The organism is Rosenbergiella australiborealis (assembly GCF_018494035.1).
Lineage (GTDB): Bacteria > Pseudomonadota > Gammaproteobacteria > Enterobacterales > Enterobacteriaceae > Rosenbergiella > Rosenbergiella australiborealis.
In genome coordinates this window covers 57,672-115,342 of record NZ_JABBFO010000004.1, presented here as the reverse complement: position 1 = coordinate 115,342, position 57,671 = coordinate 57,672, and the positions used below count along the sequence as shown (strand labels likewise).

The following is a 57,671-nucleotide window of genomic DNA, read 5'->3' as shown; positions in this document are numbered from 1 at the left end:
GCTGATGTCACAACCAAAAGGCGTCAATTATTGGCGCAAAAAGCCCGTTTAGATGATCAAATTAAACAAGCGAATGCGTTACAAAATGGTGTTAACGTTCTTTCCTCACAAATTCTTAATTTACGGCGTGACCGTTTAAAAAACCAAGTGAGTCTAAACACGGGGAGTGTGTTATCGGCTAAATTCTGGCAACCGCTTTACAACAATCCCATTGATGGGCCAAAAATTGTTGCTTTCGCGGATGATCTTAAGCAAAGCGTTCTTCTCTCTTTCTCGCCCGGCTATCGCTTTGGTACCGTCATGTGGTTTATTGCCGCGGTACTGGTGATGGCCCTCGGCCGTCGCTATATGGAAGAGTTTTTAGCTTGGGTAAGTATCAATAAACTGTCCGAAGGTCGACTGCGCCGTAGCTTTTTAGCCTGTGCCATTGCGGTAACAACACTGTTAGCAATTACGCTTTGTTGTAACTTTCTCGCTTTAGCTTTTGCTCGTCATCCGGACGTGGCCGACGATGTCAGTGATTTGGTGTCAAGTCTCGTGTTTCAGAGCGTTCTCGCTGGACTCATTGCAGGGCTAGGGCGTGCATTCCTTTCGACGCGTCGTCCGAGTTGGCGTTTACCCGTCATTAATGACGATTTAGCGAAGGCGTTAAAACCTTTCCCGATTGTTGTGGCAACATTGGTGTTTATCTTTCAAGGATTAGAGGCCTTCAATCGGGCTATAGAAACCAGTGTTAATACGACAATATTCGGTAATGGGCTAACGGCACTCTTAATTGCTCTACTCTGTCTGATGATGGTCATACGGACACGACGCATTCGCCGGGAAATTACGGTAAAAGGTGAAGACGTTGAGCGTTCGCGTATTGCCGGGCTGGTGGATATTGCGCTGATTTTGACTGGCATTATTATTCTTATCTGTTTAGTGATTGGTTATGTCGGTCTAGCCCGCTATTTAAGCTATGAGGTTATTTGGGTAGGTATTTTATTTAGTACCTTTTATTTCCTCCATGCGTTAGTTATCGATAGTTGTCAGGTTATATTTTCGACGAACAGCGCCCCAGGAAAACTCGTCATCCGTTCACTGAATTTAAGTGAAAAAACCTTACTGCAATTGGGCAGTCTATTCTCTGGGCTATTTAAGTCAGCGCTGATCATCATGCTGATTTTATTATTGATGAATGGCACGATCTCTTCATCAAGTCCTAGTGAAATTCTCAGTCGTATTATCGACTTTTTTGCAGGACGTGGATTAGAAAAACTCAACTTAGTCCCCTCGCATGTGATTATGGCTCTTGTCACCTTTATTGCTGGGATTTACGTTGTCCGTTCGATACGCAATTGGTTGGACAGTGATTTCTTACCGCAGACCACGATGGATGATGGTATGCGAGTGTCACTGGTCACCTTATTTAGTAATATTGGCTTTGTATTAGTCCTATTGATGACGTTGTCAGCCATTGGTGTGCAATGGAATAAACTGGCTTGGATCGTCAGCGCACTGTCAGTAGGGATCGGTTTTGGTCTTCAAGAGATTGTTAAAAACTTTATCTCAGGACTTATTCTTTTGACGGAACGTCCAGTGAAGGTCGGTGATCTTGTTACGATCAGTGGAATAGAAGGGGACATTCGTCGTATTAATGTTCGTGCTACTGAAATATTGTTAACGGATAAATCGACAGTAATTGTACCTAACTCACAATTTATCTCCCAAAATGTGCGTAACGCTACAATGGGTAATGCACAAGGCGTTGTGACCATTCCTTTAACGTTTCCATTGGATATTGATCCGGTAAAAGTGAAGGAAATTTTATTAGGCGCCTTTGCTGATAATGATAAAATCTTAGATACTCCTGCGCCTTCTGTGAGCTTTAAAGACCTCTCTGCCCAAGGTATTTTGTTAAGTGTCACGGGTAATGTCAGTTCACAGCGCTTAATCTCCTCGACACGCAGTGAGCTGCTGTTTGAGGTGTTGGTCAGATTACGTGAAGCGCGTATAGCGCTCTCTTCGCCGCAAACGATGGTGATTGAGCAAAAACCCTTAGAGAGCGACAACCCTTAACGATCGTCATAATCAGTAAGAGTGGCACAACGCTTAAGCGCGTGCCGCTCTTAAATTTTTTTCTCTTTTTTACAAGATTCTGACATTATCATTACTCAATCATCTTCTTCCATCAGCGCAACACTGGTGGTTTCTATCTCAAAGAGAATTGTTAATGAAATCGATGTTTCCACGAAGTTTTGTGTTACCTATAGCGCTTTTTTCAGCAACGCTCTTTGCAGAGCCTCCAACGCCCATAAAACCCAATACTAGCCAACGGGATCAATACGTCTCATCTCTGCTTAAAAAAATGACGCTGGACGAAAAAATTGGGCAACTACGACTGATCAGTGTTGGGCCGGATACGCCTAAATCGGCAGTGAAAGAGATGATTGAAAAAGGGCAAGTGGGGGCGATCTTTAATACGGTCACACGTCCGGATATTCGCATCATGCAAGACCAAGTGATGCAACTTAGTCGTCTGAAAATTCCCTTATTCTTTGCCTATGATGTTGTTCATGGACAGCGCACCATCTTTCCTATTCCCCTCGGACTCGCAGCAAGTTGGGATACTCAAGCCGTTAGCACAGTAGGGCGCATTTCCGCCTTGGAAGCGGCACAAGATGGATTGAATATGACATGGGCACCGATGGTCGATGTGAGTCATGAACCGCGTTGGGGTCGAAGCTCAGAAGGATTTGGTGAAGACACTTATCTTACCTCAATTATGGGTAAAACCATGGTTGAGGCGATGCAGGGAAAAAGTCCTGCAGATCGTGACTCTGTGATGACGAGTGTCAAGCACTTCGCCTTATATGGGGCTGTAGAAGGGGGCAGGGAATACAACAGTGTTGATATGAGCCCTCAGCAAATGTTTCAGCACTATTTACCGCCTTATAAAGCCGCCTTACAAGCCGGCAGTGGTGGTGTAATGGTCTCGTTAAATTCTATTAATGGTGTACCTGCTACGGCTAATCACTGGCTATTAACCGATCTTCTTCGTGATCAGTGGCATTTTAAAGGGATCACCATTAGTGATCATGGTGCGATTAAAGAACTGATTAATCACGGTGTGGCGAAGGATCCTGCGGATGCAGTACGTATCGCCATTAAAGCTGGTATTGATATGAGTATGAGCGATCAATATTACAGCCAATATTTGCCTGGCTTAGTGAAAAGTGGAGCAGTAACTCAGGCTGAAATTGATAATGCCGCTCGCCATGTATTGAACGTAAAGTATGATATGGGGTTATTCCGTGATCCCTACAGTCATATTGGCGCTGCGGGCAGTGATCCTCAGGATACCAACGCTGAAGATCGGCTGCACCGCGCACAAGCAAGAGATGTTGCGGTGCAGAGCATCGTATTACTTAAAAACTGGCATCATATTTTACCGCTTAAAAAACAAGGGACTATTGCATTAATCGGGCCGTTAGCCGATAGCCAACGTGACATCATGGGCAGTTGGTCAGCCGCGGGGGTTGCCAAACAATCCATTACCTTGCTGCAAGGTATGCGCGAAGCGGTGGCAGGTAAAGCCACGTTACTGTATGCCAAGGGCGCAAATATCACAGATAACAAGAAAGTGCAGGACTTCTTAAATCTCTACGACGCAGCCATTCAAGTTGATACTCGCAGTCCTCAGCAATTGCGTGATGAAGCCATTGCTACTGCGAAAAAAGCCGATGTCGTAGTAATGGCGGTGGGAGAGTCACAAGGTATGGCCCACGAGGCTTCTAGCCGCAGTGATATTCGGATTCCGCAGGCACAACGTGAATTGATTGATACGATTAAATCAACAGGAAAACCGATTGTCTTAGTGTTAATGAACGGACGTGCGCTGGATATTACGCAGCAAGACCAGCAGGCAGAGGCCGTGTTAGAAACGTGGTTTAGTGGCACCGAAGGGGGACACGCTATCAGTGATATATTGTTTGGCGATAAAAACCCTTCAGGGAAATTACCGGTGACTTTCCCACGTTCAGTGGGACAGCTCCCTCTGTATTACAATCATTTACCGACAGGTCGTCCTTACGATTATACGCATCCTAACAAATACACCTCGCACTATTTTGATATTGATAATAGCCCGCTTTATCCTTTTGGCTATGGATTAAGCTACACCGAATTTACCTTTTCGCCGATCACATTCTCATCAAACACGATGATGGCGAATGGGAAAATCGTGGCGTCAGTGACGGTTACCAATAGCGGGAAAGTTGCAGGTGCGACGATCGTTCAGCTCTATCTTCGCGATCCTGTTGCCTCGATTAGCCGTCCTGTTAAAGAGCTAAAAGGTTTTCAAAAAGTGATGCTACAGCCGGGCGAGTCAAAAACGGTGAGTTTTACCCTTGATAAAGATGACTTAAGCTTCTGGAATCAGGAAATGAAGTATGTTGCAGAACCTGGTGAATTTATTGTGATGATAGGCACCGATTCTGTCCACACAGAAGATAAAGCCTTTACTTATCAGAAATAAAACGCATCACTTTAATTAAGCTGCTTGTTTGATCAAGCAGCTTTCTTTTCGATAAGACTGCTACACTTAGCCTATTTGATGCAGTCAAAGCAGGAATGAAAGGTATGGACAATATTGAAGTTATTCTCGTCGATGAACAAGATAACCCGTTAGGTAAGATGGAAAAGTTAGAAGCGCATCGTAAAGGACTACTTCATCGTGCAATTACGGTCTATGTTTTCAATTCACAACAGCAATTAATGCTACAACAGCGTGCGTTGAGTAAATACCATTGCGGTGGTCTATGGAGTAACACGTGCTGTGGTCATCCGTTTCCTAACGAAAATACCCAACATGCCGCTGAACGACGCCTGGGTGAGGAGATGGGACTATCATTGACCTTAACGAAAGTGACGCAAACGTACTACAACTTGCCGGTCACTGATGGCTTGGTCGAGCATGAATATGGGCATATTTTTATGGGGTATACCGAACAATTACCTATTCTTAATCCCGAAGAAGCGGAAAACTATCGCTTCGCTTCATTACCTGAGATTGAACAAGAATTGGCCGCTTACCCAGAACGATTTACCCCGTGGTTTAAAACGACATTCCCTCGTATCGTGAAGCAATTAGCATTAGTTGCCTAGGGCGCAGTCAGCGCCCTCAACATTATTTCCCGATAACAATCGAGTAACCTATTAACGCCACGCCGCCAATTCCACCGAGCGCCATAATGATAAAAAGGATAATAAAAAAGAGTTTTTTTGAATTCATAGGGACGTCTCAACGTTATTTCGTTAAATCATACTCTTATCAATGTGATCAATAAAGTCTCCATCTCTTCACCACGATTGATAAGAAAATACTATTATCTTTAGCGTTGATAAATGGCTAGTTTTTACCTTTTTAAGCTGGTAATGATGATCATTTCCCAAATAAAAGCCCCTCTTGCAGCTGAAACCCTCGAACAACTTACCGCGATTCTTCAAGAAGCCGTGAGCTTGGGGGCGAGTATTGGTTTCACGGATGCAGCGCAGCAGCTTAAGGAAATGTCTCATTATTGGCAGCAAATTGACCACGGCTTAACGGCAGGACATATACAGCTCTATTGCGCATTTGTGGACAATCATATTGTCGGCGTAGTCGGACTGGAAGTCTGTCAGAAATTGAATGGTCGACACCGTGGCGAAGTGTTTAAACTTATCGTTAGCGCGTCGTGGCGTGGTCAAGGGATCGCGCGAAAATTGATGCAGTCAGTCACCCATGAGGCAGAAAAGCAAGGGCTAAAATTATTACTGCTTGATACTCGAAGTAATGATATCACCGTGCCATTTTACCAATCATTAGGGTGGCGGCAGGTAGGGGAAATTCCTAATTATGCACTTTCCACCGAAGGTGAACTGCAAGCCACAACCTTAATGGCGCTTTACTTATCAAGTCAGTGATAAAATAGTTTGGTCATTTACTGACGTTGAAAGAATACTGTGTAAAAATACAGGCAGTTTCAATCAAATATTGGCAGTTATGGCACTTACTTCAGCAATTAAAACGCAGATCAGCGATTGGTATAAAAAACTCCAACGGAGTGTGGACGATTTTATCCCTCGCCTTGCACAGCGTCAGATGATGGCGGAAGTGGCAAAAACATTAGCGGGGGATTCCGGGCGCCATCTTGCTATTGAAGCCCCGACGGGTGTCGGGAAAACGCTTTCTTACTTACTCCCCGGAATAGCAGTGAGTCGTGAAGAGAAGAAAACCCTTGTAGTGAGTACGGCTAACGTAGCATTACAAGACCAAATTTATCGAAAAGATCTTCCTTTACTAAAAAGTTTCATTCCTGATCTTACCTACACCACCGCTTTTGGTCGCAGGCGTTATGTGTGCCCGCGTAATCTTTACTTTACTGGGGACAATAGTCAGCCTGATCTGCTCTATTTGATGGGCGATGACACCCTCACTCGTCAAGCTCCTGGTACTCTTACTCCTGCGGAACAGCGCCAGTGCGAGCAATTACAAACGGCGCTGGATAAAGGCAGTTGGGATGGGGTACGTGACCATTATCCTGAAAATATTAGTGACGCATTGTGGTTACGTCTCTCAACCGATAAAACACACTGTTTGGCCCACCACTGTCAATGGTATAAAGATTGCCCATTTTTTACCGCACGGCGGGATATTGATAACGTCGATGTGGTCATCACTAATCATGCTTTAGTGATGGCGGCGCTGGAAAGTGATTCTGTTCTTCCACCGGCTAAAGATATTCTCCTTATCATGGATGAAGGGCATCATCTCCCCGATGTCGCACGAGATGCATTAGAAACCAGTGCTGAGATTACGCCTGCCGCTTTAGCGTTGCAATTGGATCTATTCGCTAAAGCGGTCGAGCAAATCAGTGCACAATTTACCCTAAAATCCCCCCCCGCATTGGCAAAACCAGAGCGATTAGTGGCCCACCGCGAAATGATTGATGAGCTGCTTAACGCTTTTGCTCAGTCACTTTATCCGTTACTTCACCCTATCCCAGAAGCCAGTCATCGTTTTGTGATGGGAGAGCTGCCTGAGCCTTTACATGCACAGTGCGAACAGCTTTATAAACTTTACGATGCACTTCGAGCGACTTGTGAAAACCTCCTGAATTTCCTCGCTGAGCAAACGGGAAAAGCCGATATGGTCAGAATCCATCGCGGGATGTTACAACTCAACCGATTTTTTGCACATTTTGAAGCACAGGCAAAGTTATGGCGGCTAGCGGCTTTACGCCAACTCTCCGGCGCCCCTGTTTCCAAATGGGCAACGCTTGAGCAGGGTGAAGAGAAGCCGCAGCTCTGGTTTCATTGTGCAGGAATACGCGTCAGCACCCAACTTGAAAATATTCTTTGGTCAAAAGTGCCTCACACTATTTTGACGTCGGCGACGCTTCGGAGTCTAAACACCTTTAATCGTTTTCAAGAACTTTCCGGGTTGAACGAGAAGGCGACAGATCGGTTTGTTTGTTTGGATAGCCCCTTTAATCATGCTGAGCAGGGTAAGCTGGTGATCCCTCAAATGCGGTATGAGCCTGATTTTCAGCATGAAGCAGAGCATTTGAAGGAAATGGCCGGTATCTTTCGCCAAACCTTATCGACTACACCCCATTTAGGGGTGTTAGTGCTTTTTTCAAGCATGCGAGCCTTACAGCAATTCGTGATGCTACTCGTGGATAAGCGGTTATCGATGTTAGTGCAAGGTGATCAACCGCGTACAAGGTTAATCGAGCTGCATCGTGAACGGGTCCTTGCCGGTCAGCAAAGTATCTTGGTCGGCTTACAGTCTTTCGCTGAAGGTCTTGATCTTAAAGGTGACCTATTGACTGCCGTACATATTCACAAAATTGCTTTTGCACCCATTGATAGTCCTGTCATAGTAACGGAAGGTGAGTGGCTCAAGAGCAAACAGCGCTATCCTTTTGAGAGCCAAAGTCTGCCCAGTGCCTCATTTACCTTAATCCAGCAGGTGGGAAGATTAATACGCAGTCATCATTGTCATGGTGAGATTATTATTTATGATCGACGGTTAATAACGCGTCGTTATGGCAGTCGATTATTGGCCTCATTACCGGTTTTTCCGATTGAACAACCGACATTTGCTGAGAGTAAAGCGAGTAGCAGGTCTTCAACAGTAAAAAAGAAAGCGACAGGTCGCCGCGTGCCGAGAAAATAGAGATACTTATGGATATCAAACAGATTATTAAAGAAATTGGGCGCGGCAAGCTCCATGCGCGTCATCTTGATCAGGACAATGCCACATTCTTGTATCGCGCGATATTAGCCGATGAAGTGGACGACCTCTCTTTAGGCGCGATCTTAATTGCCCTACGGATTAAAGGTGAGGGGGAAGAGGAGCTACTTGGCTTCTACCGTGCGCTGGAGGCTTTTCTCCCTCAATGGGCAGGGTTGACACACACCCTTATCATTCCAAGCTATAATGGGGCGCGTCGCCAAGCTAATGTAACACCGTTATTGGCACTATTACTGAAAAAACTAGGTGTGAAGGTGTTTCTTCATGGAATTCATCATGACCTAACGCGAGTCACGACGGCGGAAATTTTGGCAGCGATGGGGATTTTTCCAGCTCAGGATCATCAACAGGCTTATCAACAAATTGTCGATAATGGATTCACCTTTATGACCATTGATAAGTTGTGTCCTCCACTGGCTAAGCAGTTAGACCTTCGTTGGCATTTAGGCTTACGCAATAGTGCCCACACCTTGGCTAAGTTAATTTCTCCCTTTACTGCCGATTCCGGTGTGAGACTGACCAGCGTTTCTCATCCAGAATATTTACCAAAAGTGACGCAATTTTTTCTCGATATTCAGGCTAAAGCGTTAGTATCCAATGGTTGTGAGGGAGAGGTTTACCTTAATCCCCTGCGTCCTTCCGCGATACAATACGTTGATAATGAAAAGAATACGATTACGGAAATAGTGTCCCGAGGTTTACCCGCCCAAACGCCTTTGGCAGAGAACAAAGAAATTGCGACAACGGTGACGTGGACACAAGATGTCCTCGATCAGAAATGCCCGGTGCCATTGCCTCTTCGTGAGCAAATTATCGGCTGCTTGGTGGCCTGTGGCCGTATGACATCACTGGCTGAAGCGCGTACATGGCTGACGGAACAAGGTTACTAATGCACCCTCGAAATCGTTATCAAGGCCACTACGACTTAGCTGCCCTATTTAAAGTAGAACCCCAATTAGAACAGTGGTCAATCTTTACGCCGACTGGGAAGCTCAGCCTCGATTTTAGTCAACCGCAGGCCGTGAAACTCCTGAACAAGGCGTTGCTTTATTATTGGTATCAGCTTCGCTGGGAGCTTGCTGATGATCATCTTTGTCCACCTATCCCAGGTAGGGCAGATTATATTCATCACTTAGCCGATTGTTTAGCTGAGGATAATGTGGCCTATACCGGACCACAAATGAGTATTCTGGATATTGGTTGTGGAGCAAACTGTATTTATCCGCTACTGGGGCATGCGGAATATGGTTGGCGTTTTACCGGAAGCGATACGCAAGCGGAATCGATTCGTGCTGCGCAAAATATCATTGCCGCAAACCCACATTTAAACAGGTCGATTCGGTTACGTCGGCAAAAGCAGCCCGGTAAAATTTTTGAGGGAATTATCCAACCTAACGAATTTTATCATGCGACGATGTGTAATCCTCCGTTCCACGACTCGGCTAACTCAGCTGCACAAGGAACAGCACGAAAAAATACCCAATTAGGTCTCAACACACATCAACTTAATTTTGCTGGTCGCCACCATGAGCTTTGGTGTGAGGGGGGCGAGACGGGCTTTATTACTACAATGATTGAAGAGAGTGTCTCTTTTCACCATCAAGTCTTATGGTTCACTACGTTAGTGGCTAAGCAGCAGAATTTAGAGCCTCTTAAAAAGGAATTAAAACGGCAAGGTATTCCAGTCATTAGACAGATAGAGATGGGACAGGGGAATAAGAAGAGTCGTTTGCTGGTGTGGAGCTTTTATAATAAGCAGCAGAGAAAGGTATTAATGAAGCCAGCATAAGCTGGCTTCGGTCTTTCATTATGCGATGTTAGCTTCGATAAACCATAAGAATTTATCTAAATCACGTGATGCAGCAGTAAAGATATCAGCAGTATCTTCGTCATTCACATCAGTGATGGCTTTACGGACATCATTGGCGACGATCGCATAGCGTTCAGCCAGTGCATGAAGATGATCTTGAACGGTATGAATATTGAGTGGGTAGCTTTTTAATGGGGTTTTGTCGTTCACAACTTGTGTGGTACCTAACGCAACACCACCTAATTGTACTGCACGTTCTGCCACATTATCCTGATGTTCGGTGATAGCGGTACGGAAACCATCCAACATTTCGTGAACACCGATGAAGTTCGCGCCACGCATATTCCAGTGTGCTTGTTTAGTGATCAGTGATAGATCGATCAGTTCAACGACAATTTTGTTCAGTAACTGAATCGTGGCCGTTTTATCTTCGTCAGAAACGTCGTTGCGAGTATAAAGGAGATCGGCGTTATTGGTTTTAACAAGTTTTGCAGTACTCATGAAAAATTCCTTCTTGTTATGCATCTAATTAAATCATCTGCTATCAGTATAGCAGGGCTTTAGCAATCTGCATTAAGGCATGGCCTATTAGTTATATAGACTGAAATCTTTAACCCGAATGAGAACGATTTTTTTTCTTAATCTTAATGCGTTTAATTCGAGGTTGTTTCGGCTTCATCGTCAATGCCGATCCTGCAGAAGCTAAAATGATAGCGAACAACCCTAAAAGTTGGACGGGGGAAAGATGCTCATGGAGAAAGAGAAAACCGGAGAATGCCGCAACAGCCGGTTCCATACTCATCAGTGTCCCAAAAACTCTCGCGGGGACGCGGGTTAATGCCATCATCTCAAGTGAATAAGGAATAGCGTTTGAGAGTAAAGCCACCAGTAAACCGACAGGTAGAATAGACCAATGCCAGATCCCTGGGGCAGCCATGGCTAAGCCGGTTGGGACAAAAACGATTGATGCAACGAGCGACCCGACGGCAACCGTTGCTGCACCATGTTCTGCACCCGCTTTTTGTCCAAAGATAATGTAGATTGCCCAGCATGCCCCGGCGGCTAACGCGAAGAACGCCCCTAAGGGGTCGATATTGTTTGACCCACCGTGTACAGGAAGCAATAACCATAACCCGCTGACAGCGATGATAATCCAAACGAAATCGGTGACTTTACGCGAATTCGCGAGCGCGAGTGTTAAAGGCCCAATAAATTCCAATGCGACCCCGATCCCTAAGGGAATAGTTTTGAGTGCCATATAAAAAAGAAAATTCATGCCACCTAAAGCCAGTCCATAAAAGACTAATGGTCGACGCTGTTCAGCAGAAAAGTGTAGTCGCCAAGGTTTAAACATTACCCACAGCATAATGGTCGATAAGCCTAATCTTAACGCTGCAACACCCGGTGCGCCGACTTCGCTAAAGAGTGACTTTGCTAATGAGGCGGCTCCTTGCAGCGTAAACATCGCAATGAGTAGGAGTCCGATGGGATAAAATACCGATGCAGATCCTTTATGTTGATTGCCCATGGATAGCTCTTAATGGTGGAATGATAAAGACGAATTGTATTGAAACGTGAAGAAATAGCTACAGAGATTCAGAATATGCTTAAAGATTTATTATTTTATAAAAAAAATACGCGGTGTTTTTTTACTATTTTATCTATAATAATCATATAGATAAGGTGGTTTGTACACGTTATGTTACATGTTGCACGGGGTTGGACAACAAAATTCGGGCAGAGTTTCTTACTTTTTTTTGTTATATTTCAACTGTTGTCAGTAAAAATAAAAGTAATTTCACATTGAGGTTATTATGAAAAAAATTGCATGTCTTTCAGCTTTAGCTTGTTTACTCGCCGTTTCTGCAGGTTCTGCAATGGCTAAAAGCACCGTTACTGGTGGTTACGCACAAAGCGATTACCAAGGTGTTTTAAACAAAGCTAACGGTTTCAACTTAAAGTATCGCTACGAAGATGAGTCAAACCCATTAGGTTGGATCACTTCATTCACTTACACTGAAAAAGACGCTAACAGAGATGTTAACGACTATCGTAAAGGTCAATACTACGGTATCACTGCAGGTCCAGCATACCGTCTTAACGACTGGGCAAGCATCTACGGTGTAGTGGGTATCGGTATCGGACGCGTTCAAAACAACGCCGAAGGTCACGGTGCTGCGGGCTACAATAGCAAAAGCAACAGCGATGTTGGCGTTGCTTACGGTGCTGGTCTGCAATTCAATCCTTGGGAAAACGTTGCACTTGACGTTGGTTACGAGCAAAGCCGTATCCGTAACGTTGACGTTGGTACCTGGATCGCAGGTGTTGGTTACAGCTTCTAATTGTACCCATCTAAAAAACGACCCATATGGGTCGTTTTTTTTTATCTAACAAAAAATTGTCCAAGTCGCTTGAAAAATAGTAAACGTAGTTGGAACGGACTTGAACAAGCAAAATCGAAAAATTGTCGGGATAATATCGAAGATGTGGTTCGATGGGGTGTTTGCAGTGACGTCTCTTTACTATTCATGGCGACTCCCCTCAGTGACATAAAACGATGAACGAATGCTCCTGTCTTTTTTATAGCACAGGCTATACTTTTTAGCTAATGCTATGTAGAGAAAAAGGGTTGAGCTTGACTTCATCTCGTTTAAGATAGTGGCCACGTTCGACATTGACCTTCAGTAAGGAACACCAATGAATCACCCAAATGCTCGTGTAAAATCAACGATTGGTCCGATAAAAGATCTTGAAGATCATGTAGAAGGTTTTAAACAGGTCCGAGAAGCCCATCGACGTGAATTAATCGACGACTATCTTGAATTAATCTCAGATTTAATTCATCAGTTTGGTGAAGTACGACAAGTCGATATGGCAGCGCGTTTGGGGGTTTCTCAACCTACTGTTGCAAAAATGCTCAAACGGTTAGCAGCGGCAGGATTAATTCAGCAAATTCCCTACCGTGGAGTATTTCTGACACAGGAAGGGGAAAGTCTTGCCCAGCAAAGCCGAGAACGCCACGCTATCGTTGAAGAGTTTTTATTAAGTCTAGGCATTTCACCGGAAGTTGCACATTGTGATGCAGAAGGTATCGAGCATCATGTTAGCGATGAGACACTTGCAGTATTTAAAAAACTTATTAATAAAAAATGACTTTTTTTAAGCGCATTTCACAACTGATAACCTTATAGTTAGTGCTGTTATAGCTACCTTTAATTAATTATTTTTTTAACATAAGTAGACATTATCATTCTTTCATTATCAAAATTTATATTAGATTCTAATTCGTTATAACTGAGCATGTGTTAATTAATGCTATCTTCGTTACACAATAAGAGAATAGCCAAATCACAAATAGAGAATGGAATCAGTACCAGACTTTTCTGAAACTGGTTCTTTCATTTAATAAATGAAATTGTTGTGTCTTATTAATACCTTTTAATGCTTTAAGGCCCAAAGTAATGGATTTGTAATGAATTCGTCAGCAATCCTTACTATAAGCAAGGAATTATTCTAAAATTACTTTTTTAAAAATTGCTATTTATTTTCTTAAATAAATTGGGTAATCTTACCTATATAGAAAATTTTAAAATTATAGAAAGGGAAAAATAATGAGCGACATTTTTAAATTACTGAACAATATCCGTACACTACGTGCTCAAGCTCGTGAAGTTGAGTTAACAGATTTAGAAGAAATTTTAGAAAAATTAACGACCGTTGTCACAGAACGTCGTGAAGAAATTGAAGCTGAAGAAGCATTAAACCGCGAGAAAGCAGAAAAGCTCTCTAAATACCGTGAATTATTAGCCGCTGAAGGTATTGACCCGAGCGAATTATTAGGGGCAACCGAAACAGGTAAAAAACGCACCAAGCGCGCGCCTCGTCCAGCTAAATATGCTTATACTGATGAGAATGGCGAGAAAAAATCGTGGACAGGTCAAGGTCGTACACCTGCTGCAATCAAAAAAGCGCTTGATGAAGGTAAATCATTAGATAGCTTTTTAATCTAGGGTTGACTGCTCTTAAAAAAACCAGCGTTTGCTGGTTTTTTTTTATTACTTTTCCTTTTGCGCTGTACAAAGAATTGCCCTAGATGAGTTATAATATTTCACCTTGTGATGTGATCCGACAGAAACAACTTTCGTCAAATCATTCTCTATCAGTACAAAACCCCATTAATTAAAAGGCTTAACCGTGTTAGTAACCAATAACGTAACCATGCAATTTGGTAGTAAACCACTATTTGAAAATATTTCTGTGAAATTTGGCGGTGGTAATCGCTACGGCTTAATTGGCGCGAATGGTAGCGGTAAGTCGACCTTTATGAAAATTTTGGGACGTGATTTACAACCTACGGCGGGTAATGTTGCGTTAGAGACTAATGAGCGTATTGGTAAGCTACGCCAAGATCAATTCGCCTTTGAAGCGTTCAGCGTGTTAGATACTGTCATCATGGGCCACGATGAATTGTGGCAAATAAAACAAGAAAGAGACCGTATCTACGCGTTACCTGAAATGAGTGAAGAAGAAGGGTATAAGGTCGCAGATCTTGAGGTTTTGTACGGCGAAATGGATGGTTACAGCGCCGAAGCACGTGCCGGCGAATTGTTACTGGGTGTAGGCATTGATGTTGGCCTACATTATGGGCCGATGAGTGAAGTAGCACCGGGTTGGAAATTACGTGTATTACTTGCACAAGCGCTATTTTCTAATCCTGACATTTTGTTACTTGATGAGCCAACGAACAACCTTGATATCGATACTATTCGCTGGTTAGAACAAACGCTGAATGATCGCGATAGTACGATGGTTATTATTTCGCATGACCGCCATTTCTTAAATATGGTATGTACACACATGGCCGATTTAGATTATGGTGAAATCCGCGTCTATCCGGGTAATTATGATGAGTACATGACTGCGGCTACGCAGTCGAGAGAACGGCTACTTTCAGATAATGCTAAGAAGAAAGCGCAAATTGCTGAATTACAATCTTTCGTCAGTCGTTTTAGTGCGAATGCCTCTAAATCTCGTCAGGCGACCTCGCGTGCTAAACAGATCGATAAAATTAAACTTGATGAAGTCAAAGCATCGAGTCGACAAAATCCTTTTATACGTTTTGAACAAGATAAAAAACTATTTCGTAATGCGTTAGAAGTTGAAGCTCTGACTAAGGGTTTTGATAATGGTCCGCTATTTTCTAAATTAAGCCTTCTTTTAGAAGTCGGTGAAAAATTAGCGATTATCGGTGCTAACGGTATCGGTAAAACAACCTTATTAAAAACCTTGGTTGGCGAATTAACACCTGAGAGTGGTAGCGTTAAATGGTCTGAAAATGCAGCCATCGGTTATTATGCTCAGGATCATGAATATGAATTCGCCAATGATTTAACGGTATTTGACTGGATGAGCCAATGGAAGCAATCCGGTGATGATGAACAAGCGGTAAGAAGTATTCTAGGACGATTGTTATTTAGCCAAGATGACATTAAAAAACCAGCAAAAGTTCTCTCCGGGGGAGAAAAAGGGCGGATGCTTTTTGGTAAATTGATGATGCAAAGGCCTAACATTTTAATTATGGATGAGCCGACTAACCACTTGGATATGGAGTCTATTGAATCGCTCAATATGGCTTTAGAGATGTTTGAAGGGACACTGATCTTTGTTTCGCATGACCGTGAGTTTGTAAGCTCTTTGGCGACACGCGTTTTAGAAATTAAACCCGGAAAAGTCAGTGACTTTACCGGTAATTATGAAGATTACTTAAATTCCCAAGGTATAAACTAATTACCGACTGTGCCTAACGTCAGTCTTTACTCTGAGGTTGGGCACAAATCTTACAGTTTGGATTCTGCCTGACCTTCAGGGTAGTGAAACTAAAGTTCATGGCATCATAAAGCAAGAATTGCCCTGGTGTTCGACAGCCATAGTTGGTGAGATAGCGTAAGGCTTCCATGGCTTGTAAGCTGCCTACGACCCCTGTTAGAGGGGCCATCACTCCGTTCTCAACACAACTTCCTGTGCTTTCACCGAACAAATGACTCAAACATTCATAACAAGGTTCATTCTGTTGCCAGGTAAAACTCATCACGTAACCTTCCATCCGTATTGCACCGGCTGAAATTAAGGGGATTGCCGTCGTAAAACAAAGACGATTAATCTGTTGTCGGCTCAGGAGGTGATCAGTGCAATCAATGATGATATCTTGTTGGATAAATCTCTGTTGCCAGATAATTGAATCATCGACATAGGCTTGTAGCGTGAGATATTGACAGGCGCTGTTACGTAAAGCCAATTGTTGGCGTGCGACATCCACTTTTGCTTTTCCACAATCGCTCTCACTAAATAGTATCTGGCGGGGTAAATTAGAAAGACTGACTGTATCGGGATCGACTAACGTGAGTTGGCCAACCCCACTTGATGCCAAATAGGTCGCAACCGCACAGCCTAACCCACCGACCCCGATAATCATTACTTTTGCATCGGCTAATCGTTGCTGCTTCTCTATATCAAAGTCTTTTAGCGTAATTTGACGATCATAGCGCAGTAATGCGTTATCGGAAAAGGCCATCATACCCCCTCTAAAAAGTCTGGGAAGGGCTGTACAGTGACCGATTCGCCTCGTTCAATTGTTCCTCTTTCTCGCTCAATACAAATAAAGCAATTGGCATGACTAAAGGTGCTAAACATATGAGAACCTTGTTTTGTGTCAGCCGTAACGCATAGCTTACCTTGCTGGTAAAAGAAAAAACCACGTTGAAATTCACTCCGTCCTGGCTGCCTATAAATGGGATCATTCAGCGTTGCGCTCTGCGTTATGAACGGAAGCGTATCAATGCCTTGCAGGCGATGGATCATCGGATAGACTAATTGACAAAAGGTCACCACAGCGGATACCGGATTGCCGGGAAGGCCACAAAATAAGCTGTTAGGTAATTGGCCGAAAGCGAAAGGCTTACCGGGTTTCATCGCTAACTTCCAAAAAGTAATATTCCCGTATTCGGTAAGTACCTCTTTTGTATAGTCAGCAGCTCCGACTGAAACGCCTCCCGTACTGATCACCAGATCTGCCTGCTGATTCGCCTGCTGAAATGCTGCTATTAGCTGAGCTTTATCATCAGGAATAATCTCAAGGTCGATGACCTGACACCCTAACCGCTGCAACATAAGATGAATAGCAAAACGATTAGTGTCGTAAATTTGACCCGCCGCAAGAGGCGTTCCTGGTGAGACTAACTCGTCACCCGTTGAAAAAATTGCGACACGTAATTGACGTTTTACTTTTATATGGCTAATACCGAGTGAGGCTAAAAGTGGTAGGTCTTTAACTCTAAGACGCACGCCGGCTTCAAGCACTAACTGGCCTTGCTGAACATCTTCACCGACACGACGGATGTTTTGTCCGGCTTTGACATCGGCCGTCAGTCTAATGCCACCTGCTTCGTTAACCGTATATTCTTGCATGATGACCGCATCACAGCCTTGTGGGATCGCGGCACCCGTCATAATGTGAATAGCGTGACCTTCGGGTAATGAACCAGAATAAGGTTTACCCGCAAAGGATTGCCCTGCGATAGGTAAAGGCTGCGGCAATTGACTGTCTGCAAGGCGTAAGGCGTAGCCATCCATCGCCGAATTATCAAAACCAGGGACGTTGATAGGAGAGACAATAGGTTCAGCCGTCACACGACCGAGGGCTTCATTGATGGGGAGAGTTATCGACTCATCCAGCGGATGACAATCACGTATCAGTAATGCTTGAGCGGCTTCTACTGATAAAAGTTCAGTCGTAAAGGGTTCCATCATAACTCCAATAATGTTGAGTAATGCACGGTAGAATAATAGGTTACATTAGTTTATAACGATGAGAGAAGTGAATTTATGTAGTCCCCCTTACCTTGAGCAGTAAGGGGAAGGAGTTATTTACCCTTGAAGGGAAGACAAAAAGTTAGAGTGCCTCAGCCCACAGATCATATTCATCAGCATGGGTAACAGTGGCTTTGATGATTTCACCGACTTTGAGGGAAGTATGGCCATTTAGATACACCGAACCATCGATCTCCGGTGCATCAGCCATACTACGGCCAATCGCACCTTCTTCATCGACTTCATCAATAATTACCGCGATCGTTTTACCCATTTTTTCTTGCAGACGTTCAGCTGATATTTGCTGTTGAAGCTGCATAAAACGGTGATAACGCTCTTCTTGAATCGCTTCAGGAACGGGATCGGCGAGCTCATTCGCAGCGGCACCTTCTACTGGGCTGTATTTGAAACAACCGACACGGTCGAGTCGTGCTTCACGAATAAAATCTAATAAAAGTGAAAAATCTTCTTCCGTTTCACCCGGAAAACCGACAATAAAAGTCGAGCGAAGTGTTAGCTCTGGGCAAATCTCACGCCAGCGTTTAATACGTTCTAAGGTACGTTCAACAGCACCCGGGCGCTTCATCAGTTTTAGGATCTTGGGACTGGCATGCTGTAGAGGAATGTCTAAATAAGGTAAAATTTTACCTTCCGCCATCAGCGGAATAACATCATCAACGTGCGGATAAGGGTAGACATAGTGCAGTCTGACCCAAACACCCAGTTTAGCCAGTTGTTCGCACAAACTGACCATACTGGTTTTTACCGGCGATCCATTCCAAAAGCCAGTACGGTGTTTGACATCAACGCCATAGGCAGAAGTGTCTTGTGAAATAACGAGTAACTCTCTGACGCCAGCTGCCACGAGACGTTTTGCTTCATCCAACACTGAGCCGATTTCGCGGCTATCTAAATCACCGCGCATGGAAGGGATGATACAAAAAGTGCATCGGTGATTGCAGCCTTCAGAGATTTTTAAATAAGCATAATGTTTTGGCGTTAATTTTACGCCTTGTGCTGGTGTTAAAGAGAGGAATGGGTTATGTACAGGCTTCGGCACATAATGATGAACATGGCTCAGAACTTGCTCATAGCTATGAGGACCCGTGATTTCTAATACCTTAGGATGAACTTCACGGATCTGGTCTTCGCGTGCACCCAAGCAACCGGTAACAATGACTTTGCCGTTCTCATTGAGTGCTTCACCGATAGCTTCAAGCGACTCTTGAACCGCACTATCGATAAATCCACAGGTGTTGACGATAACCAGATCGGCGTCATCATAGCTAGGAACAACATCATAACCTTCGGTACGCAGTTCGGTTAAAATCCGTTCTGAGTCAACCAGGTTTTTTGGGCATCCTAGTGAAAGAAAGCCAATTTTTGGCGTCGTATTTTCAGTGCTTGGGTGATTATTATTATCTAATAGGGTCGACATAACTTATATTCCAGTATTAACAGAGCAGCAGCGCGCGATTTTAATCCACTCCTTAAGAAAGTGATAGCGCAGGAGCGTATTTATTTCGTCGAGGCAAAAAAATTGTAAATATTCTAAATCCACAGTAGATACCAACACTCTGGCAGGATATTCTCATTTTCAACGAGTTAAATTAGGACTGAGTAAAAAATAATGCGCCCATTAAAGTTGTCGACATCCCTACGACCGGTATTCATTGCAGTAGTACTTTTCCCCTGCATTGCTTTTGCAGATTCTCAACCTAATGCCCCTCAAGTTGATGCTAAGGCATGGATTTTAATGGATTATGACAGTGGCAAGGTGCTCACTGAATCCCATGCTGATGATCGATTAGATCCGGCAAGTTTGACCAAAATGATGACCAGCTACGTGGTGGGTCAAGCTCTGAAAAGCGGTAAAATCAAATCTACGGATAATGTCACTATTGGTCAGGATGCTTGGGCGACAGGAAATCCTAAACTTCGTGGATCGTCGGTGATGTTTCTTAAACCCGGTTCACAGGTCACCGTTGCCGATTTAAATCGCGGGATTGTTATCCAATCAGGCAATGATGCCTGTATCGCTTTAGCCGATTATGTCGCCGGTAGCCAAGAGACTTTTATTGGCCTAATGAACAACTACGTCAAAAAATTGGGTCTTACTAATACCCATTTCACTACGGTGCATGGTTTAGATGAACCGGGTCAATACAGTACCGCACGTGACATGGCCTTAATCGGTCAGGCATTGATTCGAGATGTTCCCGAAGAATATAGCCTGAACAAAGAGAAAGAGTTTAGTTTCAACAATATTCGTCAACCTAACCGTAACCGCTTACTGTGGAGCTCATCGCTTAATGTCGATGGCATTAAAACGGGTTATACATCGGGTGCCGGGAATAACTTAGTGGCTTCAGCGACGTCTGGTAATATGCGCCTGATTTCTGTTGTCTTGGGCGCGAACACCGATGCCATTCGTTTTCGTGAAAGCGAGAAGCTCTTAAATTGGGGATTCCAAAACTTTGAGACACTCTCGCCGATTAAAGAGGGTAAACCGTTTGTACAGGCAAAAGTCTGGTTTGGCGATGTTAAAGAAGTGCCACTAGGGGTGATCAATAATGCCTCGGTGACAGTACCGAAAGGTCAAGTGAATGCCTTGAAAGCTGATTACACATTAACGCAAACGCAACTTTCTGCGCCGCTAACGGCTGGACAAGTGGTTGGCCAAGTTAATTTCCAAATTAATGGTAAAGTGGTTGATCAGAAGCCGTTAGTGGTATTGGAAGATGTGAAAGAGGGCGGGATCTTTAGTCGTTTCCTTGATTATGTCTGGATACATATTTCTTCGTTGTTTTCAAAATGGTTCTAGCAGATTGTTGATGTCTAGCTAATTAAATCTTGGCCCCAAAAGATAGATTTCTATCTCTGGGGCCTTTTAATCAAGGGTAATTAATGTTGAGTCCAACCGCGTCGGATCGGCAGAGCGAATAACTGACGATAGAGCTTATGCACAATGTTCAGTAGCGCGTTACCATAGAATTTCCAGCCAAATTGCGCGGTTAAGCAACCGATCATCCCCACCAATAGCCCGCCCAACATATCTAGAGGCCAATGCACGCCAAGATAGATACGTGACCACGCAATAAGCATACCGATAACTAATAGAACAAGGCCAGACCAGAGGCGGTGCCAGCACATAAACGCTAAGCTAAAGGTAAAAATAAAGGTGCCATGATCACTCGGATAGGACGTATCCGGGGAATGGTTTATCCATTGGTAGCCCAGCCCGATCGCGAAGGGGCGTGGATGCGGGTACAGCACGCCGATAATTGACGAGAAGATGATCGCATACAGTAGCGCTGTAATCGTTTTTAACACAAGCTCCCGACGAGACTCGATTAAGTTTTTTGGCGACCACAGCCATAAACATACGACGACCAGCGGGATGATACCAATAACATCTTTAGCTAAAATGATCGCAAGATTAATTAACCAGCGCGGGGAATCTGGTGTTGCGTTCAGCCATAAAAAAAGCTGTGTATTCAATTGCTCCATGGCAAAAAATATCCTGAGTAATGAAAAAGCATTAAATGTTAATTCCGAATATTAGTATAATTAATCTTTTTCAGTCATTGCGAATCGTCTCAACTTATTACTGAGCGCATCATCCACCCGGCCACAGCATGACTACTAAGGTACCCGCTAAGGTTAAGATAACGTTGGCAATTGCATAGGTCCCCGCATAGCCTAGTGCAGGGATACTACTTCGTGCGGTATCACTGATAATTTCTAATGCCGGTGCACAGGTTCTGGCACCCATCAAGGCACCAAATAACATGGCTCGGTTCATTCGTAAGACATAAGCGCCAAAGAAATAACATATCACGACAGGCAGTAGGCTAACGACAACTCCGCATAACAGCATAGAGATACCGTTCTCACCTAATCCATGATGCAGTCCGCTACCTGCACTTAAACCGACGCCAGCCATAAAGACCAGCAATCCAAACTCTTTGACCATAGTGAGTGCCCCTTGCGGGATATAACCAAAGGTAGGATGGTTGGCACGTAAGAAACCGAGCATAATACCGGCAAATAGCAGGCCTGCTGCATTACCAATTCCAAAGCCAAAATTACTGAATTGGAATGTGACCATACCGATCATTAAACCGATAATAAAAAATGAGCAAAAGGCCAGTAGGTCAGTCATTTGGCTATGGATAGCGACGAAACCAATACGGTCGGCAATACTTTTTACACGACGAGTTTCACCGCTGACTTGGAGAATATCCCCTTTATTTAATAAGATATCGTCATCAATTGGCATTTCAATCTGGTTACGAATGACCCGGTTTAAAAAACAGCCGTGGTCGGTCAGTCGTAGTTTGCCTAAGCGTTTATTGACAGCGTTATGGTTTTTTACCACGATCTCTTCCGTGACAATACGCATATCTAATAAATCACGATCGAACACTTCTTTACCATGTCTAAAACTTGGGTCCAGTCGAGCATGGGCATCAGGATAACCGACTAATGAGATATCATCGCCTTCTTGAAGCACGGCATCACCATCTGGACTAGCTAAAATACCGTTGCGTCGAATACGCTCAATATAACAACCGGTATGGCGGTAAATACCGAGTTCACGCAGATTTTTACCCCCACTCCATTCCACTAACTCTTTTCCGACACGATAAGCACGAATAACCGGTAAAAAAACTTTGCGCTGACTGTCTGCATCTAAGCCACGCTCACGCGCAATTTGTTGGGCACTGGTAGGAAGATCTTGATGTTGTAGACGAGGCAGATAGCGGGCGGCGAAAATTAAACTGACCAGTCCGATTAAATAGGTCAGCGCATAGCCTAAACTGAGATTATCTTGTAATAGGGCTAATTTTTGAGGATCGGTAATCACTTGTCTTAAGGTATCACCCGCTCCCACTAATACAGGTGTAGACGTTAATGAACCGGCTAATACTCCTGCAGATAGACCAATATCCCAATGGAAAAGTTTGCCTAGGCCAAGGACAATTAGCAGAGCGCTGCCAACCATGACCAGTGCTAACATCAAATAATTTTTTCCGTCACGAAAAAAAATAGAAAAAAAGTTGGGCCCAGCTTCAATACCCACGCAGAAAATAAACAGCATAAACCCTAAGCTCAGCGCATTAGTATCGATGGAATAGTGTTGTTCTCCGAGTAATAGCGATATGACTAAAACTCCAATTGAACTACCAAGCTGGATACTGCCGAGACGAATTTTACCTAAACAAATACCGAGGGAGAGTACAACGAAGAGAAGCAAGACATCATTGGCACTGAGAAGGTTTGCAACGTTTATATTCACGGGTCAATTTTTCATTTAATGGGTCAAAAGAAACAATTCCGACAGACTGCGAGACAAGCAGAGTGTCGATTCTAAAAAAACGGCTTTATTCTAATCGTTCACTTGCACAACTGCTATGAATGTTTGATGAAAAATCGATTTTAATCAGTAGGGTGGCGGGTACTGGTATGCCCAGTACCCGAGAGGGTTATTGATATAATCCCAGATGCTGTTTGGCATAGGCTTCAAATTCGGTAAAACCACCGACATGCGCCTCGTCAATAAAAATTTGTGGGACGGTTTCGACGGTTTTACCTGCGCTTTTAGATAAATCTTCTTTGCTGATCCCCTCGGCATGGATATCAACATAGCGGTAGCTAAAATCGTCACGCTCGCCGCTTAATTTATCGGCGAGTTCTTTTGCACGAACACAATAAGGGCAACCAGGACGACCAAAAATAACGACAAACATAATATCTCCTTCAATAAAAATGGACGATTTATCATGCCTTTCCTCTGCAGATATTGGAAGCCGTAACGGGAAGTAACTCTGAATTTCGCACAATCGGTGAGGGGGAAGGGATGTGGCCCTATCCATAAGTGACTATACTCTTCTCTTTATTTACTTATTCGGAGTGAATATGACACCGACCATCGATTTACTGCGTGCACACCGTTCTATACGGCATTATACGGATGAACCCATCAGTGATGAGCAGCGTGAAGCTATCTTATTAGCGGCGCAATCGGCATCAACCTCAAGTTTATTACAGTGTGCAACAGTCGTCAGGATTACGGACAAAGAAAAACGCCAACGCTTAGCTGAGCTTGCCGGAGATCAGTCTTGGGTTGAGGATGCGGCGGAATTCTGGGTGCTTTGTGCAGATTTTAATCGCCATCAACAAATTAGTGAAAGCGCAGAATTAGGCTACGCTGAACAGCTGATTTTAGGATGTGTCGATACCGCATTGCTGGCACAGAATGCCATGGTGGCTGCAGAGTCACTCGGATTGGGTGGGGTGTTCATTGGTGGATTGCGTAATCACCCTCATGCAGTCAGTGAACTTCTCGACTTACCAAAATTTGTCCTCCCTCTATTTGGCCTTTGTTTAGGGTGGCCAGCGGATAAGCCTGAATTAAAGCCTCGTATGCCACTCTCTATGCTTGTCCATGAGAATCAATATCAAGCCATAGTGCCAGAAACCTTGGCCGCTTATGATCAGCATCTGCTCGATTATTACCAGCATCGTAGTAGTGCAACACGCCATGAAACATGGAGTCAAATGGTAGAAAGGATGATTAGTAAAGAAAGTCGTCCCTATATGTTAGCCTTTTTACAACAGCAAGGCTGGATCACTCGCTAACCACAGGCGGGATGAGATGCATAGAATTTCATCCCGCTTCGATGCTATACTGCGCGCCCCTCACTCACTATCGCCACAGGTAATCTATGTTTTGCCCTCGCTATGACGCGGGTCAGTGCCGCTCTTGTCAATGGCTCCCCAAAGAATACGCTACACAACTTGCCGATAAGCAACAGCGAATCGAACAGCTCTTAACTAACGTGCCGGTCACTGAGTGGCTTCCTCCCGTTCCTTCGGCACAACAGGGCTTTCGTAATAAGGCAAAAATGGTGGTGAGTGGTTCTGTTGAAAGACCGATCCTTGGTATTGTTGACCAGCAAGGTGAAGGTGTCGATTTAATCGATTGTCCGCTTTATCCGGCAACCTTCGCACCCGTATTTCGTCAATTACTCCCCTTTATTGCGAAGGCAGGTCTCACTCCTTATCACATTGCACGGCGTAAAGGTGAACTTAAATATTTACTGCTGACCGAAAGTACGCAAGGCGGCATGATGTTGCGTTTCGTATTACGTTCAGAGAATAAAGTCGCACAATTGAAAAAAGTGCTCCCAGAATTACAACAGTGCTTACCGCAATTAACCGTGATCTCAGTTAATATCCAGCCGGTACCTATGGCGATTATGGAAGGGGAGCAGGAGATCATGTTAAGTCAGACATCTGCTTTAGCGGAGACGTTTAACGGAATCCCTCTTTGGATACGACCACAGAGTTTTTTTCAAACCAACCCCCAAGTTGCGGCAAAGCTTTATCGCACGGCCCAAGAATGGACGCAGGCGCTTAAGCTCGACACGTTATGGGATCTGTTTTGTGGTGTTGGTGGCTTTGGTTTACATTGCGCACGGCCTGAAACCCACTTAACGGGTATCGAGATTTCACCAGAAGCGATTGCCTGTGCGCGAGATTCTGCGAGTAAACTCGGCTTAACTCAGACACAATTTCGTGCTTTGGACGCGAGCCGCTATGCCTTAGACAACACTACTGCGCCAGATGTATTACTGGTTAATCCGCCAAGGCGGGGAATAGGGCAAACACTATGTGATTTTATTATGAGTGTTAAGCCTGCTGCGATTCTTTATTCGAGCTGTAATCCGGAAACCTTAGTTAAAGATATTGTGACACTTAAGGGATATCGCCTCGAACGGGTACAGCTTTTTGATCTGTTTCCGCATACCGCACATAGCGAAGTGCTTACACTGTTACTTCGCGAGCAATAAGTTGCCTTGCGGCAACTTATTGATTAGGTACGACGCTCAAAGCGTAGGGCATAAAACTCGATGCCGCGCATCAATAACGTTAATAGTGCATTGATACAAAGATAGATCACCCCGGCGGCAATAAACACATTGACATCATAAGTTCCACCGTACAATTGTTGGCTTAAACCCATAACGTCCATAAGCGTAATGGTATAGGCTAACGAGGTACTTTTGAACACAAGGACGACTTCATTTGAATAGGAAGAGAGTGCGCGTTTAAAGGCGTAGGGGAGTAACACTTTTAACGTTTCACCTCTGCTCATTCCCAATGCGTAACACGCTTGCCATTGTCCAGTGGGGATCGCTTTTACCGCACCATAAAGCAGCTGAGTCGTATAGGCGGCACTGTTTAATGATAACGCAACCACTGCACAGAAAGCAGGTTGAGAAAGTATCGACCAAAGAAGTGGTGAGTGCTGTAAAGCTGGAAATTGACCTGGCCCGTAATAAATCAGAAATATTTGTACTAATAACGGCGTGCCGGTAAACAGCGTTAGGTAGCCGCGGATCACCATAGTGGTGACCCGATAGCGCAGAGCAAGCAAAACTGTAAGAATAACCGCGATGATTAGCGCGATAATCGCAGCACTGACGGTTAATCCCAGACTGACCGGTAACCCCGCACTTAATTTGACTAAATAATCACTCATCATTGCTGCTCCAGTTCAAAACGCGTGACACGGCGCTCAGCAAATCTGAGTATTGCTTGACTCAACAATGTAATCACAAGATAGATACCGGCAGCAACGAGATACCAAGTAAAGGGCTGCTCTGTACGTGTGGCGATACCTTTAGTCTGCAACATCAAGTCATTCACGCTAATCAAGGAGACTAGAGCAGTATCTTTAAGTAAAACTAACCATTGATTGCCCAATCCTGGCAGAGCATGACGCCACATCTGAGGCATAACAATAGTAAAAAATACTGAGCGCCGACTCATACCTAATGCATAGGCGGATTCACGTTGGCCTTGAGGAACAGCTCGCAAGGCACCACGCAAGGTTTGCGAGGCATAGGCTGAATAAAGAAGTGCTAGAGCAATAACACCGCATAAAAAAGGGCTAACATCAAAATTACTGATGGTCATATGTAGATGAAGCGTAGTGATACCTAGAGGAATCGCAATACCATCTGAAAGCATCAAAAGGAGTTGTGATGAACCATAGTAGACCCCTAACACAACTAGAATTTCCGGTAGACCACGGATCACCATAACCAGCAGACTGCCTAGCCAAGCGACAGGTTTACAGGAGACAGACTCCCAACTGGCAAAAAGCATCGCCAGCGTTAAGCCGACCACTAGCGCGCAAAGCGCAAGGCCGACGGTTAACCCGCCGGCATTGATAAGATAAGGTAATTCATTCATCAGCGATTATTTTTGAAACCACTTCTCGTAAATTTTTTGATATTCACCATCGGCTTTCACTTTGGCTAGACCTTGATTAAATTCTTGTTGTAGCGCGGTATTTCCTTGGCGAACGGCAATAGCAACACCGGTACTAAAGTAATCTTTGTCGGTAATTTTGTCGCCAACAGGCGCTAATGAAGGATTATTTTTTAACGACTCATTAATGACTGCGGTGTCACCAAACACGGCATCTACACGACCATTTTTAAGATCGAGAATCGCATTCTGATAGCTGTCGTAAGGCACTGCAGTAATTTCGCTATGTTTATCGGCTAAGTATTTTTGGTGTGTTGTGCCGTTTTGTACTCCGACTCTTTTCCCTTTCAAGGCCGCGAGGTTGGCGACTTTACCTTTTTCTGCAACGAAGAGTGCTGAGTTCAGGTAATAAGGCGTACTAAATAGGACTTGTTTTTGACGTTCGGGTGTAATGTCCATCCCCGCCATTGCCGCATCGATACGACGGAATTTTAAGCTAGGAATAAGGCTATCAAAGGATTGGTTAGTAAAGCTACAACTGGCATTAATTTGTTTACAGACGGCCATTGCTAAATCAACATCGAATCCTTGAATTTTATTATCACTTCCGACAAATTCAAAGGGAGGATAAGAGGCTTCTGTACCAAAACGCAGTGTTTGTTGTGCAGCAAATGCAGAGCTTGACAGGCTGGTTAGCAGTGCTGCAGCAAGAAGAATTTTTTTCATAATGATCCTGTCCTTAATGTGAAAGATAGTTCGCAAATTCGCGTGTTTGAGGATGAGTAAAACAATCAGCACTTCCTTGCTCAACGATACGTCCATTTTCCATATAAACAACCTGTGAGGCGGTTTTTTTTGCGACCTCAACTTCATGCGTCACGATGACTTGCGTAATTTTCGTCTCGGATAATTCATTGATAATTTGCACTACTTGCCCAGTAATCTCAGGATCAAGGGCAGCTGTTGGCTCATCGAATAACAAAACTTGTGGTTCCATCATCAGGGCGCGAGCAATCGCTACACGTTGCTGCTGCCCCCCCGACAAGTGTAGCGGATAACGCTGCGCGAAATCGCTTAGGCGTAAACGTTCAAGATACTTTTTGGCGCGAGCTTGCGCGTCAGCACGGCTTAGGCCGAGCACTTTACACGGGGCTTGAATAAGGTTTTGTTCTACAGTGAGATGGGGCCAAAGATGGTACTGTTGAAAAACCATTCCGACATTTTGACGTAGTTCGCGAATAGTGGCCAAAGAGGGGGGCGTTTTAAAATCAAAAGACTGATTAGCAATGGAGAGCTGGCCAGATCGCGGAATTTCTAATAAATTTAAGACACGCAGTAACGAGCTTTTTCCTGCGCCACTTGGGCCGAGCAACACTAGCGTCTCACCCTCGGCACAGTTTAAGGTGATATCGTACAGGGCTTGTTGGCCACCGTAGAAGCAATTTACGCTTTCTAAATGAATGCTCATGCGATAAATCTGACTTTTATAAGAGTGTATTTCGCAAGATAGTAATTCACTATGCATAAATATGCAATTGGGGCGCTAGCTTTTTCTTATGATCGTCACTGACCTCCTCGGTGGCTCGAAGGAACAGCAGCGGCGTAAAGGGACCGAGGAAAAAGGTAAAAAATGAAAAAGGAATTCCTGCTCTTTTTTGTACTATTGACAGGCTGCCACGCTTATCAGCCGCATACATCATCAATGCAACCGATAATTAATAGGCAATATCAGGCGATAGGGCATCAACCTCGTATCGATACCCTTGTTATCCATTATACCGTTGCTGATGAGCGTCGTTCATTGGCATTACTGACCGGTGAACATGTCAGCAGTCACTACTTAATCGCTCGATTGCCCAAACCCAATGCGGTGCAACCAGAAATTTATCAGCTGGTGCCGGAGAGTCAAGCCGCTTGGCATGCTGGGGTGAGTGCGTGGCGCGGGACTAATAACTTAAATAAAACGTCAATCGGTATTGAGTTGGTTAACAAAGGTTTTACCCCGGGCAGTCAGCAAGCAGAGGGGTATTGCCAATCTTACCCACCGCAACAGATCACTGCACTTATTGAACTCGCCACGAAAATTGTCAAGAAATATGCTATCGCACCAGAGAATATTGTTGGGCACAGCGATATTGCACCATTACGAAAATTTGATCCTGGCCCCTGTTTTCCTTGGCAGCAACTTGCCGAACATGGACTTGGGGCCTGGCCTGACCCTCAGCGGGTTAACAGACTATTAGCCGGGCGAGCGCCTTCTGAGCCGGTCACTAACCAGATATTACTCCCCTTACTGCAACACTATGGCTACACGGTCGGTGAGCATCCTTCCATAGCGCAACAGCAGCAACTCATACGTGCTTTTCAATTCCATTTTCAACCAGAAAATATTAGCGGTAAAGGGGATAGATTAACCTTGGCTCGTTTGCAGGCATTACTTTTACAGTATCCTTGGCAGCAGTGGAAAGAGCCGCAATAGCTAACATATTTAATTATTAACGAGCGGGGTGTGTAATACTAAATTGGTATAGGTTAATGAGTAGTCAGTGCATATTCATGCATAAAGGTAATGCAACCGTTCCCATTCAAATTGATAGTTATATTGACCACTTTTCGGTTTTATCTCCCCTCACACACATCGTTAGTGAAAATACCAGTAACGTGTGATGAGGGGAAATAATAGCCGCTACTTTTTACCCTTTAACGAAGTAGGTTAGTTTTTGCTAAATCAATAATTTCAGTGCCTTGACCATTAATGATGGCTTTTAACATATACAAGCTAAAGCCCTTGGCTTGTTCTAGCTGAATATGAGGCGGCATGGCTAATTCATCTGTTGCAGTGGTGACATCTATTAACGCGGGGCCAGGGTGATCAAAGGCTTGTTGCAATACCTCAGTCAATTCAGAGGATTTTTTAACACTAAAAGCGGCTAGCTTACAGGCCCTGGCAATAGCGGCAAAATCTGGATTCTCCAGCTCAGTACCCTTGGTCAGATAGCCGCCAGCTTTCATCTCCATTGCCACAAAACCGAGTACGCTATTGTTGAAAATGACTAATTTAACGGGTAATTGGTGTTGGGCAATACTCAATAAATCACCCATTAACATCGCAAAGCCACCGTCACCACAAAGCGCGATGACTTGTCGTGTTTGATCTACCGATTGAGCGCCCATTGCTTGAGGCATGGCATTTGCCATTGAGCCATGATTAAAGGAGCCGACTAAGCGTCGTTGGCCATTCATCGTCAGATAACGTGCTGCCCAAACAGTAGGGGTGCCAACGTCACAGGTAAAAATCGCGTTTGGGCTGGCGAGTCGGTCAATTTGTTGTGCAAGATATTGGGGGTGTATAGCACGATTATCATTAGGAACTGCTAACGCATCCAATTGTTGGCGACTTTTACCATAGTGTTTAACCGCTTTTTCTAAATGTGCCGATGAATCTGAAGCAGTAAGCAAAGGCAATAAAGCGTTTATCGTGGTTTTAACGTCACCGACAAGCGGGAAATTTACCTGACAATGTGAACCTATACTGGATGGATTAATATCAATCTGAATAATGTTTGCTGAGGAGGGATAAAAGGCCCGGTAAGGGAATTGTGTCCCGAGTAGCACTAAGGTGTCGGCATCTAGCATAGCGTGGTAACCGGAAGAGAAACCAATCAACCCGGTCATTCCGACATCGTAAGGATTATCATATTCCAAAAATTCTTTACCGCGTAGAGCATGCACGACAGGCGCTTGTAATTTTTCGGCCAAAGCGACCACTTCATGATGTGCTCCGGCACAACCGCTACCGCACAATAATGTAATATTCTTCGCGCTGTTCAGTACCTCGGCCAGTTTCTCAAGTTCATTAGTAGGCGGAGTGATCGCGGGCAAAGAGGGAGGGTACCAGGTGATGCTGTCGGGTAGCGTGATAGTGTTAAGTGCAATATCGCCGGGGAGCACGATGACAGCAACGCCGCGTCTGACGATTGCTGTCCGTAACGCAATGGCGAGTATTTGTGGGAACTGTTCAGGATTACTTACTAATTCGCAATAGTAGCTACACTCTTTGAACAGTTCTTGGGGGTGGGTTTCCTGAAAATACTGGCTGCCAATTTCACTGGATGGGATATGGGCGGCAATTGCTAATACAGGTTGGTGGTTGCGATGACAGTCGAATAACCCGTTAATCAGATGAAGATTACCGGGACCGCAGGAGCCCGCGCAGACGGCTAATTCGCCAGTGATTTGGGCTTGTGCCCCTGCGGCAAATGCGGCGGCTTCTTCATGGCGTGTTGCCATCCATTTGATGGTTGATTGTTTATTCAGGCTATCGCTAATACCATTAAGAGAGTCGCCAGTAACGCCCCAAATCTGTTTAACCCCCACATCTTTTAAGGTGTCTACCAGCAGTGCTGCAACGGTCTTTTCCATAAAGAACTCCACTTATTATGATCGATGGCTATTAGTGTAGTTCAAACCGGATGCTGTTTTTTTGTGCTAAACAGCTGCTAAATGCGATTATCTATAGAAAAGCACAGTGGTGCCTTGAAAAGAGGTTTTTTTTAGTTGTATTGTGCCAGAGCAGCTAAACTCAAATAAGGTGGCTTCTACCAAATACTCGGGTTCATGATAAACTAGAAAGTAAATTGCGCTTTTCTTTTCATGTATTGCTGGGTAATTATGGCTAACACGCATCACAGTTTCGACGAGGAACAACTTTTAGACCACGACATTAACGAGGCGTTAAGACCGCCTAGTATGTATAAAGTTGTTTTATTAAATGACGATTATACCCCTATGGAGTTCGTCATCGATGTTTTACAAAAATTTTTTTCGCTCGATATTGAGCGTGCAACGCAACTGATGCTCACTGTTCACTACGAAGGTAAGGCAATCTGCGGCATATTTACTGCAGAAGTCGCTGAAACTAAAGTGATGCAGGTTAATCGTTACGCAAAGGAAAATGAGCATCCGTTGCTATGTATGCTAGAAAAAAGCTAAACAGCCCATATATCTAGGCTGAGACCTAAGCGTTAATCGATCGGAGGTGCCTAATGCTCAATCAGGAACTGGAACTCAGTTTAAATATGGCTTTCGCCAGAGCGCGTGAGCACCATCACGAATTTATGACAGTGGAGCATCTGCTACTTTCACTGATCAGCAATCCGGCTGCCCGTGAAGCCCTCGAAGCCTGTTCTGTCGATCTCTCTGCGTTACGCGTTGAGCTTGAATCGTTTATCCAAAAAACGACCCCAGTTCTTCCAGAAGCGGATGAAGAAAGAGAAACACAGCCTACCTTAAGTTTTCAACGGGTGTTACAACGTGCTGTCTTCCACGTCCAATCGTCAGGACGCAGTGAAGTCACTGGCGCAAACGTATTGGTTGCCATTTTTAGCGAGCAAGAGTCGCAAGCGGCTTATCTCCTAAGAAAGTATGAAGTAAGTCGACTGGATATCGTCAATTTTCTCTCTCACGGCACACGCAAAGATGAGAATAGTGATGATAAACCGTCCGATAATGCATCATCGTCAGACGAGGCAAGTAATGTGGCCAGTGAAGAACGTATCGATAGCTTTACTACCAATCTTAACCAATTGGCACGGGTTGGGGGAATTGACCCACTAATCGGTCGCGAAAAAGAGCTGGAAAGAACGATTCAAGTATTCTGCCGTCGTCGCAAAAATAACCCGCTATTAGTCGGTGAGTCTGGCGTAGGTAAAACTGCGATTGCCGAAGGTTTAGCATGGCGGATAGAACAGGGCGATGTACCCGATGTGATGAAGGAGTGTGTGATCTACTCTCTGGATATCGGTTCACTGCTTGCTGGCACAAAATACCGCGGTGATTTTGAAAAGCGATTCAAGGCGCTTTTGAAGCAGCTTGAGCAAGATGAAAATAGTATTCTTTTTATCGACGAGATCCACACTATTATTGGCGCTGGTGCAGCATCTGGCGGACAAGTCGACGCGGCTAATCTTATTAAGCCACTACTGTCCAGTGGACGAATCCGGGTGATGGGTTCAACAACGTATCAAGAATACAGCTCGATTTTTGAGAAAGATCGCGCCTTAGCGCGCCGCTTCCAAAAAATCGATATCGTTGAGCCCTCTTTGGACGAAACCGTGAAAATTATCACTGGTCTGAAGCCGAAATACGAGAAGCATCACGATGTTCGTTATACCGCTAAAGCGATCCGTGCGGCAGTGGAGCTGGCGGTAAAATATATTAATGATCGTCACCTCCCGGATAAGGCAATCGACGTCATTGATGAAGCCGGTGCCCGGGCGCGTTTACTACCGAGCAGTAAGCGTAAAAAAACCATCAATATTCAAGATATTGAAACCGTTGTTGCGCGTATTGCGCGTATTCCCGAGAAAAGTGTATCGGCCACTGACCGCGATACCTTACGCAGCTTAGACGAGCGCTTAAAAATGCTTGTGTTTGGGCAAGATAAAGCGATTAATGCGCTCTCGGAAGCGATCAAGATGAGTCGTGCTGGTTTAGGCAGTGAGCATAAACCCGTTGGATCATTTTTGTTTGCCGGACCAACGGGGGTAGGGAAAACCGAAGTGACTGCACAATTGGCAAAAGCGCTGGGTATCGAACTACTACGCTTTGATATGTCTGAATATATGGAGCGTCACACGGTAAGCCGTTTAATTGGTGCTCCTCCGGGCTATGTGGGTTACGAGCAAGGTGGCTTATTGACGGACGCGGTCATCAAGCATCCACATTCTGTGGTTCTCCTTGATGAAATTGAAAAAGCGCATCCGGATGTCTTCAATCTATTGTTACAGGTGATGGATAACGGTACTCTAACGGATAACAATGGTCGTAAGGCTGATTTCCGTAACGTAATCTTGGTGATGACCACCAATGCCGGTGTGCGGGAAACTGAGCGCAAGACTATCGGCCTGATCCAGCAAGATAATAGTACTGATGCGTTGGAAGAGATTAAAAAAATCTTTACCCCAGAGTTCCGTAACCGTCTCGATAATATTATTTGGTTTGAACATCTTTCAACCACCGTTATTCATCAAGTGGTGGACAAATTTATTGTTGAGTTACAGGCGCAACTTGACCCGAAAGGCGTTTCATTAGAAGTGAGTGACGACGCCCGAGAGTGGTTAGCGCATAAAGGCTACGATAAAGCGATGGGCGCACGTCCTATGGCAAGAGCGGTACAGGAAAACTTGAAGAAACCGTTAGCGAATGAATTGCTGTTTGGTTCATTGGTGGAGGGTGGCTCAGTGACTGTCAATGTCGATCTTAAGAAAGATCAGCTGACTTACCACTTTGAGAGTGCGGCGAAGAAAAAAACTGAAGGTACAGTGCACTAACAACAAAAAGGCCGGGAAATCCGGCCTTTTTTATGGCAGTCATTAAACGAGCAATTAACGACTACGGAAGACAATGCGACCTTTCGTTAAATCGTAGGGGGTCAGTTCAACGGTGACTTTATCACCGGTAAGAATACGAATGTAGTTTTTACGCATTTTACCTGAGATATGAGCGGTAACAACGTGCCCATTTTCGAGTTCTACACGGAACATAGTATTAGGTAACGTATCAAGTACGGTGCCTTGCATTTCAATATTGTCTTCTTTGGCCATCGAATCCTCTGAATGGACTAACTAAGTGTTTAATCGACAGAATAATGCCGAAGTCTTATACCTGTGTAAAGTAAAGGCGACCAATTGGATTGGTCAGTGCTTCGCGTGAAGCTAACTATCTTTACGTAAATGTGGGTGTTATGTCGTTTGAGGAATACGTTGGTGATATGAATGGCTATTCACCATGTCGTTATTCCACAAGAAAAGGGTGGGGAGAGAAATAAGGTGTTAACTAAACCGCCACCAGCATAACAAGCGCCAGTATTATACTACCTTTTTCTTGAAAAAGCCTGTTAAACATTCACAATCACTTAAAATAACCGTTTTTTAACCCAACACTCTGCGGGGATATTCTTTTTTTTCAAGTCGTCTAATTGTTCGAGAAATTGTCGACGAGGTATTTCTCGGGCTCCCAATGATTCAGTATGTGCATTTAAGATCTGGCAATCGATAAGTTGTCCACCGTATCGACTGAAATGCTGGCAGAGCACGAATAACGCGAGTTTAGAAGCATTGGTTTCGAGGCTGAACATCGACTCACCACAAAACACACCACCCAGTGCCATACCATAAAGGCCACCGACCAGCTTATTTCCACGCCAGACCTCAACAGAGTGGGCATGGCCAGTTTCAGCGATTCGACACCATGCGCTTATCACTTCTGAGGTAATCCAAGTTCCTTCAGGATGGTGAAGGGAACAGCCAGAAATCACTGCGTGGAAGTCTGTATTGATTGTTACCTGATAAGGGCAATGGCGAAGAAAACGTTGCATGCTGCGACTGAGATGAAAATCTTCAACGGGAAGTACGGCACGAGGATCCGGGCTCCACCATAAAATAGGGTCATCTTCAGAAAACCACGGAAAAATACCTTGCTGATAGGCGCTGATCAGCCGTTGGGCCGCTAAATCACCGCCATAGGCAAGCAGCCCTTGTGGGGAAGTCAACGCCGACTCAGGAGAAGGAAAAATCGTCGGCGCTAAAGGGTCTAAACAGGGCAGGTAAATCGCTGTCACAACTTTTGCTGGCTCTTTTGACGTACACGGAATGCAAAGTAACGGCCTTGTTGTGCAATCAAATCCTCATGCGATCCTTGCTCAATAATTTGCCCTTGATCCATCACGCAAATGGTATCGAGTGATTCAATTCCCGTAAGTCGATGCGTAACCATCAGCACTGTCTTATCGGCGGTAACTTTCAGTAACAGCTGCATAATTTGATGCTCAGTCTGTGCATCAAGCCCTTCAAGAGGCTCATCCAATAACCAGAGAGGGGCATTGTGAAGTAACGCGCGAGCAATCGCTAAACGTCTTCTCTCACCGCCCGAAAGCGGTCTGCCTCCTTCGCCTAACCAACTGTCAAGACCGGCTCCTTCGAGTAAATTATCTAACCCTACTGCCACTAAACTGTCTGCAAGTTGGTGATCATTGGCATTGGGTTTTGCAAGGGTCAAATTTTCGCGCAGTGTTTGATTAAATATCGACACACGCTGACTCACGACGGTAATCAATGATCGTAATTGTTGTTCAGAATAAGCCTGTAACGGTTGATGATTCAGTTGAATCTCTCCAGCTTGGGGATCCCATGCTCGAGTCAGCAATTGCAGTAATGTGGTTTTACCACAGCCAGTACTTCCCAATAGAGCAACTTTCTGTTTTGCAGCCAGATGCAAAGTGAGCTGATTTAACACCTGTGGCCCGGTATCACTATAACGAAAATTGACCGCATTCAATGATAAATTGGCATCTTGTTCGGGGCAGGGGACGGCTGTGTCGGGAAACGTAACTTTTGGCGCTTGCTGAATCAGCTGATGCAGCCGTTCTGCAGCAATCGAGACTTCGGATAAATGTAAAAAAGCAATCGCGACAGGCCCGAGCGCTTCAAAAGCAGCGAGAACACAAAATATTAATAGCGCACTGTCGGCCGTTGCCACCTGTTCGACCTGGTAACGTGACATGATGATAAAGACCACCACCACCGTGATACCCGTTAAGAAAAGAATAATACTTTGTGCCATTGCATTAAGGCTTTGTTGGCGAGCTTGTGTGGCTTGCCACTTCTGTTCAGTCTGACTCAGTGTCATCCGCCAATCTTTCGCTGGAGGGAAAAGTAGAAGTTCGGACATAGCACTTAAATTTGTAGTCAACTGTTGACGATAAGCACTGCTTAACGCTGCAATCTGTTCACCTGCGGACTTACCTAAGCGGTAAAAAATGGGTGGGAAGAGCACGATGACTGCCAACATGACCAGCGCAACAAACACTGCGGCACTTACATTGATATAGCTTAAACCAATACCGACAACGACTGCGACAAGCACAGCACCAATCATCGGTGAAATCACACGTAAATAGAGGTGATCTAAGGTTTCTACATCACCGACAAAACGGTTGAGGAGGTCCCCTTGACGAAATTCTTGCGTCCCGGCGGGGGCCAGAGGGTAAATTTTACTAAAGATGGCGACACGCAGATGCTTTAACACTTTAAAGGTGGCATCGTGGCTCACGAGACGTTCTAAATAGCGTGCGACAGTCCGCAGTATCGCGGCGCCTCTGACGCCTGCTGCCGGTAACATGTAGTTAAAGCTATAAATACCGGCACTTCCTGCCATTGCAGATGCTGCGAGAAACCATCCAGAGAGGCTGAGTAAACCGACACTGGCTAATAGGGTGAGGGCCGCTAGAATGATACCAAAAAATAACTGCCAGCTATGTCTACGCCAGAGTTTTAAAAAAGGGAATAATGCTTTCATTATTCGATTTCTCCTGAGCGGTGGCTTAGCATACGTTGGAAAAGACCCTCTTTCGCGGCTAACGTCGCATAATCGCCGACTTGTACAATATTACCCGCCTCCATCACTATAATGGTTGGCCAGTCAATCAGTTGGTCGAGTTGATGAGTCACCATTAAGGTCATTTGTTGATGGCTAGCCTGTTGTAAGCTGGCCATGATGTGTTGTTCGTGATGTCTATCTAAACTTGCTGTCGGTTCATCAAGCAAAAGTAAATTTGCTTGTTTAGCCAATGCTCTAGCAACGGCAATCCGTTGTGCCTGACCGACGGAAAGATTATGACTATCCTCGCTGACCTCGGTATCGAGTCCGTGAGGCAGACGGTCTAAAAACTCATCAACCCCAGTTTTTGCGACAAGAGTGTTTAATTCCTCTGCACTCAACGTACCATCCGGAGAGATGTTTTTCGCGATCGAACAAGAGAACAGGCGAGGATGCTGCCCAACCCAACTGATCCAGGCTAGCCATGCTTCACGAGAGAGCGTACTGAGTTCTTGCCCGTTTATCTGTAAGGAACCTTGATAAGCAAGAAAACCCAGTAATACATTAATGAGTGTACTTTTACCGGAGCCACTTGGCCCAACAAGCGCGATACGTTGGTTCGCTTGGAATTGAAAATTGATAGGACCAACCAGGCGAACGCCATCTGCCGAAGTAATAATAAGATCGTTTGCTTCGAGGGTTAAGCCTTCAGTTGTCGTGAGAAGCGTATTGGTTTCAACAGTAGGGCGAAGTAAGGTTTCCGTCCTCGCTAAAAATGCTTCAATTTCATCGGCTGCCCCGGAGGCTTGAGCTTTAGCATGATAGAAACTCCCCAAGTCACGTAAGGGTTGGAAGAACTCTGGCGCTAAAATCAGGGCTATAAACCCGGCAAAAAGCGTCACGGTAGTGCTATAGCTACCAAAGTGGAATACACCCAAATAAGAAAAGCCAAAATAGACGGCAACTATCGCGATTGAAACTGAGGCGAAAAATTCTAATACCGCAGAAGAGAGGAAAGCAATTCGCAACACTTCCATAGTGCGTAAGCGAAATTGTTCAGAACTTTCAGCGATAGCATCTTCTTCGGCTTGACGACGATTAAAAAGACGTAGGGTATCAAGGCCACGTAATCGATCTAAAAAGTCGCCACTCAGTCGCGCTAAGGCTGCAAAATTACGTCTGTTCGCATCTGCGGCACCCATACCGACCATCGCCATAAATAGAGGGATCAGCGGTGCTGTCAGAAATAAAATGGTCGCAGCTGCCCAATTTATGGGATAGAGCGTAATTAAAATAAGCAATGGGATAACCCCAGCTAGGGTTATTTGCGGTAAATAGCGTGCATAATAATCATGCATTTTCTCAATTTGTTCGTGTAAAAGCGTTGTCCAACTGCCTACCGGACGAGAAGCGACCCAGACTGGGCCTAATGCCTCTAAGCGATTAAGAACCGTTTCACGAATCGCTTGGCGTAACGTTTCGCCTGCTTTCGTCCCAGCTTTTTCGCGGTAGTAATGCAAGATTGCGCGTAGCGCAAAGCAGCCGAGTAATAATATGAGCCAGTGATAGAGATGAGCAAGAGGTTGATGATCAATCAGCGCACGTTGGAGAAGTTCTGCGAGACAGTATGCTTGCAACAGAATAGTAATGGCGCTGCAGGTTCCTAGCACCACGGAAATATTTAGCCAGCGTTTAGCGTGAAAACGTTGAGCCTTAAGCCAAAGGGCAAGTTGTTTTTGTCTTGATTTATCCACGGGAGAGCCACTATTCTGTAGGAGTTTGACATTGACTGCCTTAACATTGATTCAACTCTACCATGCTTGAGGCGAGGTTGGCGACAGATAACCTGCCGCCAGAATGAAGCGAGATCAATCAGTTAACAACTTAGTTATTTTCGCTAACTAAACCGTCTAAATAACGCTCAGCATCAAGAGCCGCCATACATCCAGTACCCGCTGAGGTAATGGCTTGGCGATAGTTATGGTCCATAACATCGCCGGCTGCAAAGACACCCGGAATACTGGTTTGGGTAGCATTACCTGCTAAGCCTGATTGCACCACGATATAACCGTCTTGAAGCGTTAACTGATCTGCAAAGATAGCGGTATTCGGTTTATGACCGATGGCAATAAAGACACCGGCTACGGCAACTTCTTCAACACTATTGTCGAAGGTGGATTTTAGTTTTACACCGGTAACGCCCATCTCATCACCCACCACTTCTTCTAAAGTGCGATCGGTATGAAGAATAATATTGCCGCTGCTGACTTTATCCATGAGACGGTCAATTAAAATCTTTTCTGCACGGAAATTATCACGACGGTGAATTAAGTGAACTTCAGCCGCAATATTCGATAAGTAGAGTGCTTCTTCAACGGCCGTATTTCCGCCGCCGACTACCGCCACTTTTTGTTTACGGTAGAAAAAGCCATCACAGGTAGCACAGGCGGAAACGCCACGACCTTTAAAGGCTTCTTCTGAAGGTAGACCGATGTAACGTGCTGACGCCCCAGTAGCGATAATTAGCGCATCAGCTGTATATTCTTCGCTATCACCGAAAAGGCGGAACGGACGTTGTTGTAAATCGACACGGTTAATATGGTCGAGAATAATTTCTGTATTAAATTTAACCGCATGTTCATGCATACGATCCATGAGGAGTGGGCCGGTCAGATCATGGGCATCGCCAGGCCAGTTTTCGACTTCGCTAGTCGTAGTAAGTTGCCCACCTTTTTCTACCCCCGTGATCAACACCGGGTTAAGGTTAGCACGTGCAGCATAAACCGCAGCGGTATACCCCGCAGGCCCAGAGCCTAGAATGAGTAATTTGCTGTGTTTGGCCATTTTGAGTCCTCAAAGTTAATACGCAATTTTATTGATTGTAGGGAATCTTGACCCCGAAAAAAAGCCTCTAAGCATTTTGTTCTCTATTAATGTAATAGGTAAAGGGTATTACTCAATGATTGCCTGAAAAAAAGAAAGAAAATGGCGAAGAAACCCATTTATTTACTAGAATAATCATGCGTTATCGATAAAAATAAAAAAAATACCGAATCTTGTACTGAAAAAAGATGTTTTGCTTTGACAATCCCCTATTGTTTTGCGAAAACAAGGGGTGGGCATTAATTGCCTTTAACGTTATTAAAAAAGCGACGGCACAACATAAGCATAAGCAGGCCAAATAATCCCCGGGAACAGGGCGGGCTTTTTATATAGGTTCGGCAATAAAAAGAGATAATTACTATGGTTGATAACAAAAAACGTCCAAGCAAGGATCTTGATCGCATAGATCGCAATATACTTAATGAATTACAGAAAGATGGGCGAATTTCTAACGTAGAACTATCAAAACGCGTCGGTTTATCGCCGACACCTTGTTTAGAGCGAGTACGTCGTCTAGAGCGTCAAGGATTTATTCTCGGCTATACCGCACTCTTAAACCCTCACTATTTAGATGCTTCATTGCTTGTTTTTGTTGAGATTACTCTGAATCGTGGTGCCCCAGATGTGTTCGAGCAGTTCAATGCTGCGGTACAAAAACTGGAGGAAACTCAGGAGTGTCATTTAGTCTCTGGAGATTTCGATTATCTCCTCAAAACCCGCGTCCCAGATATGTCTGCCTATCGCAAGCTGCTCGGTGAAACCTTATTACGACTCCCCGGCGTCAACGATACTCGTACCTATGTTGTGATGGAAGAAGTTAAGCAAAGTAATCGTTTAGTGATTAAAACTCGTTAAATCAGACAGGTGCAAAGGCTGAAGTTTTTCGGTACAATCCTGTAAATGCATACAGGAACAACGTGTTTAGCGTTGTTCCTTCCTCCCTTGACAGGCACCTGGAGAGTACTCTTGAGCCAGGAATACATTGAAGATAAAGATATTGCGTTAACTCCTATGAGCAGTGGACGGCGTTTAATTGAAGCGCTATTGATTCTTATTGCTTTGTTTGCCGTTTATCTAATGATCTCATTAGTGAGTTTTAATCCTTCTGATCCTAGTTGGTCGCAGACTGCATGGCATGAACCTATCCATAATTTGGGGGGTGGAATCGGTGCCTGGTTAGCAGACACCTTACTTTTCATCTTCGGAGTAATGGCGTATGCAATCCCCGTTGTCATCTTAGGGTTATGCTGGATTGCCCACCGTTACCGATTTAAAGACCAACATTATATTGACTGTTTTGCTATTGGTTTACGGTTGATCGGTGTACTGAGTTTAGTGGTAACAACTTGTGGCCTTGCCTCTTTGAATGCGGATGATATTTGGTACTTTGCCTCCGGCGGCGTGATTGGCAGTCTTGTGAGTAGCGCGATGTCACAATGGTTTTCTCCGGCGTTGGGCACGTTAATTCTTCTCTTTATCTGGGCTGCGGGGATCACGCTTTATACGGGCTGGTCTTGGTTAACCATTGCGGAAAAAATCGGTAATGCGGTGATGCGCGTGATGACATTCGCTAGCCACCGTCGAGATGAAGAATTTTGGGAGGAACAGGATGAAGCGCCAACTTCTTTGGCTGAGCTACCGACACCTGAAGCTGTCACTCAAAAAAATGGAAAAAGTGTTTTTCGTCGCTTAGTCAGTCGAGGCGCGAGTAATGCTACTGCCCCTTATGAGGACGACCCCTTACTTGCACCACGTCCAACGCCTTCAGCAACTACTGAGCAGCACGATTACGATCCGTTGCTAGACTACGATCCGCTGTTGGATTATCAGCCACGTCCCGTAGATGACGTGATCGAGAAAGAAACTCCCACGGCTGAGCTCGCCCCCGAGACTATTGATCAGCATTCTGATGTAACGCCCGTGGTTACGCATCCCTCTATGGAAACGCCGGTTGTGGCGAGGACCTCGCAAGACGAGATTAGGGTACCACCGGCACAGATGCCATCACACTCGGTCAGTCAGGCTTCGGCTCAGCCACATTACCATTTTGATATCCCTGTCGAGCGCCAAGCATATCAGCCAGTGCTGCAAAATAGTACTGAGAACCAACCTGTGGTTCCAACCGTGGCAGATGACTTGGATAGCGCAACCGTCGTAGCGCCGACAGTATCGGCCATTGCTACGCCGAAACCCTCAGCAGCGCCTGCGACAAAAGCGCTTTCGCCTTTCGCTGCGGCAGCGAGTATGGGAAAATTATCCACACCTGACTTGTCCGGTCAAAAACGCAAGGAAACGGGAAGCTCCTCTCAGGTCAAACAAGGTATTGGCCCGGAATTACCTCGCCCTAATCCAGTACGAATCCCAACACGTCGTGAATTAGCATCGTATGGGATTAAATTACCTTCGCAACGTCAAGCTGAAGAAAAAACTCGTCACGTTGATACGGTAGCTGAGCAAGAGTCAGTGAATGACGTTCAACAACCAATGACACCTTATTCATCGCAGCAAGTTCAACCGTCTGAGCCGATTTCGGCGCATACGATCGAGAGTAGTAATCGGGTAGACTATGACCATGACGCTCATGACGTTGAAGAGCAGGCACAACAAGAACATCTTGCTCGTCAGTTTCAGGTGGCTCAGCAACAACGTTATGATCAGCCGCAAGACACACAACACTCAGCAACTTCAGCACTGTTAGATCTTTCGGATTTCAATTTTTCACCGATAGAGGATTTGGTGGATGAGTCACCTAGTGAACCGTTGTTTACCTTGACTCCAGTTGAGCCTTCGGCGCCGGTACAACCCGCCGCACCGCCCAAAGAAGTGGTTGAGGAGAAGCCTGTTTCACCTGTCAGTACCGAGACAGCACCAAAGGATAGTCTATTTCATCCTTTCCTCGTTCGGCATGAACAGCCTCTGGCAAAGCCTACGACGCCATTGCCAACCTTGGATCTCTTGACACAACCCCCTTTGGAAGAAGAACCTGTAGACATGTTTGCGCTTGAGCAGACGGGTCAATTGGTCGAAGCAAGATTAGCAGATTTTCGTATTAAAGCTGATGTGGTGGGGATCTCTCCTGGCCCTGTCATCACCCGATTTGAACTGGACCTCGCTCCAGGTGTGAAAGCTGCACGGATCTCTAATTTATCTCGTGACTTGGCTCGTTCACTTTCCGCCATTGCCGTGCGGGTAGTGGAAGTGATCCCTGGAAAACCTTATGTTGGATTGGAATTACCTAACCAGCATCGCCAAACGGTTTATCTGCGCGAGGTACTCGATTGTCCAGCTTTCCGCGATAATCCCTCGCCACTCAGTGTTGTGCTTGGTAAAGATATCTCGGGTGAGCCAGTCGTTGCGGACCTTGCAAAGATGCCGCATCTACTGGTTGCCGGTACCACAGGCTCGGGTAAGTCAGTGGGGGTTAATGCCATGATCTTAAGCATCCTCTACAAAGCGACGCCGGATGAAGTGCGTTTCATTATGATTGACCCGAAGATGCTTGAACTGTCAGTTTATGAGGGGATTCCCCATCTTCTGACCGAAGTGGTCACCGATATGAAAGATGCTGCGAATGCTCTGCGCTGGAGTGTAATGGAGATGGAGCGACGTTATAAACTCATGTCAGCGTTGGGAGTGAGAAATTTAGCGGGCTACAACGAAAAAATTGAACAAGCCGAAGCGATGGGCCGTCCTATTCCTGATCCATTCTGGAAGCCGGGTGATAGCATGGACACCCAGCCTCCGGTCTTAGAAAAACTGCCTTATATCGTGGTTATGGTCGATGAGTTTGCTGACTTGATGATGGCTGTTGGGAAAAAGGTTGAAGAACTCATTGCCCGGCTTGCTCAGAAAGCACGTGCGGCAGGGATCCACTTAGTATTAGCGACACAACGTCCATCGGTCGATGTCATTACCGGGTTAATTAAAGCGAACATACCAACCCGTATTGCTTTTACTGTTTCGAGTAAAATTGATTCACGGACTATTCTTGACCAAGCTGGAGCCGAATCACTATTGGGGATGGGGGATATGCTTTACATGCCACCAAACTCATCCATGCCAGTGCGTGTTCACGGGGCATTTGTCCGTGATCAGGAAGTCCACGCTGTGGTTCAAGATTGGAAAGCGCGTGGTCGCCCACAATATATCGATAGCATTACTGCCGGTGATGAAAACGAAAGTGGTGCTGGCGGTGTGGACAGTAACGGTGAAGATCTCGATCCACTTTTCGATCAAGCCGTCGCCTTCGTGGTTGAAAAACGACGCGCATCAATCTCCGGCGTCCAACGTCAATTTCGTATAGGTTATAACCGTGCGGCACGTATTATTGAGCAAATGGAAGCTCAGGGAATCGTCTCCGAGCCGGGGAACAACGGTAATCGTGAAGTGCTGTCACCCCCTCCACATGAAATGTAAGTGAAGCTCAGTACGGGGAAATAGGCCAGAGTTTATGCTGGCCTATTGTTTATCAAAAGAATGCCCCAATATGCTATTTAGTCCCATTCCCCTATTCGATGGTTCAAGTTGTGGCTACAGTTATTGAACCACAGGTATGAATATTTAAAGGAATTACCAGTAATGAAAAAGATTATCGTTGCCACAGGATTCATTGCGGGTTTGCTTGCTGCACCGGTTTTCGCAGATGACGCTTCGGTATTGCAATCTCGTCTTAATAAAGTGAATAGCTTCCATGCTAGCTTTACTCAAACAGTGACTGACAGTTCTGGCGCTAACGTTCAGCAAGGTCAAGGTGAGCTATGGGTAAAGCGTCCGAGTCTTTTTAACTGGCATATGACAGCCCCGGATGAAAGCACAATCATTTCTGATGGAAAAACATTGTGGTTTTATAACCCATTTGTTGAGCAAGTCAGCGCAACTTGGCTTAAGAACGCGACCAGCAATACGCCTTTTATGCTAATCGCGCGAAACCAAAGCAGTGATTGGAAGAACTATAATGTGAAGCAGCAGGGCGATCACTTTGCGCTTACACCCAAGAGTGGTGGAAGTAACTTAAAACAGTTCAGCATTGATGTGACGCCAGAAGGTACCATCAACCAATTTAGTGCTATTGATCAAGAAGGCCAACATAGTCGCTATCAATTGAAAAGCCAAAAAAATGGGGCTATCGAAGCCTCGAAGTTTCAATTCACACCGCCAAAAGGTGTGACGGTCGATGACCAACGTCAATAAGTGAAAAAGGGTTAGCGTGAGTAATTATTCGTTAGAGTTTGCGCCCGCTGCATTGCAACCTCTCGCCGCCAGAATGCGTCCAACGACTCTGCAAGAATATGTTGGACAGCAGCATATTCTTGCCCCCGGTAAACCGTTAGCTAAAGCGATTGAAGCGGGGCACTTACACTCGATGATACTCTGGGGGCCTCCGGGTACAGGAAAAACGACCCTTGCGGAGATCATCGCGCACTATGCCCAAGCACAAGTATCAAGAGTTTCAGCGGTCACTTCTGGCATCAAAGAGATCCGCGAGGCTATTGATCGTGCGCGGGTCAATCGTCAGGCGGGTCACAGTACAATACTCTTTGTGGATGAGGTACACCGCTTCAATAAAAGTCAGCAGGATGCATTTTTACCGCATATTGAAGATGGCACTATCACTTTTGTTGGCGCTACCACGGAAAACCCTTCTTTTGAACTTAACTCTGCGCTGTTATCGCGGGCGCGTGTTTATCTCTTAAAGTCATTAACTCACTCTGAGATTGAAAAAATCTTGGATCAGGCAATGGAAGATAAAGAGCGGGGCTTGGCCGGTCAAGGGCTGATTTTACCCACGCAGACGCGTAGTATGCTAGCAGAGCTCGTGAATGGCGATGCACGACGGGCACTGAATACGCTAGAAATGATGGCGGATATGGCCGAGGGATCAGAAGGCCAACGCATACTTACGCCGCAATTCTTAACTGAAATCGCTGGCGAGCGTAGTGCGAGATTTGATAATAAAGGTGACCGCTTTTACGATTTAATTTCTGCGCTGCACAAATCTGTTCGCGGATCAGCCCCTGATGCGGCCTTATACTGGTATGCACGAATCATTACTGCGGGCGGCGATCCCCTCTACGTCGCACGTCGTTTATTGGCTATTGCATCGGAAGATGTCGGTAATGCCGATCCTCGCGGTATGCAAGTCGCGCTCGCAGCATGGGACTGTTATACCCGAGTGGGTCCGGCGGAAGGGGAGAGGGCGATAGCCCAGGCGCTGGTCTATCTGGCGTGTGCGCCAAAAAGCAACGCAGTCTACACTGCGTTCAACCAAGCGATGCAGGATGCACGCAATAGGCCAGACTATGATGTCCCCGACCACCTACGCAACGCGCCCACGCAGTTAATGAAAGAGATGGGACTTAAAAAAGAGTATCGTTATGCTCATGATGAGCCTCATGCCTATGCGGCGGGAGAAAACTATTTTCCCCGTGAAATGGCTGACACGCATTATTATCATCCTACCGAGCGTGGCCTCGAAGGTAAAATCGCCGAAAAACTCTCCTGGCTTGCACAACAGGATCATAATAGTCAGACAAAACGCTACCGCAGCAATTAACATTCCGGTAATCTGACACTTATCGTCGTCGTTAACTACGACTGTTTTTTCACTTACTTAAACAGGATTAGCATGCTCGATCCCAATCTGCTGCGTAATGAGCCAGACGCAGTTGCAGAAAAACTGGCACGCCGAGGATTCACTCTGGATGTAGAAACATTATGTGCGCTTGAAGAGCGTCGTAAAGTACTACAAGTCGAAACGGAAACGTTGCAAGCGGAACGTAATGCACGATCAAAATCGATCGGTCAAGCGAAAGCACGTGGTGAGGACATCGAGCCACTACGCAATGAAGTGAATCTTCTGGGTGAAAAACTCGATAAGGCTAAAGCTGATCTTGATACATTGCTTAATGATATTCGTCAATTAGCATTGACTTTGCCTAATATCCCGGACGACGTAGTCCCTAATGGTAAAGATGATACAGAAAATCTAGAAATCTTACGTTGGGGTACGCCGAAAAAATACGACTTCAACGTAAAAGATCATGTTGACCTTGGCGAAATCAGTGGCGGATTGGACTTTGCTTCTGCGGTAAAATTAACCGGTTCTCGTTTTGTCGTGATGAAAGGGCAGATTGCGCGCCTGCATCGTGCTTTAGCACAATTTATGCTAGATCTGCACACTGAGCAGCATGGCTATACTGAACTGTATGTTCCGTATTTGGTCAACCATGATTCGTTATTCGGTACGGGTCAATTGCCTAAGTTTGGCAACGATCTCTTCCATACGCGTCCGCTGGACGAAGAGGCGGGTAACAGTCAATATGCCCTGATCCCAACGGCAGAAGTCCCTGTGACGAATTTAGTGCGTGATGAAATTATTGACGAGGAGTCGCTACCTCTGAAGTTTACAGCGCATACCCCTTGTTTTCGTTCTGAAGCCGGATCATACGGTCGTGACACTCGTGGATTAATACGTATGCACCAGTTTGATAAAGTCGAACTGGTCCAGATCGTTGCCCCAGAACAGTCAATGGATGCCCTTGAGACATTGACCGGCCACGCAGAAAAAGTGTTACAGCTGCTGGAGCTACCTTACCGTAAAGTCCTACTTTGTACCGGTGATATTGGTTTTAGTGCGTGTAAAACGTATGATTTAGAAGTCTGGTTACCAGCTCAAGATACCTACCGTGAAATTTCGTCCTGTTCAAATATGGGCGATTTCCAAGCTCGCCGTATGCAAGCACGTTGTCGCTCGAAGAGCGATCGTAAGACGCGCCTAGTTCATACTCTAAATGGTTCAGGTTTAGCCGTCGGTCGTACGCTGGTGGCGGTGTTAGAAAACTACCAGCTTGAAGATGGCCGTATCCAAGTGCCTGAGGTGTTAAAACCTTATATGAAAGGTCTTGATATCATCGGTTAATCTCGACAATCCCCCGTAATCTAGACGGGGGATTGCTTGAAAACAAAAAGTGCCTTATCAAATTACCCTCGATTGACATTAACGCAATCCCTGCCATTATTCGCACACTTTCCCTTTTTCGAGCTATCTCAACGATCATGTCGGCGCTTTCACGTCCAGTAGTGCTTTTATTAAGTGGTCTACTGCTGTTAACGGTATGTATTGCTGTGCTGAATACTCAAATCCCACTATGGCTTTCCCACGCCTCTTGGTCGACCCTACAGATAGGATTGATCAGCTCGGCTTTTTTTACCGGTAATTTAACCGGAACATTGTTTGCGGGAAAATTGATTAATCGCCTTGGTTTTAACCGAAGTTATTATTTAGCGACTGCTCTTTTCGCCATTGCGACCTTAATGTTGGTATTCAGCCATGCATTTGAAACATGGGCATTTTGGCGATTTATTGCGGGTAATGGTTGTGCCTTACTTTGGGTCATCGTCGAGAGTGCTCTTCTTTGTGCCGGTACACTTTCAAGTCGCGGCGGTCTACTTGCTGCTTATATGATTGTTTACTACATGGGAACCGTGTTAGGTCAACTATTTATTAGCGCACTTCCTCTCTCTATGGCGACATTGATCCCTGCATTAGTCGCCCTAATGATGCTAGCGATCATTCCGTTATTATTTGTGGTGGTCAGTGCCGGTCAAGCAGAAGAGGCATTAGAAACGCCAAAACAACCCGGCGTAATGAAGATGTTCTTTCAACGTCAGTCACGGTTGGGGATCAACGGATGCATTATTTCTGGTGTGGTCTTGGGATCGCTCTATGGCCTGATGCCCTTGTATCTGTCGCATAAAGGCATGAGTGATAGTCATGTTGGTGACTGGATGGCACTATTAATCAGCGCGGGTATTATTGCCCAGTGGCCGTTAGGGAAACTGGCTGATCGCTATGGTCGGTTGTTGGTGTTACGTGTGCAGGTTTTTGTGGTCATCTTAGCGGCACTTTCCATGCTGATGAACGCTTCACTTGTCGCAGGCTTATTTATTCTTGGTAGTGCGGGTTTTACGCTCTATCCGATTGCAATGGCTTGGGCCTGCGAGAAAGTGGCGCACTCTGAGCTGATTCCGATGAATCAAGCCTTATTGCTCAGTTATACAGCAGGCAGTTTGGTAGGACCGGCTATAACGTCTTTACTCATGGAAACCTGGTCAGACAATATTCTTTTTGTGATGATTGCGACGGTTTCGTTTGTTTATCTAATGATGTTATTACGTAAAACCGATCAGCAGGCTAACCCTATTGCCCATGCATAAAAAAAGGCCTCGATTGAGGCCTTTCCCACTTAATTAGCCTTGTGCATGCTGGCGCTTAGCCACTTGTAACTTTTCGTAGGCCGCTAATAAAGATTGATGCGCCGGGAAGGCTTTTAGTTCAGCATCTACGATTTGTAGGCCATAGAATGGTGCCTCACCACTGACGGCAGCAGAAGCAGCTTCCACTGTCTCGACGCCATACATTTTGTTAAAGGCGTTCAGATAGTCAACAGGTTGACGCTCATCTTCCAGTGCGAGTAACAACAATGTCTGTAAGCAGCGATAGTAGTTAGCACGCTCAGCACTGAATACTGAACCATTAAACTCAATAGTCCATTCAGCCCAAGTTAAGGCTTGGTCAATATCCCCCCCTGCCAGAGCAAGCATCGATTTTAACTCGCCAACGCGTAAGGTAGACCAACCGTTATCTTTTCCTGTTGCAATACCCAGCAGCTCACGCACACGGGTAAAGTCATCTAAACCATGATCATCCAGCGTAGAGATTAACGCCAGATACTCCTCCGGTTCCCACTCTGAGCCGGGTAATGACAGAATGATTTCGCGTAAATCAGCGCCCATATTATTATTGGCTAATAACAGGTCTTCGGCAGGATAAATATCTGACATTCCCGGCACGATAATACGGCAGGCATACACGCCTAAATGCTCATAGTCAGCAATATAGACCTCTTGCTGGTCGTGTTGGAAAATAGCCATTAACGTCGCGAATTCTTGCTCGGTCGTGCCTGAGAACGACCAATCGACGAAAGGATAATCTGCACCCTCTTTGAACATATCCCAAGAAATTAGGCCACTTGAATCGATAAAGTGGGTTTCGAGATTCGTGTGTTCAGCTACTTCTTCATCGTCGAACGTGGGAGGAGTGAAGACATCCAAATCTTTTAATCCACGGCCTTGTAGCAATTCGGTGACCGTACGCTCCAGAGCGACACCGAAATCTGGGTGGGCGCCAAAGGAAGCGAAACAGGTACCATTGCTAGGGTTGAATAATACGACGCAGATGACGGGGTACTTGCCCCCGAGCGAGGCGTCGTAAGACAGAATCGGGAAGCCTTCTGCTTCTAAACGGGCGATAGCTTCGGTAACGCTAGGGTAGCGAGCTAATACGTCAGCCGGTATTTCCGGCAGGCTAATCGATTCGGCGATAATTTTATTTTTAACGTAACGCTCAAAGACTTCGGACAATCCTTGAACTCGCGCTTCATTGGCGGTATTCCCAGCAGACATCCCGTTAGACACATACAGATTACCGATGATATTCATTGGAATATAGACGGTCTGTAAATCAGACTGGCGGACAAAAGGGAGGGCACAGATACCACGTTCATAATTACCTGACTGCAGGTCGATCAGGTCAGATCCGCTCAGTTCATTTTCAGGATCGTAAAACGCCCGCAGCTTAGGATCGAGAATACCTTCAGGCAGCGAGTCATCGTCTGTAAGTGGAAACCATTTCTCGTTCGGGTAATGAACAAAAGGACTGTTAGCGATTTTTTCACCTAACCAAAAATCGGCGAAGAAGTAGTTAGTCGATAAACGTTCAAAATATTCACCGAGTGCCGACGCTAAAGCGGCTTTTTGAGTCGCTCCTTTACCATTGGTAAAGCAGAGTGCGCAATCTTTATCGCGGACATGCACAGACCAAACATTAGGGACAGGGTTAAGCCATGAGGCTTCTTCGATAGTAAAGCCGAGCTGCTGAAGTTTATCTTGAAAACGGCTAATAGAATCTTCAAGGGCGGCATCTTTGCCGGGGATAAAGGTCTGCGTCATGGTGGCGCTCTCTGGTTAATCAAGAAATGATGGCCTCTATCATACGTTTTTTCACTGTCAGCGGCTATCGTTGTGCGGGGATTTGCAGCAATCTTTATTATTGAAGAGATTATTTATTGCAGCAATATTCTGGCAGTGATAAAACCGATACCTTAGCGCAAATGATTCGACAGAATAATAAAGGGTGAAGGTCAATGACGCAGGTGTTCAATTTTAGTTCCGGTCCCGCTATGTTACCAAAAGCAGTGTTAGAACAAGTTCAAGCTGAGCTGCTTGACTGGCAGGGGCTAGGGACCTCAGTGATGGAAATCAGCCATCGTAGTAAAGAGTTTATTGCGGTTGCCGAGACCGCAGAACAAGACCTCCGCGATTTGCTGGCAATTCCTGCTCACTACAAAGTCCTATTTTGTCAGGGCGGCGCACGGGCCCAATTCGCAGCGATTCCTGCTAACCTGCTCGGATCAGCAAAACATGCGGATTATATCGACGGTGGCTATTGGGCACACAGTGCTATCAATGAGGCGCAGAAATTCTGTACGCCTAATGTCATTGATATAAAAACGACCGAAAATGGTAAGGTCGCGCTGTTACCGATGAATCAGTGGCAACTTAACGATAATGCAGCCTATGTGCATTATTGCCCGAATGAGACGATTGACGGCACGGCGATTGATGAAGAACCTGATTTCGGTGATCGTGTCGTGGTTGCTGATCTCTCTTCAACTATCCTTTCTCGCCCTTTAGACATCAACCGTTACGGTGTGATCTATGCAGGAGCGCAAAAAAATATCGGCCCTGCTGGATTAACCTTGGTCATTGTGCGTGAAGATCTCTTAGGAAAAACCCTGCAACAATTCCCATCGGTCTTAGATTTCAAAACGCTAGCAGACAACGATTCAATGTTTAATACGCCACCGACCTTTGCTTGGTATTTATCTGGTTTAGTCTTTAAATGGTTGAAAGCGCAAGGTGGAATTGCCGCAATGGCTAAGCATAACCAAGCGAAAGCAGACCTGCTGTATAGCACTATTGATAATAGCGATTTCTATCGTAATACTGTTTTGGAACGTAACCGTTCTAAAATGAATGTTCCATTCCAACTGACGGATGACAAACTCGATAAATTATTTTTAGACGAGTCTGTAGCAGCCGGCCTTCATGCATTAAAAGGCCACCGCGTGGTGGGAGGAATGCGTGCTTCGATTTATAACGCAATGCCACTCGAAGGCGTACAAGCATTAACCAACTTCATGCAAGACTTCGCTAAGCGACACGGTTAATAGTTAACTTTTTCACTTTCCCCCTTACAGGGGGAAAGTCGTTATATGAGTAATGTAATGCAATCTCTGACTCTACAACCTATCTCTCGCATCGAGGGAACGGTAAATTTACCGGGTTCTAAAAGCGTGTCCAACCGCGCATTGTTACTAGCCGCGATGGCGAAAGGAACCACTCGTCTCACTAATTTGCTCGATAGCGATGATATACGGCATATGCTGAATGCGCTGAGTGCATTGGGTATTGACTATACGCTCTCCGCCGATCGTACAGAATGTACTGTGACAGGTATCGCAGGCCCACTGCAAACCCCAGAACAGTTGGAAATTTTTCTGGGTAATGCTGGCACGGCAATTCGTCCACTGACAGCGGCACTTTGTTTAGCCGATAACAACATTGTGCTAACGGGCGAGCCCAGAATGAAAGAAAGGCCGATTGGTCACTTGGTAGATGCGTTACGTGAAGGCGGGGCGAAAATCACTTACCTAGAAAATGAACACTACCCACCGATCCGTTTACAAGGGGGCTTTAGTGGCGGAACACTACGTGTAGATGGTTCAGTTTCTAGTCAATTTTTAACCGCATTACTGATGGCTGCTCCTTTAACACAAGGTGAAACGGTGATCGATATTAAAGGTGAGCTCGTGTCCAAACCTTATATCGATATTACCCTTAATCTGATGGCGACGTTTGGGGTTTCGGTGGATAACCAAAATTATCAACGCTTCGTTATTCAAGGACAACAACACTACCAAGCACCCGGTGAATTTTTGGTGGAGGGCGATGCCTCCTCAGCCTCTTACTTTTTAGCTGCCGCTGCGATTCGTGGTGGAACGGTGAAAGTGACAGGAATCGGACGCAAGAGTGTTCAAGGTGACGTGCGTTTTGCGGATGTACTCGAAAAAATGGGCGCGCAGGTCGAATGGGGTGATGATTTTATTGCCTGCACCGGAGCGCCGCTGCAAGCGGTTACGATGGACATGAACCATATTCCTGATGCGGCGATGACCATTGCTACCACAGCCTTATTTGCAAAAGGCACGACAACCATGACCAATATTTATAATTGGCGGGTGAAGGAAACTGATCGTCTATTTGCGATGGCGACTGAGTTACGTAAAGTCGGTGCAGAAGTGATCGAAGGTGAGGATTACATCACTATCACGCCCCCTGACCAGCTAATTCATGCTGAAATCGAGACTTATAATGACCATCGTATGGCGATGTGTTTCTCACTGGTCGCACTGTCTGACACGCCGGTCACTATCCTCGACCCGGGATGTACGGCGAAAACCTTTCCCGACTATTTTGAACGACTTATGTCGATCAGCCAGCATTGATAATAACTATTATAGCGAGCGCTCAAGCTCGCTTTTTTTATACTTACAGGGGATGAGGTAACAATGCAACGCAAAATTCTATCCATATCAATCATGGCATTATTAGGATTAGGTGCGGTGAGTACCACTCAAGCAGCTGTAGTACCGGCTGGAACAATACTTGCTAATCAGCAACAGGTGACCCGAAATAATGGTTCTGATCCGGCAACCCTTGACCCACAACTGGCAGAAAGTAACGACGCCTTCAATATTATCCTCGACAGTTTCGTAGGCGCTGTAGCCCTAGACAGCGAAGGGAAGGTTCATCCAGAGTTAGCCGAAAAGTGGGATAACCAAGATAATAAAGTTTGGACCTTCCATTTACGTCCGGGGATTACTTGGTCGAACGGACAACCTATTACGGCACAAGATTTTGTCTATAGCTGGCAACGATTAGCGGATCCGAAAACAGCGTCACCTTACCAATCTTACATCAGTGCAATTCATATTCTTAATGGTGATGCGGTGATGAATGGGAAGCTTCCCCCTTCAGCCTTAGGGGTTAAAGCGTTAGATGCGCAAACCTTCCAAGTAACGCTCTCTCAGCCCGTTTCGTGGTTTCTGCAAGCCGCGGCATCGCCAAGCTTCTACCCGGTGAATCAACAGAATGTCGAAAAATTTGGTGAGAAATGGACGCAGCCTGCCAATATTGTTGTCAGTGGGGCTTTCAAACCGAGTAAATGGGTGATCAACGAACGTTTTGTGTCCGAACGTAACCCGCACTACTGGAATAATGCGAGCACGGTTATCAACAAGGTCACTTACTTACCTATCGTTGAACCTTCCGCTACGTTAAACCGCTATCAGAGTGGTGAAATTGATATAACAGACACAATACCTACGGTTAACTTTGCACAAATCAAGAAAACGATTCCTGATCAAATTAAACAAACGCCGCTACTGGGCGTCTACGAATATTGGTTTAATCTCAATAAACCGCCATTTAATGACCAACGTGTGCGTATGGCGCTGAATTTGGCCGTCGACAAATCGGTGATCACCGATAAAGTCTTAGGCATGGGACAAGAACCGGCCTGGACTTTAATGCCGTTACATATTGGCGGAGAAACCTACCAGCCAACTGAAATTGCACAATGGACCCCGGCACAACGTATTGCGCAAGCGAAAAAATTACTGGCCGAAGCGGGTTTTAGCGCAGACAAGCCGCTGAAGGCAGAGTTGTTGTATAACACACAGCAAGATCACCAAAAAATAGCTATCGCCCTAAGCTCTATGTGGAAAAAGAATTTAGGCGCGCAGATCACCCTACGTAATCAAGAGTGGAAAACATTGATCCAAACGCAACATAATGGTGATTTTCAACTTATTCGCCAATCTTGGCTCGCCGATTATGATGCGCCACCGACGTTCCTGAATAACTTTATGACAGGGGATACGCAAAATGATGGTAAATACAGCAATCCCAACTACGATCGTCTAGTGAATGACGCGGCCGAGCAGACCGAACCACAAAAAGCGAAAGCAGATTACCAGCAAGCGCTCGATATTCTCAGCAATGATGTACCGGCAATTCCCCTTTATTATTATGTACAGAATATTTTAGTGAAACCTTGGGTGGGGGGCGTTTTCGTCAGCCGCTTAGGATTTTATAAGACACAAGATATGTATATTCGTCAGCATTAATCACAAAGGCCATGTGTCGTCGACACATGGCCTTAATGGTTACTCTTTATCTTCGCCTATATAACGTGTTTTGGCATCTTCCGCATCTTCGCGGGTACCATGCTGGCTGATGAGGGTATCTTCATAAGGATGGTCGGCTCTTAATTCATAATGCCCAATCTTACCGTCACCCTTGCCATCAGAAATCTCAACAATCCATGCTTTACGGGGATAGGGGGGATGACCTGCCATAACTCGCCTCCAAAATAGCTAACTCAGTGGTTGTGGTTAATCATTTACTTCATCAAGTGTAGACAAGGTCATACGTTGTGCAAGTCAGTGCCATGCAGCGAGTAGTAACGATCCGTCTGGGAATGAGGTATACTCACCGGATTTTGTTGCCAAGTAGCAAGGAGTTGGAGATGGCTACCATTCCAGTCATTACAGTTGATGGGCCAAGCGGTGCGGGGAAAGGCACGCTATGTAAAGCGTTAGCGAAAGCGCTGAACTGGCATTTATTGGACTCGGGAGCAATTTATCGCGTCCTCGCTTTAGCTGCTTTGCACCATCAAGTCGATATTACGCAAGAAGAGGCATTAGTGCCGCTTGCCGCGCACTTAGATGTTAAATTTAGGGTAGAACAGTTTCACACTCAAGTTATCTTAGAAGGTGAAGAGGTGACTGCGGCTATCCGCACACAAGACGTCAGTAACACGGCATCAAAGGTTGCCGCATTTCCTCGGGTACGAGAAGCGTTATTACGTAGACAGCGTAATTTCCGTGAATTACCGGGGTTGATTGCCGATGGGCGAGATATGGGAACGGTCGTTTTTCCGGATGCACCCGTCAAAATTTTCCTCGATGCGAGTGCTGAAGAGCGTGCAGAGCGTCGCCGTCAGCAGTTGCAGCAAGCCGGTGTAGATGTTAACTTTGAGCGCCTTTTAGCAGAGACGATCGAACGTGATGAACGCGATCGTAATCGTGCCGTTGCGCCTTTAGTGCCGGCAGATGATGCCTTAGTTATTGATTCTACTGGAATTAATATCGAAAAAGTGACCGAGATAGCCGTAGAATATATTCGCAAAAAATTGCCTAACTTCGGCGTATAATTGTGCTAAAATAAACAGAATGCTGTAGCTTCATTCCATGGATGGTGTGAAGAATGTTAAACAACCCCATTAGACATGAGGTCCAATGGACGTTAAATTGAAGAATCCTAAGATTATCAATATGACTGAATCTTTTGCTCAACTATTTGAAGAATCCCTGAAAGAAATCGAAACCCGTCCGGGTTCCATCGTTCGTGGCGTTGTTGTCTCTATCGACAAAGACGTTGTCCTAGTTGATGCGGGCCTGAAATCTGAATCTGCAATTCCTGCAGAGCAATTCAAAAACGCAGCTGGCGAACTGGAAATCCAGGTAGGCGACGAAGTTGATGTTGCGCTGGACGCAGTAGAAGACGGCTTCGGTGAAACCCTGCTGTCCCGTGAGAAAGCTAAGCGTCACGAAGCTTGGATCACGCTGGAAAAAGCTTACGAAGATGCTGAAACTGTTACCGGTGTTATCAACGGCAAAGTCAAGGGCGGCTTCACTGTTGAGCTGAACGGAATTCGTGCGTTCCTACCAGGTTCACTGGTTGACGTACGTCCAGTTCGCGACACTCTGCACCTCGAAGGCAAAGAGTTAGAATTTAAAGTCATCAAGCTGGATCAGAAACGTAACAACGTCGTGGTTTCTCGCCGCGCGGTGATCGAGTCTGAAAACAGCGCTGAACGTGATCAATTGCTGGAAAACCTGCAAGAAGGCATGGAAGTTAAAGGTATCGTTAAGAACCTGACTGACTACGGTGCATTCGTTGATCTGGGCGGCGTTGACGGCT

General features: G+C 45.4%; 47 protein-coding genes and 2 pseudogenes (2 of these 49 cut by a window edge). 29 read left to right on the top strand and 20 right to left on the bottom strand.

The features are described 5' to 3' along the window. The 7 genes from HGT73_RS06310 to rlmF all read left to right on the top strand — a co-directional run. A protein-coding gene (locus HGT73_RS06310; RefSeq protein WP_214212818.1) for a DUF3772 domain-containing protein crosses the window boundary here: on the top strand, positions 1-2,061 show its 3' portion. It extends 354 nt beyond the left edge of the window; the window shows 2,061 of its 2,415 coding nt (coding positions 355-2,415); its start codon lies off the left edge, out of view; it ends in the stop codon at positions 2,059-2,061. Positions 2,062-2,215: 154 nt separating this feature from the next. Continuing rightward, on the top strand, positions 2,216-4,519 hold the full coding sequence (gene bglX, locus HGT73_RS06305; RefSeq protein WP_214212817.1) for a beta-glucosidase BglX: 2,304 nt from the start codon (positions 2,216-2,218) through the stop codon (positions 4,517-4,519). 104 nt (positions 4,520-4,623) lie between these two features. After that, positions 4,624-5,148 carry an isopentenyl-diphosphate Delta-isomerase gene (gene idi, locus HGT73_RS06300; protein WP_214212816.1) on the top strand — a complete coding sequence of 175 codons (525 nt, stop codon included), beginning with the start codon at positions 4,624-4,626 and terminating at the stop codon, positions 5,146-5,148. A 270-nt stretch (positions 5,149-5,418) separates the two neighbouring features. Beyond that, positions 5,419-5,946 (top strand): GNAT family N-acetyltransferase, encoded by a 528-nt coding sequence (locus HGT73_RS06295; RefSeq protein WP_214212815.1) that lies wholly within the window; start codon positions 5,419-5,421, stop codon positions 5,944-5,946. 79 nt (positions 5,947-6,025) lie between these two features. Continuing rightward, positions 6,026-8,203, top strand: coding sequence for an ATP-dependent DNA helicase DinG (gene dinG / locus HGT73_RS06290; RefSeq protein WP_214212814.1), 2,178 nt, complete (start codon positions 6,026-6,028; stop codon positions 8,201-8,203). Positions 8,204-8,211: 8 nt separating this feature from the next. Further along, positions 8,212-9,171 carry a DNA-binding protein YbiB gene (ybiB, locus tag HGT73_RS06285; RefSeq protein ID WP_214212813.1) on the top strand — a complete coding sequence of 320 codons (960 nt, stop codon included), beginning with the start codon at positions 8,212-8,214 and terminating at the stop codon, positions 9,169-9,171. After that, positions 9,171-10,070 carry a 23S rRNA (adenine(1618)-N(6))-methyltransferase RlmF gene (gene rlmF / locus HGT73_RS06280; RefSeq protein ID WP_241607049.1) on the top strand — a complete coding sequence of 300 codons (900 nt, stop codon included), beginning with the start codon at positions 9,171-9,173 and terminating at the stop codon, positions 10,068-10,070. Before ybiB ends, rlmF begins: the two co-directional genes overlap by 1 nt. 18 nt (positions 10,071-10,088) lie before the next feature. Here rlmF and dps read toward each other — a convergent pair whose 3' ends face one another. Then, positions 10,089-10,592: a DNA starvation/stationary phase protection protein Dps gene (gene dps, locus HGT73_RS06275; RefSeq protein ID WP_214212811.1), complete on the bottom strand. Its 504-nt coding sequence runs from the start codon at positions 10,590-10,592 to the stop codon at positions 10,089-10,091. Positions 10,593-10,701: 109 nt separating this feature from the next. Further along, positions 10,702-11,619 carry a threonine/homoserine exporter RhtA gene (gene rhtA / locus HGT73_RS06270; protein WP_214212810.1) on the bottom strand — a complete coding sequence of 306 codons (918 nt, stop codon included), beginning with the start codon at positions 11,617-11,619 and terminating at the stop codon, positions 10,702-10,704. Between the two features lie 286 nt (positions 11,620-11,905). Here rhtA and ompX point away from each other — a divergent pair, with 286 nt between their 5' ends. The 4 genes from ompX (at position 11,906) to HGT73_RS06250 (ending at position 15,878) form a co-directional block, all read left to right on the top strand. Continuing rightward, positions 11,906-12,433, top strand: coding sequence for an outer membrane protein OmpX (ompX, locus tag HGT73_RS06265; RefSeq protein WP_214212809.1), 528 nt, complete (start codon positions 11,906-11,908; stop codon positions 12,431-12,433). Between the two features lie 355 nt (positions 12,434-12,788). Continuing rightward, on the top strand, positions 12,789-13,244 hold the full coding sequence (mntR, locus tag HGT73_RS06260) for a manganese-binding transcriptional regulator MntR (RefSeq protein ID WP_214212808.1): 456 nt from the start codon (positions 12,789-12,791) through the stop codon (positions 13,242-13,244). A 458-nt stretch (positions 13,245-13,702) separates the two neighbouring features. Next, the gene (locus HGT73_RS06255) at positions 13,703-14,101 is read left to right on the top strand and encodes an H-NS family histone-like protein (RefSeq protein ID WP_214212807.1); all 399 of its coding nucleotides are present in this window, start codon (positions 13,703-13,705) and stop codon (positions 14,099-14,101) included. A 184-nt stretch (positions 14,102-14,285) separates the two neighbouring features. After that, positions 14,286-15,878, top strand: a complete 1,593-nt coding sequence (locus HGT73_RS06250; RefSeq protein ID WP_214212806.1) for an ABC-F family ATPase — start codon at positions 14,286-14,288, stop codon at positions 15,876-15,878. Positions 15,879-15,897: 19 nt separating this feature from the next. On the opposite strand, the gene moeB is transcribed toward HGT73_RS06250, so the two are convergent. From moeB to rimO, 3 genes are all read right to left on the bottom strand, one after another. After that, complete coding sequence (gene moeB, locus HGT73_RS06245; protein WP_214212805.1) at positions 15,898-16,665, bottom strand: molybdopterin-synthase adenylyltransferase MoeB; 768 nt, start codon at positions 16,663-16,665, stop codon at positions 15,898-15,900. Then, positions 16,662-17,894, bottom strand: coding sequence for a molybdopterin molybdotransferase MoeA (moeA, locus tag HGT73_RS06240; protein WP_214212938.1), 1,233 nt, complete (start codon positions 17,892-17,894; stop codon positions 16,662-16,664). Before moeA ends, moeB begins: the two co-directional genes overlap by 4 nt. Before the next feature lie 145 nt (positions 17,895-18,039). Further along, positions 18,040-19,395, bottom strand: a complete 1,356-nt coding sequence (gene rimO / locus HGT73_RS06235; RefSeq protein ID WP_214212804.1) for a 30S ribosomal protein S12 methylthiotransferase RimO — start codon at positions 19,393-19,395, stop codon at positions 18,040-18,042. Positions 19,396-19,587: 192 nt separating this feature from the next. Between rimO and HGT73_RS06230 the strand changes: the two genes are divergently transcribed. Then, positions 19,588-20,781: a serine hydrolase gene (locus HGT73_RS06230; RefSeq protein ID WP_214212803.1), complete on the top strand. Its 1,194-nt coding sequence runs from the start codon at positions 19,588-19,590 to the stop codon at positions 20,779-20,781. An 80-nt stretch (positions 20,782-20,861) separates the two neighbouring features. Here HGT73_RS06230 and ybjG read toward each other — a convergent pair whose 3' ends face one another. The 3 genes from ybjG to HGT73_RS06215 all read right to left on the bottom strand — a co-directional run bounded on the left by ybjG (position 20,862) and on the right by HGT73_RS06215 (position 23,710). Then, positions 20,862-21,467, bottom strand: a complete 606-nt coding sequence (gene ybjG / locus HGT73_RS06225) for an undecaprenyl-diphosphate phosphatase (RefSeq protein ID WP_214212802.1) — start codon at positions 21,465-21,467, stop codon at positions 20,862-20,864. Between the two features lie 109 nt (positions 21,468-21,576). After that, positions 21,577-23,259, bottom strand: coding sequence for an aspartate:alanine antiporter (locus tag HGT73_RS06220; RefSeq protein WP_214212801.1), 1,683 nt, complete (start codon positions 23,257-23,259; stop codon positions 21,577-21,579). A 187-nt stretch (positions 23,260-23,446) separates the two neighbouring features. Next, positions 23,447-23,710, bottom strand: coding sequence for a GrxA family glutaredoxin (locus tag HGT73_RS06215; RefSeq protein WP_214212800.1), 264 nt, complete (start codon positions 23,708-23,710; stop codon positions 23,447-23,449). A gap of 169 nt (positions 23,711-23,879) precedes the next feature. On the opposite strand from HGT73_RS06215, the gene nfsA reads away from it, so the two are divergent. Further along, positions 23,880-24,602 carry an oxygen-insensitive NADPH nitroreductase gene (gene nfsA / locus HGT73_RS06210; RefSeq protein WP_214212799.1) on the top strand — a complete coding sequence of 241 codons (723 nt, stop codon included), beginning with the start codon at positions 23,880-23,882 and terminating at the stop codon, positions 24,600-24,602. A gap of 86 nt (positions 24,603-24,688) precedes the next feature. Then, positions 24,689-25,816, top strand: a complete 1,128-nt coding sequence (gene rlmC, locus HGT73_RS06205; RefSeq protein ID WP_214212798.1) for a 23S rRNA (uracil(747)-C(5))-methyltransferase RlmC — start codon at positions 24,689-24,691, stop codon at positions 25,814-25,816. A 23-nt stretch (positions 25,817-25,839) separates the two neighbouring features. On the opposite strand, the gene artM is transcribed toward rlmC, so the two are convergent. From artM to artP, 4 genes are read right to left on the bottom strand one after another with little or no spacing between them, the layout of a single operon-like run. Beyond that, entirely contained in the window at positions 25,840-26,508 is a 669-nt protein-coding gene (gene artM, locus HGT73_RS06200) for an arginine ABC transporter permease ArtM (protein WP_214212936.1), read from the bottom strand. Continuing rightward, positions 26,508-27,224 (bottom strand): arginine ABC transporter permease ArtQ, encoded by a 717-nt coding sequence (gene artQ, locus HGT73_RS06195; protein WP_214212797.1) that lies wholly within the window; start codon positions 27,222-27,224, stop codon positions 26,508-26,510. The genes artM and artQ overlap by 1 nt, the downstream gene beginning before the upstream one ends. A 6-nt stretch (positions 27,225-27,230) precedes the next feature. After that, the gene (gene artJ, locus HGT73_RS06190) at positions 27,231-27,968 is read right to left on the bottom strand and encodes an arginine ABC transporter substrate-binding protein (protein WP_214212796.1); all 738 of its coding nucleotides are present in this window, start codon (positions 27,966-27,968) and stop codon (positions 27,231-27,233) included. Between the two features lie 13 nt (positions 27,969-27,981). Next, positions 27,982-28,710, bottom strand: coding sequence for an arginine ABC transporter ATP-binding protein ArtP (gene artP, locus HGT73_RS06185; protein WP_214212795.1), 729 nt, complete (start codon positions 28,708-28,710; stop codon positions 27,982-27,984). A 162-nt stretch (positions 28,711-28,872) separates the two neighbouring features. Between artP and HGT73_RS06180 the strand changes: the two genes are divergently transcribed. Beyond that, positions 28,873-29,721 carry an N-acetylmuramoyl-L-alanine amidase gene (locus HGT73_RS06180; RefSeq protein WP_214212794.1) on the top strand — a complete coding sequence of 283 codons (849 nt, stop codon included), beginning with the start codon at positions 28,873-28,875 and terminating at the stop codon, positions 29,719-29,721. Between the two features lie 221 nt (positions 29,722-29,942). On the opposite strand, the gene poxB is transcribed toward HGT73_RS06180, so the two are convergent. Then, positions 29,943-31,664 carry a ubiquinone-dependent pyruvate dehydrogenase gene (gene poxB / locus HGT73_RS06175; RefSeq protein ID WP_214212793.1) on the bottom strand — a complete coding sequence of 574 codons (1,722 nt, stop codon included), beginning with the start codon at positions 31,662-31,664 and terminating at the stop codon, positions 29,943-29,945. A 249-nt stretch (positions 31,665-31,913) separates the two neighbouring features. Between poxB and clpS the strand changes: the two genes are divergently transcribed. Next, complete coding sequence (gene clpS, locus HGT73_RS06170; RefSeq protein ID WP_214212792.1) at positions 31,914-32,234, top strand: ATP-dependent Clp protease adapter ClpS; 321 nt, start codon at positions 31,914-31,916, stop codon at positions 32,232-32,234. Between the two features lie 53 nt (positions 32,235-32,287). Further along, positions 32,288-34,573, top strand: a complete 2,286-nt coding sequence (gene clpA / locus HGT73_RS06165) for an ATP-dependent Clp protease ATP-binding subunit ClpA (RefSeq protein ID WP_214212791.1) — start codon at positions 32,288-32,290, stop codon at positions 34,571-34,573. A gap of 54 nt (positions 34,574-34,627) precedes the next feature. On the opposite strand, the gene infA is transcribed toward clpA, so the two are convergent. The 5 genes from infA to trxB form a co-directional block, all read right to left on the bottom strand. Further along, a complete protein-coding gene (gene infA / locus HGT73_RS06160) occupies positions 34,628-34,846 on the bottom strand; it encodes a translation initiation factor IF-1 (RefSeq protein ID WP_028684310.1) in 219 nt (72 codons plus the stop codon). Between the two features lie 311 nt (positions 34,847-35,157). Beyond that, entirely contained in the window at positions 35,158-35,853 is a 696-nt protein-coding gene (aat, locus tag HGT73_RS06155) for a leucyl/phenylalanyl-tRNA--protein transferase (RefSeq protein ID WP_338111586.1), read from the bottom strand. 5 nt (positions 35,854-35,858) lie between these two features. Further along, complete coding sequence (cydC, locus tag HGT73_RS06150) at positions 35,859-37,598, bottom strand: heme ABC transporter ATP-binding protein/permease CydC (RefSeq protein ID WP_214212790.1); 1,740 nt, start codon at positions 37,596-37,598, stop codon at positions 35,859-35,861. Beyond that, positions 37,598-39,373, bottom strand: coding sequence for a heme ABC transporter permease/ATP-binding protein CydD (gene cydD / locus HGT73_RS06145; RefSeq protein WP_214212789.1), 1,776 nt, complete (start codon positions 39,371-39,373; stop codon positions 37,598-37,600). The genes cydC and cydD overlap by 1 nt, the downstream gene beginning before the upstream one ends. A 130-nt stretch (positions 39,374-39,503) precedes the next feature. Beyond that, entirely contained in the window at positions 39,504-40,463 is a 960-nt protein-coding gene (gene trxB, locus HGT73_RS06140; protein WP_214212788.1) for a thioredoxin-disulfide reductase, read from the bottom strand. Between the two features lie 399 nt (positions 40,464-40,862). On the opposite strand from trxB, the gene lrp reads away from it, so the two are divergent. From lrp to HGT73_RS06110, 7 genes and pseudogenes are all read left to right on the top strand, one after another. Then, positions 40,863-41,357 (top strand): leucine-responsive transcriptional regulator Lrp, encoded by a 495-nt coding sequence (lrp, locus tag HGT73_RS06135; RefSeq protein ID WP_048911880.1) that lies wholly within the window; start codon positions 40,863-40,865, stop codon positions 41,355-41,357. 45 nt (positions 41,358-41,402) lie between these two features. Continuing rightward, positions 41,403-41,984, top strand: a pseudogene (locus HGT73_RS15050) (DNA translocase FtsK 4TM domain-containing protein); the annotation flags it as partial. Between the two features lie 750 nt (positions 41,985-42,734). Next, a pseudogene (locus HGT73_RS15045) lies at positions 42,735-44,918 on the top strand (DNA translocase FtsK); the annotation flags it as partial. A gap of 162 nt (positions 44,919-45,080) precedes the next feature. Next, the gene (gene lolA / locus HGT73_RS06125) at positions 45,081-45,692 is read left to right on the top strand and encodes an outer membrane lipoprotein chaperone LolA (RefSeq protein WP_214212787.1); all 612 of its coding nucleotides are present in this window, start codon (positions 45,081-45,083) and stop codon (positions 45,690-45,692) included. A gap of 16 nt (positions 45,693-45,708) precedes the next feature. Then, complete coding sequence (locus tag HGT73_RS06120; RefSeq protein WP_214212786.1) at positions 45,709-47,055, top strand: replication-associated recombination protein A; 1,347 nt, start codon at positions 45,709-45,711, stop codon at positions 47,053-47,055. 72 nt (positions 47,056-47,127) lie between these two features. Next, complete coding sequence (gene serS, locus HGT73_RS06115; RefSeq protein WP_214212785.1) at positions 47,128-48,420, top strand: serine--tRNA ligase; 1,293 nt, start codon at positions 47,128-47,130, stop codon at positions 48,418-48,420. A 137-nt stretch (positions 48,421-48,557) separates the two neighbouring features. Then, on the top strand, positions 48,558-49,718 hold the full coding sequence (locus HGT73_RS06110) for an MFS transporter (RefSeq protein ID WP_214212930.1): 1,161 nt from the start codon (positions 48,558-48,560) through the stop codon (positions 49,716-49,718). 33 nt (positions 49,719-49,751) lie between these two features. Here the strand turns inward: HGT73_RS06110 and ycaO are convergent, their stop codons facing one another. After that, positions 49,752-51,512 (bottom strand): 30S ribosomal protein S12 methylthiotransferase accessory factor YcaO, encoded by a 1,761-nt coding sequence (gene ycaO, locus HGT73_RS06105; protein ID WP_214212784.1) that lies wholly within the window; start codon positions 51,510-51,512, stop codon positions 49,752-49,754. Between the two features lie 194 nt (positions 51,513-51,706). Here ycaO and serC point away from each other — a divergent pair, with 194 nt between their 5' ends. The 3 genes from serC to HGT73_RS06090 all read left to right on the top strand — a co-directional run bounded on the left by serC (position 51,707) and on the right by HGT73_RS06090 (position 55,813). Continuing rightward, a complete protein-coding gene (serC, locus tag HGT73_RS06100; RefSeq protein ID WP_214212783.1) occupies positions 51,707-52,792 on the top strand; it encodes a 3-phosphoserine/phosphohydroxythreonine transaminase in 1,086 nt (361 codons plus the stop codon). Positions 52,793-52,849: 57 nt separating this feature from the next. Beyond that, on the top strand, positions 52,850-54,130 hold the full coding sequence (aroA, locus tag HGT73_RS06095; protein ID WP_214212928.1) for a 3-phosphoshikimate 1-carboxyvinyltransferase: 1,281 nt from the start codon (positions 52,850-52,852) through the stop codon (positions 54,128-54,130). A gap of 63 nt (positions 54,131-54,193) precedes the next feature. Continuing rightward, positions 54,194-55,813, top strand: coding sequence for a peptide ABC transporter substrate-binding protein (locus tag HGT73_RS06090; protein WP_214212782.1), 1,620 nt, complete (start codon positions 54,194-54,196; stop codon positions 55,811-55,813). A gap of 39 nt (positions 55,814-55,852) precedes the next feature. On the opposite strand, the gene HGT73_RS06085 is transcribed toward HGT73_RS06090, so the two are convergent. Next, a complete protein-coding gene (locus HGT73_RS06085) occupies positions 55,853-56,044 on the bottom strand; it encodes a YaiA family protein (protein ID WP_214212781.1) in 192 nt (63 codons plus the stop codon). A 170-nt stretch (positions 56,045-56,214) separates the two neighbouring features. On the opposite strand from HGT73_RS06085, the gene cmk reads away from it, so the two are divergent. Continuing rightward, positions 56,215-56,901 (top strand): (d)CMP kinase, encoded by a 687-nt coding sequence (cmk, locus tag HGT73_RS06080; RefSeq protein ID WP_214212780.1) that lies wholly within the window; start codon positions 56,215-56,217, stop codon positions 56,899-56,901. A gap of 121 nt (positions 56,902-57,022) precedes the next feature. Next, positions 57,023-57,671 carry the start of a 30S ribosomal protein S1 gene (gene rpsA, locus HGT73_RS06075; RefSeq protein ID WP_214212926.1) on the top strand. The gene runs 1,028 nt beyond the window's last position, so only the first 649 of its 1,677 coding nucleotides appear in the window; it begins with the start codon at positions 57,023-57,025; the stop codon falls past the right edge of the window.

Bases quoted from the DNA above. Each gene is read 5' to 3' on its own strand.
- bglX (WP_214212817.1), top strand. From the start codon at position 2,216: ATGAAATCGATGTTTCCACGAAGTTTTGTGTTACCTATAGCGCTTTTT.
- idi (WP_214212816.1), top strand. From the start codon at position 4,624: ATGGACAATATTGAAGTTATTCTCGTCGATGAACAAGATAACCCGTTA.
- HGT73_RS06295 (WP_214212815.1), top strand. From the start codon at position 5,419: ATGATGATCATTTCCCAAATAAAAGCCCCTCTTGCAGCTGAAACCCTC.
- dinG (WP_214212814.1), top strand. From the start codon at position 6,026: ATGGCACTTACTTCAGCAATTAAAACGCAGATCAGCGATTGGTATAAA.
- ybiB (WP_214212813.1), top strand. From the start codon at position 8,212: ATGGATATCAAACAGATTATTAAAGAAATTGGGCGCGGCAAGCTCCAT.
- rlmF (WP_241607049.1), top strand. From the start codon at position 9,171: ATGCACCCTCGAAATCGTTATCAAGGCCACTACGACTTAGCTGCCCTA.
- dps (WP_214212811.1), bottom strand. From the start codon at position 10,592: ATGAGTACTGCAAAACTTGTTAAAACCAATAACGCCGATCTCCTTTAT.
- rhtA (WP_214212810.1), bottom strand. From the start codon at position 11,619: ATGGGCAATCAACATAAAGGATCTGCATCGGTATTTTATCCCATCGGA.
- ompX (WP_214212809.1), top strand. From the start codon at position 11,906: ATGAAAAAAATTGCATGTCTTTCAGCTTTAGCTTGTTTACTCGCCGTT.
- mntR (WP_214212808.1), top strand. From the start codon at position 12,789: ATGAATCACCCAAATGCTCGTGTAAAATCAACGATTGGTCCGATAAAA.
- HGT73_RS06255 (WP_214212807.1), top strand. From the start codon at position 13,703: ATGAGCGACATTTTTAAATTACTGAACAATATCCGTACACTACGTGCT.
- moeB (WP_214212805.1), bottom strand. From the start codon at position 16,665: ATGATGGCCTTTTCCGATAACGCATTACTGCGCTATGATCGTCAAATT.
- moeA (WP_214212938.1), bottom strand. From the start codon at position 17,894: ATGGAACCCTTTACGACTGAACTTTTATCAGTAGAAGCCGCTCAAGCA.
- rimO (WP_214212804.1), bottom strand. From the start codon at position 19,395: ATGTCGACCCTATTAGATAATAATAATCACCCAAGCACTGAAAATACG.
- HGT73_RS06230 (WP_214212803.1), top strand. From the start codon at position 19,588: ATGCGCCCATTAAAGTTGTCGACATCCCTACGACCGGTATTCATTGCA.
- ybjG (WP_214212802.1), bottom strand. From the start codon at position 21,467: ATGGAGCAATTGAATACACAGCTTTTTTTATGGCTGAACGCAACACCA.
- HGT73_RS06215 (WP_214212800.1), bottom strand. From the start codon at position 23,710: ATGTTTGTCGTTATTTTTGGTCGTCCTGGTTGCCCTTATTGTGTTCGT.
- nfsA (WP_214212799.1), top strand. From the start codon at position 23,880: ATGACACCGACCATCGATTTACTGCGTGCACACCGTTCTATACGGCAT.
- rlmC (WP_214212798.1), top strand. From the start codon at position 24,689: ATGTTTTGCCCTCGCTATGACGCGGGTCAGTGCCGCTCTTGTCAATGG.
- artM (WP_214212936.1), bottom strand. From the start codon at position 26,508: ATGAGTGATTATTTAGTCAAATTAAGTGCGGGGTTACCGGTCAGTCTG.
- artQ (WP_214212797.1), bottom strand. From the start codon at position 27,224: ATGAATGAATTACCTTATCTTATCAATGCCGGCGGGTTAACCGTCGGC.
- artJ (WP_214212796.1), bottom strand. From the start codon at position 27,968: ATGAAAAAAATTCTTCTTGCTGCAGCACTGCTAACCAGCCTGTCAAGC.
- artP (WP_214212795.1), bottom strand. From the start codon at position 28,710: ATGAGCATTCATTTAGAAAGCGTAAATTGCTTCTACGGTGGCCAACAA.
- HGT73_RS06180 (WP_214212794.1), top strand. From the start codon at position 28,873: ATGAAAAAGGAATTCCTGCTCTTTTTTGTACTATTGACAGGCTGCCAC.
- poxB (WP_214212793.1), bottom strand. From the start codon at position 31,664: ATGGAAAAGACCGTTGCAGCACTGCTGGTAGACACCTTAAAAGATGTG.
- clpS (WP_214212792.1), top strand. From the start codon at position 31,914: ATGGCTAACACGCATCACAGTTTCGACGAGGAACAACTTTTAGACCAC.
- clpA (WP_214212791.1), top strand. From the start codon at position 32,288: ATGCTCAATCAGGAACTGGAACTCAGTTTAAATATGGCTTTCGCCAGA.
- infA (WP_028684310.1), bottom strand. From the start codon at position 34,846: ATGGCCAAAGAAGACAATATTGAAATGCAAGGCACCGTACTTGATACG.
- cydC (WP_214212790.1), bottom strand. From the start codon at position 37,598: ATGAAAGCATTATTCCCTTTTTTAAAACTCTGGCGTAGACATAGCTGG.
- trxB (WP_214212788.1), bottom strand. From the start codon at position 40,463: ATGGCCAAACACAGCAAATTACTCATTCTAGGCTCTGGGCCTGCGGGG.
- lrp (WP_048911880.1), top strand. From the start codon at position 40,863: ATGGTTGATAACAAAAAACGTCCAAGCAAGGATCTTGATCGCATAGAT.
- lolA (WP_214212787.1), top strand. From the start codon at position 45,081: ATGAAAAAGATTATCGTTGCCACAGGATTCATTGCGGGTTTGCTTGCT.
- serS (WP_214212785.1), top strand. From the start codon at position 47,128: ATGCTCGATCCCAATCTGCTGCGTAATGAGCCAGACGCAGTTGCAGAA.
- HGT73_RS06110 (WP_214212930.1), top strand. From the start codon at position 48,558: ATGTCGGCGCTTTCACGTCCAGTAGTGCTTTTATTAAGTGGTCTACTG.
- ycaO (WP_214212784.1), bottom strand. From the start codon at position 51,512: ATGACGCAGACCTTTATCCCCGGCAAAGATGCCGCCCTTGAAGATTCT.
- serC (WP_214212783.1), top strand. From the start codon at position 51,707: ATGACGCAGGTGTTCAATTTTAGTTCCGGTCCCGCTATGTTACCAAAA.
- aroA (WP_214212928.1), top strand. From the start codon at position 52,850: ATGCAATCTCTGACTCTACAACCTATCTCTCGCATCGAGGGAACGGTA.
- HGT73_RS06090 (WP_214212782.1), top strand. From the start codon at position 54,194: ATGCAACGCAAAATTCTATCCATATCAATCATGGCATTATTAGGATTA.
- HGT73_RS06085 (WP_214212781.1), bottom strand. From the start codon at position 56,044: ATGGCAGGTCATCCCCCCTATCCCCGTAAAGCATGGATTGTTGAGATT.
- cmk (WP_214212780.1), top strand. From the start codon at position 56,215: ATGGCTACCATTCCAGTCATTACAGTTGATGGGCCAAGCGGTGCGGGG.